A 56697-nucleotide genomic window follows, 5' to 3' on the forward strand; every position below is an offset into this window, starting at 1 on the left:
CCGGGCGGAAAGCAATCGGGGTGCCCTCCACCCGCTTACGGTTGGGTGAACCCTTACTCCCCAGGTTCCCGGCCTCAAGGTTGGCCTGGCGGGTGGTGTAGGCGTCGGCGACCTTGGCGATCACCCGCACCGCGGGCTGCGCCGAGAGACCGAACTCGGCCTTCAGCTGGTGGTAGACCTTCTCCTGCAGGGCGTACTTGTGCCGGGCCCCGCTGTCCTGGGCCACCTGGGAGGCGTGGTTCGCCGCCCGGTTGCAGGTGTGCAGGGTCGCCTCAAGCACCCTCGCCTGTACCGGCGAGGGCAACAGCTTGACGCGCACGACCACCTTCATGATCGAACACACTAACGACACCACCCCCGCCCGCGGGGCCAAACCACAAAACTCCCCTGAAACCCACTGCCTGCCGCCTGCGCTCATGGTTCAGCGGGCAAGGCGATTCCTCCCGGGCGTGAACGCCCGGGCCTCCTCGCCAACAAGCAGGTGAACATCTATCCCCAGGAGATCGAGGGGTCGCTGGCCCTGCACCCGCGGGTGCTGGACGTGGCGGTGATCGGGGTGCCCGACCCGGAGATGGGCGAGTCCGTCAAGGCGGTCGTGCAGACCCCGGACGGGGTGGTCGGCGACGACGAGCTCGCCGACGAGCTCCAGGCGTACCTGCGCGAGCGCATCGCCGGGTACAAGGTGCCGCGCTCCTTCGACTTCGTCGACGAACTCCCCCGGACCCCCAGCGGCAAGCTGCTCAAACACCAGCTGCGCAGGCGGTACTTCAAGACCGACACCGCTTCCCAATGACACAGCACGCCGTTCCTGTGACCGGCCACACACCTATCTGTCACCCCCACACGAGAAGCAGCCGTATCGCCCTGATCCCCGGCTGTCGCCCCGGCCCACGACTTGGTGGTCGCCCCGCTGGGCGGCAGCGCCGCGCCGGGGCGCTGCCCGGGATCGTCACCGGCTACCCCCTGGCGTCCGGGCTATCATGAGCCCCGTCGTGGCAGGGCTTTCCGGTGTGCGCCGCTTTCCGGCGCGCGACGGTTCGCCCGGCCGCGGAGCCGACCCCCGACGCACCCGAGGTGGACACACCCCCATGACCGACGACGCGACGCCGTCCGCTGCTCCCTCCGCCGCTGCTCCCTCCGGCGGCAAGCCGCAGATCGACACCACCCGGACCCACTCGGCCCGGATCTGGAACTACTGGATGGGCGGCAAGGACAACTACCCGATCGACCGCGCCGCCGGTGACCAGGTGGCCGAGTTCTTCCCCGAGATCGTGGACCTGGCCCGCACCAGCCGCGAGTTCCTGGTCCGCGTGGTGACCCACCTGACCGGGGAGGTCGGCATCCGGCAGTTCCTCGACATCGGCACGGGCATGCCCACCGCCAACAACACCCACGAGGTCGCCCAGTCGATCGCCCCCGAGTCCCGCGTGGTCTACGTGGACAACGACCCACTGGTCCTCACGCACGCCCGGGCGCTCCTGGTCGGCACCCCCGAGGGAGCCACCGACTACGTCGACGCCGACCTGCGCGACCCCGACGCCATCCTGGAGCAAGCCGCCCGGACCCTGGACTTCGATCAGCCGATCGCGCTGATGCTGATGGGGATCCTGGGCCACATCCCCGACGACGAGCTGCAACCGATCGTGAGCCGTCTCGTGGCCGCCCTGCCATCCGGCAGTTATCTGGCGAGCTACGACGGCACCAACACCAGCGAGGCCTACAACCAGGCCATCGAGGTGGGCAACAAGCAGGGCGACGTGCCCTACCTCCTGCGCAGCCCCGAAGCGGTCGCCGCCCGGTTCGAGGGGCTGGAGCTGCTGGAGCCCGGTGTGGTCCCCTGCCCGCTGTGGCGCCCGCACATCGAGGGCGCCCGCAAGGGCCTGGACCAGTACGGCGGGGTGGCCCGCAAGCCGTGAGGAGTACGGGGGCGGGCGAGCACGGGGCAGGCAGGCACGGAGTCGGAGTAGCTCAGGGTTTCCGGGGACGGTCGATCAGTCTCACTGACCGATCGGCCCGGGTCTGGTGGCCGGGGGCCCGGTCGGGGCGATCAGGGCGACGGCCGTGTCGACGAGGGCCTCGGCCCGGTCCGGGGTGAACCTCTCGGGCTCGAAGGGGGACATCAGCATCCACCCGTCGGCGACGGAGGTGAGCTGGTCGGCGAGCAGCTCGGCGGGGATGTCGTCGCGGACGGCGCCTCGCCGCTGTTCGGCGGCGATGATCGCGGTGTAGGCGGTACGGAAACGCGCGTACCGGCGCTCGACGACCTCGGCCAGGTCCGGTTCGAACCGTGCTTGGGCGAGCAGTTGGGACATCACCGGCCAGAACTCCGGGTCGCCGGTGGTACGGGCCAGCCACTCTCCGAGGAGCTCCCTGAGGTCTGCCCCCTCCGACAGGTCCCGGAGCATCGCGTCATAGGTGTCGAAGCAGTCCTCGGCGAGCGCGAGGAGCAGCGCCTTCTTGCTGGCGAAGTAGTAGGTCACCGCGCCGGTCGTGCACCCGGCCCGTTGGGCCACCCTGCGCAGGGACGTACCGGCGTAGCTCTCCCGGGCGAGCACCGATATGGCGGCTCTGAGCAGCTCCGCGCGTCTGGCGGGGTGGTCGCCGGGCGGGCGCCCCCGCCGGGTCGCCGTCACTTCCGTGTCCACACCGTCCACTCGCGGGCCCTCCTCGATCGACGTCCCCAGTCTGCCACATTTTCCATAACGACTGTTGTGTAAATTCTGGGCCTCCCCTATCGTCGCTCCCGCGGCCGCTTGCGGCGGAGCGCGTTCGACCGACTCCGAAGGAGGACCATGGGCACACATCCCACGGGATACACGGCGGTGGACTACGGCGCGGTGACTGTGCTCCATGGCGCCGATCGGGGCACCTACCCGCACGGGAACTCCCTGCTCGTCAAGGGCTCGGATGCGACGCTGGTGGTGGACCCGTCGCTGTCCCTGGTCGAGGGCGCGCCACCCGCGGACCTGGTGCTGGTCAGCCACGCCCACGAGGACCACATCGCCGGGCTGGGCAGCTACGACGTCCCGGTGCACGTGCACGAGGGCGACCTCGAGGCGCTGCGCTCGCCCGAGTCCCTGGTCTCCGGTTTCGGTTTCGCCCCCGAGGACGCCGAGGAGGCCGGGGCGATGCTGCGGGAGCAGTTCCACGTGCGGGGACGCCCGGACGCGCGGGGGTTCGAGGACGGCGCGGTGTTCGACCTGGGCGGGCGCACGGTCACGGTCGTGCACCTGCCCGGTCACACCGCGGGGCACTGCGGCTTCCTCGTCGAGCCGGACGGCTTCCTGTTCGTGGCCGATGTCGACCTGACGTCGTTCGGCCCCTACTACGGGGACGTGGGCAGCAGTCTGGCGGAGTTCGAGGCCTCCATCGGCCGCCTGCGGGAGATCGAGGCGCGCTGGTACGGCACCGCGCACCAGAAGGGCGTGATCGAGGGCGCCGAGGAGTTCCGGAGCCGCCTCGACGCCTACGCCGGGGTGATCCAGCGGCGTGAGGAGACCCTCCTGAAGTTCCTGGACGGGCCGCGGACCGTCGAGGAGATCGTCGAGCACCGGCTGGTCTACCGGCCGCACGTGAGGGGGGCACACGTACGGCCGGTGGAGCGGCGCACGGCCCAGCGGCACCTGGACCGACTGTTGGTCCGGGGCCGCGTCACCGAGGTGGAGCCGGGCCGCTACCGAGCTGTACAGCCGGACTGCTACCGCACCGTGTAGCCGGGTCAGGGGCCTCCCCGGCCGAGCCGGTCCGAGAACTGGCCGACCGCCCAGACGGTGCGCGGCACGGGGCGGAGCGGCATATCCGGTACGGCCACCGGGTGGTCGGCGCGGAGTTCTCCTCGACCCCGGCAGCACCGCCCGGGGCCGCACGCCGGGCTGCTTCGAAGGCGGGCCGCTGGGCACATCTGTGTGAGTACCCGCTCGGCCGCTTCGACGTCTACGACGGACCGGAGCAGATGCGGCTGCTGGCCGACCAGATCGAGTTCCTCACCCACGTCCTGACCCCGTCGACCCCCCCGACGGCTACCCTCCACTGCGGAAGGAACCCCCAGAACATGACCAGTACCTACGACCACGTGATCGTCGGCGCCGGATCCGCGGGCTGTGTGCTCGCGGCGCGGCTGTCGGAGGACCCCGACGTCCAGGTGGCGCTGATCGAGGCGGGCGGCCCCGACGAAGCCCAGGAGATCCACGTCCCCGCGGCCTTCCCTCAGTTGTTCAAGTCCGGACTGGACTGGGACCTGGACTCCGAGCCGGAACCCGGCGCCGACGGGCGGCGTGTCTACCTGCCCCGCGGCCGGGTGTTCGGCGGTTCCAGCTCGATCAACGCGATGATCTACATCCGGGGCGACTGGGCCGACTACGACCGCTGGGCCCGGGACGGGGCCAAGGGCTGGTCGTACACCGACGTCCTGCCGTACTTCCGGCGCGCGGAGGACAACGAGCGCGGTGAGGACGGGTTCCACGGGGTGGGCGGACCGCTGACCGTCAGCGACGGCCGGTCCGGGCACCCGCTGCCCGCGGCCTTCGTCCGGGCCGGCGAGCAGGCCGGGTATCCGGCCAACGACGACTTCAACGGCCGCACCCAGTTCGGGGTAGGTCACTACCAGCTCACCCAGCGCGGCGGCCTGCGGTGCAGCGCTTCCGTGGCCTACCTGCACCCGGCCCTGGAGCGCCCCAACCTCACCGTGTTCCCCTCGGCCACGGCCCACCGCGTGGTGATCGAGAACGGCCGTGCCGTCGGTGTGGAGATGGAGCGGGACGGCACCGTCGAGGTGGTGCGCGCCGAACGCGAGGTGGTCCTGAGCGCGGGCGCCTACGGGTCCCCGAAGCTGCTGATGCTGTCCGGGATCGGTCCCGCGGCCACGCTGGCAGCCCTCGGTATCGACGTGGTGCGCGACCTTCCGGTGGGCCAAGGGCTCCAGGACCACTACATGGCGCTGCTGAACTTCCGCACCGACGTCGAGTCGCCGCTCGCGGCGGTGACCCCGGAGAACGCCGCGCTGCTCCAGAACGAGGGGCGAGGCCCGCTGAGCTCCAACATCGCCGAGACCGGCGGGTTCTTCCGCAGCCGGGACGACCTGGACTCCCCTGACATTCAGTTCCACTCCGCCAACGCCCTGTTCCACCAGGAGGGGTTGGGCCCCGTGACCGAGCACGGTTTCGCCTTCGGGCCGTGTGTACTGGCCCCGACCAGTCGAGGCGCGGTGACACTGCGCTCGGCGAGGCCCGACACCGCGCCTCGGATCGTGCATAACTACCTGACCACCCGGCAGGACCGGGACAGCCTGCTCGCCGGGATCCGGATCGCCCTGGAGATCGCCGCCCAACCGGCCCTGGCCGACCTCGTCACCGGGCCGTTCGGCGACACGCCGACCGGGGGTTTGGACGCTGACCTCCTGGCCTGGGCACGGCGATCCGGCCAGACTCTGTACCACCCAACATCAACCTGTGCCATCGGCGCGGTGGTCGACCCCGAACTGCGCGTTTTCGATGTGGAGGGCCTGCGGGTCGTGGACGCCTCGGTGTTCCCGACCGTGCCGCGGGGCAACACCAACGCGCCCACGATCATGGCAGCGGAGAAGGCGGCCGACCTCGTCAAGGCGAGCGGTGGCCACACTAGGGGCGCGTGAGGAACGCTCACGCGCCCGAAGAACGGAGTACATGTGCAATCCCAGTGGCCAGGGGTCGGTTCCCTTGTGAACAAGTGGCACGCAGCCCGCAGTGCACGCGCCGAGCGTGAAGCCCGGCAGGAGGTCGAGCAGGAGGAGGCCGAGGCCGAACAGGAGACCGAGGACGACGCGCGCGCCGGTGACCTGCTGCGGGTGGTCAGTGACGCGGCCTGGCGTCTGTTGGTCATCGGTGTGCTGGCGGGCCTGCTGGTCTACGCGCTCACCTACCTGTCGGTGGTCACCCTCCCGATGATCATCGCGGTGTTCCTCACCGCCCTGCTGATGCCCCTGGCCAACTGGCTGCGCCGGCCGAACCCGATCAAACGGAGCGGGTTCGGCCGGGGGTCGTCGACGGCGCTCACCCTGCTGATCGCCCTGATCGTCTACAGCGGGGCGGTCACCCTGATCGTGACCCCCGCCGTCGCCAGCTTCGACGACCTCGTGGACAGCGTCAACCGCGCCGTCACCCAGCTCCAGGCCATGGACCTGCCCTTCGGTCTGGACCCGGCGCTGCTCACCGACGCGATCAACAACGCCTGGGGCCAGATCCAATCCCTGATCACCGAGAACAGCAACCAGATCCTCAGCGGTGCGTGGACAGCGACCACCGCCGTGACCCGCGTCGTGCTCGGGATCGTGCTGATCATCGTCTTGACCATCTACTTCGTGCACTCGGGCGACAAACTCATGGACTGGGTCGCCAGCCTGTTCCCGTCCCGTTCCCGCCCGGCCCTGCGCCACTCCACGCAGGTGTCCTACGACGTGATGGGCAACTACATCCGGGGCGTGGCGCTGGTGGGTGTGTTCGACGCGGTGGGTATCGGCATCGTGCTGCTCATCGTCATCGACACCAGCCTGGCCATCCCGTTGATCGTGCTGACGTTCATCGGCGCGTTCCTGCCGATCATCGGGGCTTTCCTGAGCGGGCTCATCGCGGTTCTGGTCGCCCTGGTGACCGAGAACTGGATCATCGCGCTGGTCGTACTCGCCGCGGTGATCCTCGTACAGCAGCTGGAGAGCAACGTGTTCGCGCCGCGCATCTATGGCCGGGCGCTGGAGCTGCCCTCGGCCGTGGTGCTGATCGCCCTCACCATCGGCGGCATCCTCGGCGGCATCGCCGGCCTGTTCCTGGCCACCCCGGTCGCGGCGGTACTGGCCGCGTTGCTGCGCAACCGGCCGGCCGCGCAGCCGAAGCCCGAAGACGAGCACGAAGGCGTCCAGGAGGGCTCGGGCGGCACCCGTGCCGACGGTTGAGACCGGGCCCTCCAGGCGCACGCCCTCACCCGGAATCCGGACGATCCGGATCCGTGGCGGTCTCGTACAGCGTCATTGACCACCTCTTGACCGTAACCGTCACCGACCTTTCCTGTTCCGAGAACCAACAATAATCACTCTCTGTCATTGTGTCTGCCGAAACGAAACGGAGAGTGATTAAATGCCCTATGGGTCAGCTACCGGGTCCGGCGCCACCCTGGCCGTCACCGGCTTCGCCACCGGACACCTGTGGATCATCGCCATCGGTCTGCTGCTCACACTGGCGGGCGCAGCCTGTATCCGGTTCTCCTTCCGCTCCGGAGTGGGGCCGACGCAGTAGTGAGCAACCAACTCGACGAACTTCCACGAGCTCGCTGTGTGCGGCCCGGAGTGGTCGCTGCTCTCGGGGCTCTGGCCCTGTGCGGTTTTCTGTCCTGGGGGACCCTTCACCTCATCGTCATGATCCGCCACGGAGTCGGGGCCGAAGCCAACCTGGGCATGGTCTGGTTGGCGTGCTTCGCGCTCCTGTGGTGGGTGCCCCTGGCCTGGTTCGAACGACCCTTCCGGGCTACCGCGGCCCAGCGGGAAGAACTCGACCAGCTGGTCGTCACCGTGCAGATCCCCGTCTACAACGAGGACCCGCGGGTCCTGGAGATGTGTCTGCGGTCGGCACTCGAACAGAGCCGGAAGGTGGACCGGATCAGGGTCGTCGACGACGGCTCCCACGATCCGGATACCGGGGCGGTGGTCGACTACGCCGAGATCCGCGACGCGTTCCTGGACAGGGCCGCCGAGGCCGGGGTCGGCGCCACGTGGGACCGCACGTCCAACCGGGGCAAGCGGTTCGCGCAGATGTACGTCCTGGCCGACGACGACGCGGACATCTTCGTCACCCTCGACAGTGACTCGGTCATGGACCGGCACGCCGTCCGGGAAGGCTTGGCGCCTTTCGCCGATCCCCGGGTGCGTTCCGTCGCCGGGCACGTCATCGTGCTCAACCGGGACGCCAATCTGCTGACCCGGATGACCGGTCTGCTCTACCTGCCGTTCACACGGGGGCTGCGCAGCGCGCAGTCGGTCATGCGCAGGGTCACCATCAACTCGGGAACGCTGGCCTTCTACCGGGCCCACCTGATCCGGAACACTGCAGGAGTGTACGAGAACGAGAGCTTCATGGGCCGTCCCATGCAGATGAACGACGACTCCATGCTCACCTTCTACGCACTCCTGGAGGGGGACACGGTCCACCAACCGTCGTCGCTGGTCTTCACCCTGGTTCCGGAGCGGGCAGGGCACTACTTCGGCCAGCAGCTGCGCTGGATGCGCGGTACGACCGTGCGACACCTGTGGTGGCTGCGGTACATGCCGGTGCGCGGTGTCGTGTTCTGGGGGACGGTACTGGAGTACCTGCACCTGTTCCTCGGATACGTCATCCCGCTCGTCATCCTCCTGCACCCGGGGTTGAGGGCACAGGCAAGCGACATCGCGCTGGCCGCCCTGATCATCGGAACGGCCGTGAGCTACCTGATCTCGCTTCGTATCTTCACCATCGTGCGGTCGGACGAGACGGTCGCGCAGAGGTTCACCCTGTTCCTGTTCGCGCCGGTAGCGACGGTGTGGCGACTCATCCTGCTGAGACCGCTCTACCTGTACGCGATGCTCACCTGCGGTCGGATCGCGCAGTGGGGGACCCGCGACAAAGTCGAGGTCTCCGTGTAACGGGCACCGAAGAGGCCGAGGGCCTTGTCATACGGAGTGGCAGGGCCCTCGACCTCTCTTCTTCATCAGTCCGCGGGCCGCGGAGGGCGTCCACCACAGTGGTGTCCAGGTGGGTCACGGCCTCCGCGTTGGCCATGGAACGGCGGATCTGCTCAACACCCTCCCCCGCCTCGGGCCCTTACTCCCCTTCGGCTCGGGCACAGGTGCGCACCTGTCGAATCCGGGCCAACATTTGGACACAGCCTGCCCTCGACGGTGCCCTGTCCAGGGAATGCTGTCCGAGCAGGCGGGGATCGGCAAGGGAGCATCGCGGATCAGAAGGAGCGGCGTCCGCCGTTCCGGGCGGCTGATTCCACGGTTCTGTGAGCAGGAGGCGATCCGATGACGGCACCCACACCGCGGGAAGAGACCGCGGCGGGAGACAGCACGTCCACGAAGGGGTTCTCCGTAGCCTCGGTCCCACCCCGTGTGTGGGTGGCGCTGGGCCTGCTGGTCGTCGCGGTCGTCTTCGTGGCCCAGAACCGGGACGTGACCGAGATCCAGCTCCTGTTCATCTCCCTGACGGCGCCGCTGTGGGGCACCCTGGCCGTGTCGGTCTGTGTCGGTCTGGCCATCGGGCTGCTGCTGCGCCCTTCGGAACGCCGCAAGCGCAAGGGCTCGAAGAGGTGACGGTCCTCGCCGGAGAGATTCACCCTCCGACCGGACCGGCGTCGACACGCTGACCGGCTGTCGTCTCCACCACCACGTGGAACTGGGCAGGGATCCGGCCCCGCAGATCCGCCAGGAGATCCTCCGTCGAGGGAGCCGACTCATCGACGAGGACCTCGACGTGCATGGTCCTCGATACCAGCTGCACACTCGTCACCGAGGAGCCCGGCTGTTCGGACAGCCACCGGCCGGCCGCGTCCTCGACCCGGTTGGTCCACACCGTGATCAGCACGGTGGCCGCCGTGTTGGCCGCCAGGGGCACGAACACGGCCGCGAACAACAGCCCCAGGGCCAGGTACGCTCTGCGCGCGACCTGCCTGTTCCGGTGCTCCCGGGGTTTGCCGTAACCGGAAGCGGCGAACACCACCATCCCCGCGAACACCAGCGCGAGCAGGTTGGACAGGAACAGCACGAGCGCCCCCGCTGCCTGCCACAGATCGGCTTCGCCCAGGCACACACCCGCCACCACCAGGGGCGGAACCAACGAGATGGCGATGGCCACGCCGGGAAGCACCGCCGCGACGTCCCGGCGGGCCAGCCCCACGGCCCCTGCGGCGCCGGTCGCCAGTGCGGCGACCAGATCCATGATTCCGGGTGAGGTCCGTCCGGAGATCTGCGCGTTCTGGAGCAGGTCATAGCCGCCCGGCACCACCAGGGAGAACAGCAACCCGACGCCGACCACCAGTAGACAGCCGAGCACGACCGTCCGGACAGCGCCGGTCCGGTCCTGGCGGACGATGTCCAGGGCGATTCCCATGATCGGGGTCGACAGGGGTGCGATGATCATGGCTCCGATCACCGTTGCGGTGGAGTCGGTGAGCACTCCGCCGGCCGCGATGACCGACGACAGGGTCAGCATCGTCCAGAACGCCGATCTCTTGGCCCGGCTGTCGCCCACCGACAGGTCGAGGTCCTGGGCCAGCTCGTCCGGCGTGCGCCGTTGGGAGGCTGGCAGGACACGTTCGAGGAATCCACTGAGCATGGGTCGAGTATCGCCGCGTGCCCCTTCAGTGGGCGTACGACACGGCGCGATCAGCCAGGTGAACCCGGCTGATCGCGTCGGCGACCTGGTCAACACGGTGCGCGGGGATACCGGCGAGGTTGATCCGGCCCGAGGGCAGGCCGTGGACGGCGTGGTCCTCACGCAGCAGACCCATCTGGGTTTCGGTCAGGGGCAGGCGCAGGAACAGGCCGCGCTGGTCGCAGAGCGGCTCGAATTCCGCGGTGCCGGTCCGGTGGGCGAGGGCATCGGCCAGAGCGGTGCGCAGGTCGCTGAGGCGCCCGCGCATGGCGTCGAGTTCGGCGGTCCACCGCATGCGCAGGTCGGGTCCGGTGAGGATCTCGTGGACAATGCGCGCGCCGTGGTCCGGCGGCTGGGAGTAGCCGGCGCGGGCGACGGTCTCCAGGACGCTGTAGGCGTGCGCCCGGCGGGCGGGGTCGTCGGAGATGACGATCGCGCAGCCGGTGCGTTCGTTGTACAGGCCCCAGGCCTTGGAGGCGCTGACCGCGACGACCGCTTCGGGCAGGATTTCGAGCATGCGGCGCATGCCCGCCAGGTCGGCGTCGAGCCCGTCGCCCAGGCCGAAGTACGCCTGGTCGATAAAGGGGACCACCCCGCGCACGGCCATCGCGTGGGCGAGTTCCTCCCAGCGCTGCACGGGCATCGCGGTGCCGGTGGGGTTGTGGCAGCACCCCTGGAGCAGGAGTACGTCGCCGGGGGCGGCGTCGGCGAGCGCCGCGAGGGCGGCATCGGGGTCGGGGCTGCCGTCTGGCAGCAGCATGGGGTACTCGTGTACGCGCAGCCCGGCGGTGCGCAGGATCGTGCGGTGGTTGAGGTAGGCGGGGGTGCCCAGGTGCACGGTCCGGTCGGGCCCGGTCTCGGCGAGGAGTTCGGCCAGCAGCCGCAGCGCCCCGGTTCCGGCGACCGACTGGATCGCGAGCATACGGTCGCGGACCTGTTCGGCAGGGAAGAGCAGTTCGGTGAGCGCGGCGCTGAAGGGGCGGTTGCCCGCCGGGCCCAGGTACTCCTTGGAGGGTGCGCGTTCGGCGAGGCGGCGTTCGGCCTCGGCGACGGCGCCGAAGACCGGGGAGGCGCCGGTGTCGTCCCGGTAGACGCCGACGATGAGGTCCAGGCGCTGCGGGCGCCGGTCCGCGTCGCAGGCGGCGGTGAGCTGCCAGAGGGGGTCGGTGCGCGGGGCGCGCATGGACGGCATCAGCATGAGGGCTCCAGTTCGGGGCGGCGGCCTGCGGTCGGGGTGACGGACGGATCGGGCGGAGATGGCGAGCTCGGTGGGGCGGGCCGGGCGGCCAGGAGGTTGAAGGCGACCACGCCGGTCAGCACCAGCAGCAGGGTGACTGTGGTCGCGACGGTGATCGGCTCGCCGAACAGCGGCACGGCGAGGAGCAGGGTCAGCACCGGGCTGAGCGCGCCCAGGGTGGCGGCGACCGGGCCGCCAAGGCTGCGGATGGCGGTGGCATAGCAGAGGGCGGCGAGCACACCCACGCCGATGCCCTGCACGGCCACGAAGGTCAGGACGTCGCCGAGGGCGGCTCCCCGGACCAGGGACGAGGGGACCAGGCCGAGCAGGATCGGCGCCCCGGACAGCAGAGCGGAGGGGCCGCAGAGCACGATCGCCGCACTGACCGGATCAAGCATGGTCTCGCGCAGCGCCAGGGTGTACACCGACCACACCAGTCCCGCGCAGAGCAGGACCGCGACCCCGGCGACCCGGTCCGGGGAGGTGGCGGCCACCACGGTCACCGCCACGCCCAGGACGATCAGCACCAGCGCGCCCAACTGGGCGGGGCGGGCCCGGGTCCGCCAGAGCCCAAAGGCCAGCACGGTGACGAACAGCGGCACCGTCCCCGGGATCACGATCCCCACCAGCGCGGCGCTGGTCAGGGAGCCGCCCCAGGCGGCGATGAGGAAGTACGGGAGACCGGCGCCGACGCACAACGCCGCCAGGACGCCCCTGCGTTCGTGGCGCACGCGGCGCAGGGCTCGGGGGACCCAGGGGGCGAGGACGATCAGCGGGGTGAGGAAGCGGAGGAAGGCGGTGTCCAGGGCGGTGAGGTCGGAGGCACCGATCCCGCGGATGCTCAGGGCGAACCCGGCCCACAGCACCACGGTCGCCGCCATCGCGGCCAGCCCGACGGCGAGCGAGGGGGTGGTGACGGTCCCGGAAGACGCGCCGGTTGGTCTGCTCATAGGAGCGACGGTACGGAAAACACCGAGGCTGACGATTGCGAATTATTGCTTCTGAAGAAGCGATATTGGCAGAATCTGCCATATGAACACGTTGGATGAGATTGATCTGCGGATTCTGCACGAGCTACAGAGCGACGGGCGGATCAGCAACCAGGAACTGGCCGACCGGGTGGGGCTGTCCCCGTCCCCGTGTCTGCGCCGGGTCCGCCGCCTGGAGCAGTCCGGTGTGGTGGACAAGTACACCGCCGTGGTGGACCCGGCCGCGGTCGGGCTCGACATCACCGCGTTCGTGCGGCTGCGCCTGGACTCGCACGGCACCGGGGTGGTGGAGCGGGTGGAGGAGGCGATCCGTGAGATCCCGGAGGTCACCGAGGCCTACCTGCTCGCGGGCGACCACGACTACCTGCTGAAGGTCGCCGCCGGTTCGTTCGCCGCCTACGAGGAGCTGATGCGCACCAAGCTCCGCGCGATCCCGGCGATCTCCTCGATCGAGACCACCTTCACCATCAGCGTCACCAAACCCACCTCCCCGCTCCCGATCCGCGAGGGCGCGCAGCCGTAGCCTGTCGGCATGGACAAGCGCGAAGGTGTCGGCGTGAGCGTCGACGCGATGCTGGAGGACCTGCGGGTGCTCGTGGAGACCGAGTCCCCTTCACGTGACCTGGCCGCTTTGGAGGGGTCGGCCAAGGCGGTAGCGGCCGTGCTGGAACAGCGGCTGGGCGGGCGGGCGAAACTCGTCGCGAGCCCGGCCGGACCGCACGTGCGTTGGTTGGGCGGGGGCGAGCCCCGGGTACTGGTCCTGGGCCACCACGACACGGTGTTCCCGATCGGCACCCTGGAACGGCGCCCCTTCCGGGTGGCGGACGGGCGCGCCACCGGCCCCGGGGTGTACGACATGCTCGGCGGGCTGGTGCAGGCCGTGCACGGCCTGGCGACCCTGGACGACCTGACCGGGGTGGAGTTCCTGGTGACCGCCGACGAGGAGGTGGGCTCGCGCCACTCGCGCGCGCTGATCGAGGAGCGGGCCCGAGCCTGCGTCGCGGTCCTGGTTTTCGAGGGCGCGGCCGAGGGTGGACACCTGAAGGTCGCCCGCAAGGGCTGCGGAACCTTCGAGGTGACGGTGCACGGCCGGGCCTCGCACGCGGGCCTGGCGCCCGAGGCGGGGGTGAACGCCCTGGTGGAGGCGGCCCGCCAGGTACTGGACATCGCGGCGCTGAGCCGCCCGGAGGTCGGCACGACCGTGACACCGACGGTGGCCGCCGCCGGGACCACGGACAACGTGGTCCCGGCGCAGGCGACCGTCACCGTGGACGTGCGAGTCGCCGACGATACGGAGCGCCTCCGGGTCGAGGAGGCCTTCGCGGCCCTGACCCCGCACCTGGACGGGGCCCGGATCGAGGTGAGTGGTTCGGTGAACCGCCCGCCGATGGCCCCGGAGATGGCTGAGGAACTACTGGCTCACGTCCGAAAGCTGCTGCCCGGCGTCGAAGGTGTGGCGGTCGGTGGCGGCAGCGACGGCAACTTCACCGCGGCGCTGGGGGTGCCTACCCTGGACGGCCTGGGTGCGGTCGGCGGCGGCGCGCACGCCGACCACGAGTACCTAATGGTGGACTCGATGGTCGAGCGCGCGCAGCTAGCCGCCGGCTTGGTGAACGCGATCCGGGGCTGAGCACCTTGAGCAGGAGGGGGGCTCGGGCTCAGGTCCGCTCAAGGGCTTCGGCCCGGGCCTGGGCCATCTTCGCGCCGTTCACCCGGCGCCAGGCGAAGAGCAGCAGGGGCAGGTGCACCGCCCCGGCCAGCAGGAACGGCAGGCGCAGCGCCCATTCCCGGCCCAGGGCCGGTTCGAGTCCGGCGACCAGCAGCCCGCCCAGGAGGGTGCCCACGGACAGGGTCCCCCAGCCGAAGAACCGGTAGACCGAGTTGACCCGGCCCAGCAGGTGGTCGGGGATGATCCGCTGGCGCAACGAGACCGTGATGACGTTCCACACCACGATCGCCACGCCGCTCACCACACCGGACATCCACACGACGGCGGTGACGGGTAGGGCGCCGATGACGGCGAAGCCGAGCCCGAGGATCACGATCGAGCCGAGCAGGCAGCGCCCCTCGCCCAAGACAGCGATGATCCGCTCAGCCAACAGCGATCCGGCCAGCGCACCGGCGGCCGCGCCGGTCAGGATCAGCCCGAACTGCCAGCCCTCGAACAGGCCGAGCACGTCCTGGGTGTAGAGCACCAGCAGCGGGAAGACCATGGCGGAGGCCAGGTTGAGCGCGCCCAGCAGCAGCGCCAGGGCCCGCAGCACCGGGTAGCTCCACAGCCACCGGAAGCCGGTGCCGATCTCGGCCCGCCAGGCGATCCGGCCCGTGCTGGCATCGACGCCACGAGGGCGGTAGGTACCGGCCAGGGTGAACAACAGTGCGGCGCTGACCGCGAGTAGACCGGCGTTGAACAGGAACGGGACCGTCAGGGCCAGGCCCATGAGCACCCCGGCCAGCGGCGGCCCGACGAACTGATTGGTGGTCACCTCCACGCCCCACAGCCGGCCGTTGGCCTTCTCCAGCAGGCGCTGGTCCACCACCGCGGGCAGCAGGGTCTGGGCGGCGTTGTCGCGGACCACCTCGGCGCAGCCGACCAGGAAGGACATCACGTACAGGCCAATGAGCAGCAGTGCGGCCGAGGCGGGGGCTCCCTCACCGGAGGCCAGCTGTTCGGGGGTGGGCAGCCCGCCCTCGGCGAGCAGCACGAGCGCCCCGAAGGCGGCGACCACGACGAGGCGGCCGACGTCCATCCAGGCCACCAGCAGGCGCCGGTCGAAGCGGTCGGTGATCACCCCGGCGGGCAGGGAGAACAGCAGCCAGGGCAGCCGGGTGGTGAGGGCGACCAGGGCGATGAGCAGGGGGTCGCGGGTCAGGGCGGAGGCCAGCCACACCACGGCGACGGTCATGAGCCCGTCTCCGAGGTTGGTCATCCCGGTGGCGGAGAGAAGTTTCCAGTAGTCGCGGCCCAGCCGCGGCCGGGCGGTGGTTGCGGTGTCGCTCATCCGCGCCCCTCGGACTCGGGCAGCGAGTTCCGGCCCGTCGGGTAGAGAGCGATCGCCAGGCCGTAGGTGGTCTCGCCCGAACGCGGTTGGGTGCCGAACTCCACCAGAAGGTCGCCCACGCGCTCATTCCACTCCGCGACCCGATCGGCGGGGATGCGTGCGTAACGGAGGTTCACGTTGACCTGATCGGCGAGCTCGGCGGGCAGCTGGGTGATCTCAGCGGAGACGTCGGCGAGGGTGCGCTGGCTCAGCCCGCGTGCCTCGTTGATCGCCTGGTAGTAGAACGTGCGCGCGGTACGCCCGTAGTACTTGGCCTCCAGGGCCCGCACCTTGCGGGTGCGCACAACGCGCACCAGCCCGGCCTCCTCCAGCACCTTCAGGTGGTGGCCCACGGTGCCCTTGGGGCGGCCGAGCAACTCGGCCAGCTCCGAGGTGGTCGCGGCGCGTTCCAGCAGCAGCATGACGATCTCAGTACGCATGTCCTCGAACAGAGCCCGGTACTGCTCGGGCGTGGACAGTTCCAGGGAATCGGCGAGTTCGTAGTCGGGTGTTTCCGTCACAGGGGGTACTCCGTCGGTCGGCAGAAGTCGAATGGTCGTCTTATACCGTATGGTCGGCCAATCCCGACTATTCGTCAAACCCCCTGCCCGCCCGGGTCGGCGATATGCCAGTGTGGGATGCGGGGCCGGCTCCCGCCTCGCCCAGACCCGCGCAGCAAAGGAGTCCCATGCCCGCCTTCGACCTCGACTCGTTCCGGTCCGGCTTCCCCTCACTCAAGTCCGGCATCGCCTACTTCGACGGCCCCGGGGGCACCCAGACCCCCACGCGGGTGGGCGAGGCCATCGCCCGCACCCTGACCGGCCCCCTGTCCAACCGGGGTGGCTCCCTGGTCTCGCAGACCAACGCCGAAGAGACCGTCCGCGCTTTCCGGAGCGCCTACGCCGACCTCCTGGGCGCGGATCCCTCAGGGATGGTCTACGGGCGCAGCGCCACCCAGTTGACCTACGACTTCTCGCGGCACCTGGCCAAGGGGTGGGGGCCGGGTGACCAGGTGGTCGTCACCCGGCTGGACCACGATTCCAACGTCCGACCCTGGATCCAGGCGGCCACGCGGGCGGGTGCGACCGTACGGTGGATCGACCTGGACCCGCAGACGTCCGAGCTGGACCTGTCCGACCTGGACAAAGTGGTCAACGAACGCACCCGGCTGGTGGCGGTGACCGCCGCCTCCAACTTGCTCGGCACCAAGCCCCCGGTGCGGGCCATCGCCGACCGCGCGCACACGGTGGGCGCGCTCGTGTACGTCGACGCCGTGCACTTCGCCGCACACGAGGTGGTGGACCTGCGGGAGATGGGAGTCGACTTCCTGGTGTGCTCGCCCTACAAGTTCCTCGGCCCGCACTGCGCGGTCCTGGCCGCCTCCCCCGCGCTGCTGGAGACGATCCACCCGGACAAGCTGCTGCCCTCGACCGACGAGGTGCCCGAACGCTTCGAGTTCGGCACCCTGCCCTACGAGATCATGGCCGGGGCGACCGAGGCCGTGGAGGTGCTCGCCGACCTGGCCCCGACCGGTCCCTCACGGCGTGCGCGGCTGGTGGCCGCGCACGGGATGATCGCAGCGCACGAGCGGGCCCTACGTGAGCGGGTGGAGGCGGGGCTGGCCACACTCGGCGGCGACGTGGCCCTGCACTCGCGGGCAGCCGAGCGCACCCCGACCCTGTTCATGACCTTCCCCGGACGGCGCAGCCTCGACGTCTCCCGTGCCCTGGCCGAGCGCGACGTCCTCGCCCCCGCCGGGAGCTTCTACGCTTACGAGACCTTCGCCCGGCTGGGGCTGGACGACGACGCCGGACTGCGCGTGGGCATGGCGCCCTACGTGTCCGAGGAGGACGTCGACCGGCTGCTCACCGCGCTGTCCAGCGCACTGGGCGATCGCCCCAGGTCCTGACCCGTCCCCGGTCAGAGCGCGTCGTCGTTCGCGGCCGGGGCCTCCTCCGCCAGGAGCTCGTTCAGGCGCTTGAGCACGCGCAGCTGCGCGGGGTTGCACAGCTGCACTACCGCTTCGGCCATCGTCCGGCTGATCCCGCACTCCCTGACCATGGCCATCGAGTTCAAGACCCACATCCTGCTCTCACTCGGCTCCTTCGTCTTCGCGATGGCCTGGCTGCGCCCGGAGACGGTCGGTGCCCCCAACCCCCGGTACGGATACCCGTGCCGGTTCCGGCGGTTCGACTGGTTGAGCCTGCCCGCAATCGCGCTGCTCACCGTCGGCGCGGTCTACGAGGCATTTTCGCTCGTCTACCTGGTCCCCCGCATGCTCCTGGGGTGATCCGCCCGCACGGAGGGGACATAGCTCACTTTCGGCTACATGACGCTGACATACTGTCGGTCATGTCTTTCCCTCCCCACCCTCAATCCCCACCACCCCCTGCCGCCACTCAAGCCACAGGCATCCGAGAGAGCGGCCCGGGTCAGGGCCTGCGCTGGTGGCGGGCGCCCAGGCCGCAGCTGTTGAGGTAGCGGCGGGTGCGTTCGGCGATGGGCTTGGGGGTGTCGAAGTCGCAGGGGTACAGGTCCTGTTCGACGATGACGAACACCCGCGCGTCCACCTCGGCGAGCGCGTCCACCACGGCGGCGGGCGCGGGCTCCCCTGCGGGTGGTTCGACGCACACCCCGCGCCGGACCGCCTCGCCGAAGCCGAGCTGTTCGGCCCGGACCTGGCGGATGATCTCCGGGTCCATCTGTTTGATGTGCACGTAGCCGATCCGTTCGCGGTAGCGGCGGATCAGGTCCACCGCGTCGCCGCCACCGTAGGCGACGTGGCCGGTGTCCAGGCAGAGCGACACCAGGTCGGGACCGGTCCCGTCGAGCAGGCGCTCGATCTCCTCCTGTGTCTGGACGTGGCTGTCGGCGTGCGAGTGCACACACAGGCGCACGTCGTAGTCGCCGAGCAGGATCCGGCCGAGTTCGTCGGCGGCGCGGGTCAGGCGGGCCCACTGGTCGGCGTCCAGGGCGGGTGACTCGGTGAAGGCTCCGGTTCGCTGGTCGCGGTACATGGGCGGGATGAGGACCAGGTGGTGGGCGCCGACGGCGGCGGTGAGCTCGGCGACGGCGCGCACGGTGGTCAGGGTGTCGTCCCAGTTCCGAGCATGGTGCAGATCACCGAAGACCGTTCCGCCGCTGACCCTCAGGCCGCGCTTGCCGACCTCCTCGTTGAGCTGTGCGGGGTCGGTGGGCAGGTAGCCGTAGGGGCCGAGTTCGAGCCACCCGTAGCCGGAGCCGGCGAGTTCGTCGAGGAACCGGGGCCAGGGGATCTGGAGGGTGTCGTCGGGGAACCACACGCCCCATGAGTCGGGGGCCGAGCCCAGGACCAGCCGGTCCTTGGCGGTCTGGAGTGCGGTCTGGAGTGCGGTGTCGGTGCTGCTGCTGGTCATGGCGCTCCTCGCGGGGCTCACAGGTGGTGTCGCTGGTCGCGCCGCCGCTCCTCGTAGTCGCGGCGGGCGGCGCGGGTGCTCTCGAGTTCGGAGACCTCGCTGACCGGCACGTCCCACCAGGCGCTGGCGGGCGGTCCGGGTGCACGGGGGTCGGTCTCCACATGGACGAGGGTGACGGTGTCGGCGGCCCTGGCCTCCTCGAAGGCCTTGCGCAGGTCGGCGGGGTCCTCGACCCGAATGACGCGGGCACCGAGGCTGGCGGCGTTGGCGGCCAGGTCCACCGGGAGCGGGGTGCCGTCCAGGTGTCCGGTGTCGGGGTCGCGGTAGCGGTAACCGGTGCCGAAGCGCTGTGAACCCACGCTCTCGGACAGAGCACCGATGGAGGCGAAGCCGTGGTTCTGGACCAGGACGATGACGACCTTGGCGCGTTCGGCGACCATGGTGGCGATCTCCTGGGCCATCATCAGGTAGGAGCCGTCGCCGACGAGCACGAACACCTCGCGGTCGGGGGCGGCCATCCGCACGCCCAGTCCGGCGGCGATCTCGTAGCCCATGCAGGAGTAGGCGTACTCGACGTGGTAGGCCTTGGGATCCCGGGACCGCCAGAGTTTTTGCAGGTCGCCGGGCATGCTTCCGGCAGCGTTGACGACCACGTCGCGCTCGTGGAGGACGTCGTTGAGCGTGCCGATCACGGCGCTCTGCGCGGCCAGACCGTTGCTACCGGTGGCCAGGCGGGCGCGGTCCACCTCCGTGTTCCAGTCCCGGACCAGTCCGGCGGCGCGGTATTCGTAGGAGGGGTCCACCCGCCAACCGTTGAGTTCGGTGCGCAGCGCGGTGAGCGCCGTGCGGGCGTCGGCCACGACCTGGACAGCGGAGAGCTTGGCCGCGTCGAAGCGGGCCACGTTGACGTTGACGAACCGTACGCCCGGGTCCTGGAAGAGGGTGTGGCTGGCGGTGGTGAAGTCGCTGTAACGGGTGCCCACGCCGATGACCGCGTCGGCCTCGCGGGCCAGGGCGTTGGCGCTGCGGGCGCCGGTGGAGCCGAGCCCGCCCACCGCGTTCGGGTGGTCCCAGGGCAGGGCGCCCTTGCCCGCGTGGGTGTCGGCGACGGGAATCCCGGTGGCCTCGGCCAGGGCGCGCAGGGCCTCGGCGGCCTCGGAGTAGACCACCCCTCCCCCGGCCACCAGGAGCGGGCGGCGGGCGCCCCGGATGGCTTCGGCGGCCCGGGCAAGCGCGTCGGGTTCGGGCAGGGGGCGACCCACGTGCCAAACGCGGTCCCGGAGGAACTCCCCCGGCCAGTCGTACGCCTCGGCCTGCACGTCCTGGGGCAGGCACAGGGTGACCGCGCCGGTCTCGGCCGGGTCGGTGAGCACGCGGGCAGCTGCCAGCGCGGCGGGAATCAGCTGTTCGGGTCGGGTGATCCGGTCCCAGTACCGGGAGACCGGGCGCAGCGCGTCGTTGACGGAGACGTCCCCGAACCGGGGGTCCTCCAGCTGTTGCAGGACGGGATCGGGGCCGCGGCCCGCGAACATGTCCGAGGGCAGCAGCAGGACCGGGATCCGGTTGATGGTGGCCAGGGCGGCCCCGGTGACCATGTTGGTGGAGCCGGGCCCGGTGGAGGCGGTGCAGGCGAAGGCGGACAACCGATCGCGCGCCCGGGCGTAGCCCACGGCGGTGTGCACCATGGCCTGTTCGTTGCGGGCCAGGCGGTAGGGCAGGTCAGCCTCGCCGGTGGTCGCGGCCTGGAGCAGGGCCTGACCCAGCCCGGCGACGTTGCCGTGGCCGAAGATGCCCCACACCCCGGCGAAGAGGCGGTGCCGGACGCCGTCGCGCTCGGTGTACTGGGCGGCCAGGAAGCGCACCAGGGCCTGGGATGTGGTGAGCCGGACGGTGCCGGTGCGGGAAGGGCCGGTCATCGTTCGCCCCGCCTTCCCTCGGCGGTGCACAGCGGCAGCCGGGGGTCGATCTCCTGGTCCGCCCAGGTGCCGCGCACCCAGGCGTGGTCGGGGTGGTCGCTGATCCGCCAGGCGCGTTCGGCCCCGGGACCGGCCATGACGTTGAGGTAGTACAGGTCGTAGCCGGGGGCGGCCATGGACGGGCCGTGCCAGCCGTGCGGGACCAGCACGACGTCCTCTCGGCGCACCTCGGCCAGCACGTCGATGGGACGGTTCACGTCGCCGTGGACTCGGTGGTATCCCACGCCGTGGCCGTGCGGGCCGTCGTCGACCTCGAAGTAGTAGATCTCCTCCAGCTCGGACTCGGTGGCGGTAGCCTCGTCGTGTTTGTGCGGCGGGTAGGAAGACCAGTTGGCGGCCGGGGTGATGACCTCGCAGACCAGCAGCCGGTCCGCGGCGAAGGTCCCGGGCAGGCAGAGGTTGTTCACCTGGCGGCTGCTCTGCCCGGCCCCGCGCAGCTCCACGGGGACGTCCTCGGCCCGGCCGTAGCGGGCGGGCAGGGCTCGGTCGCAGCGGGAGGCGGGGAGCGCGAAGCGCCCGCCCGAGGTGCTGGCGACGGTGACGCGGGAGCCGCGGGGCAGGTAGACGAAGTCACTGACCCGGGAGAACACGTCCGGGCGGCCCTCGATCTCGAAGACCACCGAGTCCAGCGCGACCGTGCAGCTTCCGTTGAGCGGTAGCACGAGGGTCTCGGATTCCCCCGTGTGGATCTGGGCGGAGTGCCCCGGGGCCAGTTCGAGCACGCGCAGCCCCGAGTACCCCCATCCGGCGGTGTCCGGGGTGACGACGGTACGGAAGGGCGGCTGGGCGGTGCTCAGCGCGGACAGGTGGAGTTCCCTCGGGTGGTGTTCGGTCGGGTGGTGTTCGGTACGTGTCACAGCAGCCCCACAGCGGTGTCGACGGCCGTCTCGACGTCGTCGTCGGCCGGGTACAGGAGTGAGCGGCCCACGGTCAGGCCGACGACGTTGGGGAGTTCGAGCGCCTTGGCCCAGGCGGCGTAGGCGGCTTCGGGGTCCGCGGCGGCGTCGCCGCCCAGCAGGACGACGGGCAGGGTGGTGGCGGCCGCGACGCGTTCCATGTCGGCGACCACCGGGAGTTTGAGCCAGGTGTGCATCGAGGAGTGGCCGAGTCCGGAGGCGATGGCCGCGGCCCGGGTCACCGCCTCGGTGGACAGGTCGTTGCGCACCAGGTCGTCGGCGCGGTAGGCGATGAACGGCTCCACCATCGCCACCTTCCCGGCGTCGCCCAGGGCGTTGACCGCCGCCGCGCAGCTCTCCATGGTGCGGGCGGTGCTCGAATCGGCGTAGTCCAGGCGCAGCAGCATCTTGCCGCCCTCCAGCCGGAAGCGGGAGATGGCCTCGGGGGTGTAGCCGGTGAAGCGGTCGTCCACCTCCCAGCGGGCCCCGGACAGCCCGCCCCGATTCATGGAACCGAAGACCGCCTTGCCCTCCAGGGCGCCCAGGAACAGCAGGTCCTCGATGATGTCGGCGCTGGCCAGTACCCCGTTCACCTCCGGCCGGGCCAGGGCGGTGCACAGGCGGTCCAGCAGGTCGGCGCGGTCGGCCATGGCCAGGGGACGGGCCCCCGAGCGCAGCGTTCCGCGCGCGGTGTGGTCGGCGGCCACGATCAGCGCCCGGCCGGAGGGACCCACCAGGGAGTCGGGGCGCTCGCGGGACGCGGCGGCCTCGGCGAAAGCCGCGGGCCGGTGCAGCCGGGCCCGGGTGATCTCGCGCAGACGGTCAGCCGGCATGGGCGGCCCCCTCCAGCAGGTGCAGTACCTCGGCGGTGGTGGGCATGGCCTCGGCGCAGGCCAGTCGGGAGGCGACGATGGCTCCGGCCGCGTTGGCGAAGCCCAGAGTGCGCGCGAGCGGCCAGCCGGAGAGCAGGCCGTGGCAGAGGGCCCCGCCGAAGGCGTCCCCGGCGCCCAGCCCGTTGACCACCTCCACCCGGAGCGGGGGGTCGCGGTGAGTACCGGCGCCGTCCACGGCCAGCACCCCGTCGGGTCCCTGTTTGACCACGGCCAGGTCCAGGCCGAGTTCGCGGCCGCGCCAGGCGGCTTCGCCGGGGTCACGGGTGCCCACGGCCACCTCCCACTCGTCGAGGTTGCCGCAGGCGACGGTGGCCAGCCCCAGCGCCTCGGCCGCCCAGGGGCCGGCGTCCTCACGCGCATCCCAGAACATGGGCCGGAAGTCCAGGTCCAGGACGGTGGGGTGGCGGCGCTCGCGGGCGCGCAGGGCGGCCAGGGTGGCGGTGCGGCTGGGTTCGCGGCACAGGCCGGTGACGGTGGCCCAGAACAGGTCGGCCCCGGCGATGGCGGTCAGGTCCAGTTGGTCGGCCTCGACGAGCAGGTCGGGGGCGGGGTCGCGGCCGTAGAAGTACAGGGGGAAGTCGTCGGGCGGGAAGATCTCGCAGAGGGTGACGGGGGTGGCGGTGCCCGGCACGGCGGTGACGAAGCGGTCGTCCACGCCGAAGCCACGCAGGGCCCGGTGGACGAAGCGGGCCAGGGGGTCCTGGCCGGTGCGGGTGATGATCGCGCTGGTGCGGCCGTGGCGGGCGGCGGCCACGGCGACGTTGGTGGGGCTGCCGCCCAGGAACTTGCCGAACGAGGTGACCTCGTCCAGGCCGACGCCGATCTGTTCGGGGTAGATGTCCACCCCGATCCGGCCCATGGTGAGCACCTGAGGCGGCTGCTCCGACCGGTCCGGCTCGCCTCGCGGGGTCAAGGGCGCACCTCCGTCAGCCGGACGGGGCGGTGTTCGCGGCGGGAGAGGTCGGCGGCGTCGGCGACCAGCACCGCCTCCAACGCGTCGGCTACCGTGCAGGGGCTGGGCCCGCCGTCGCGGACCATGGTGATGAAGGCGGAGATCTCGGCCTCGTAGGCGGGGGTGAACCGCGACCAGAACTCCTTCCAGGGCGGCCCGGAGGGGAAGGCCACGCCGGGTTCGGCCGAGTGCAGGGGAACGCGGTCGTCCAGGCCAACGGCGAGGGTGGAGCGCGATCCGGCCAGTTCCATGCGGACGTCGTACCCCGCTCCGTTGTACCGCGACCCCTGGAGTGTGGCGAGAGTTCCGTCGTCCAGGCGCAGCAGAGCGGCCGAGGTGTCCACGTCGCCGTGCTCGGCGAAGAAGCCGGCGCCGCGGTTGGCGCCGTAGGCGAAGACCTCCACCACCTCGCGGCCGGTGACCCAGCGCAGGATGTCGAAATCGTGCACGTGGCAGTCGCGGAACAGACCGCCAGAGGTGGCCACGTAGTCCTCCGGAGGCGGGGCCATGTCGCAGGTGGTGGCGTGGACGCGGTGCAGTGTACCCAGGTCTCCGGAGCGCACGGCGCGGTGGGCGCGCGCGTATCCGGCGTCGAAGCGGCGCATGAATCCGATGTGCACGGGGGTCTTGGTGCGTTCGGCCTCCTCGCGCACGCGCAGGGTTTCGGCGACGGTGGGGGCGACCGGTTTCTCGCAGAAGACGGGGATCTCCGCGGCGAGCCCGGCGAGGATGAGGTCGGGGTGTGCGGGGGTGGCGGCCGCGATGACCAGGGCGTCGACCGCCCCGGGGCGCAGGAGTTCGGCGACGCTCCCTGCTGCCTCAGCGCCGACCCGCGCGGCCGTGGCCCGGGCCCGTGCGGGATCGGCGTCGGCGAGCAGGAGGTCTTCCACTTCGGGGCGGGCGTGGAGGGCCGCGGCGTGCGACTGTCCGATGCGTCCGGTTCCTACCAGGCCAATGCGCATAGGGCTCCCTGGGTGCGGCTGGAGCGCGACGGCGTGTTGCGCACGTCACATTCAAGGCCTCATGCTCACTCGATCGCCTTCGCATTGTCAAGACTTTGTCCAGACATACTGATGTACGCATATCGGGGGACAACATGGCTCGAGAGAAAACGAAAGAGAGAACAGAGTGAACCGAAACGGACTGCCATCCGTGTACCTGTTGAGAGCGCCCCACCGGCCGGCCCGGCCGCCGGGGCGGAGTCCCTCACCTGCAGAGGAGGCCGGTCCATGACATTCGAAATCGTCGGTCGCGAAGGTCCCCGCGCCGGACAGCGGTTCCTGTTCGGCGAAAGCCCGGTCACCTTCGGGAGGCACAAGAACAACAGCGTGGTGGTCGCCAGCCAACTGGCCTCACGCTTCCACGCGGAGATCGTCCGCGAGGGAGACGACCACGTCCTGCGCGACCGCGGAAGCAGCAACGGGACCAAGGTCAACGGCGACGAGGTGGACCACCGGGTCCTGCGGCCCGGTGACCTGATGACGATCGGCGACGAGACGTTCTGCTGGGAGACGGCCCAGGTCGCCGACACCGTCGCGGACTTCCCGATGACCCAGATGTTCGTCCGGCCCTCCGTGGTGAAGGGCCCCGTCCTGAACGTCACGGTCGCGGGTGGCGGCCCCGTGGGACTGGCCTTCGCCCTCCTCCTCGAACACCTCATCGGCCCCCAGGTCGCCGTCACCGTCCACGACGGACGCTGGACCCGTGAGGGCTCCCGCGTCGTGTGGAAGGACCTGAAGCAGGGCAACGTCCGGCGCCAGCAGGTCGTGACCGTCCAGAGCCGCCAGTTCCTGAACCTCTCCGAGCAGATCCAGGAACGGCTGTTCACCCCCGGCTCCTACACCGAGATGTGGCCCTCGGGTGCCGACTCGATCCGCGGGTACGGGCCGCGCAACATCCGTATCTCCCACGTCGAGGACGTCCTGCTGGAGATGGCCAACGAGAGCCAACGCATCAGGCTCGTCCCCGGCCGCTTCGACGCCGCCGAGCAGCAGGGCGCCCTGGAGCGCAGCCACGTGCTCGCGATCTGCGACGGTTCGCGGTCCCGGACCCGCGAGCACTTCGCCGACCGGTTCGGCCGCCCCGACCCCTCGATCTACTCCCTGGACGGCGAACAGGTCGAGGACATCGTCCTGGGCCTGCGCGTGCGCTCGGACCTGTCGGACGCCACGACCGTCCTATTGACCGTGGCGCAGAACCGCTTCCTGCTGAACTCCCTACGTGGCGAGGGCTTCCTCAACATGCGCCTCACCGACGAGGAGGCGCGGGAGGTCGTCGGGATCGACCCGGTCCGGCAGGTGTTCGAACAGTGCATCGCCTCGCGCCCGTGTGTCATGACGCGTGACGGCCACGGCGACTTCTCCTGCTCCACGCACAGCTCGCTGTTCCTGCCCGCCCTGGTCAAGGGCTCGGCCCTGTGGAAGCGCGTGCGGGAGGGTCTCGCCTTCTTCGGCGTGGCCGAGGAGAACCTCAGCGCCGTCACCGCCTTCCGGCTGAGCATGGTGCAACAGCCGCGGTTCAGCGCCCAGCTCCGCCCCGCCACACCGTCCTCGCCGTCCACCTACGGATTCCTCCTCGGGGACGCCGCCAACGCCATCCACTTCTGGCCCGGACGCGGCCTCAACAGCGGTCTGGCCTCGGCCATCTCCCTGGCGCGTTCACTCAGCAGCACCTGGAAGGGGCGGCCGCTGCGCGACGCGGACTTCACCCGCCACGAGGCGGTCATGTCCATGCTCCAGTACCGGCACAAGAGCCGCGCCTGGCAGGCGATGGTCAACACCGACCAGGACGGGACGGCGTACCCGATCAAGGCCGGGATCGCCCGGAGCATGGCGGCGGAGGACGGGGACCGGGAGGCGGACCTGAAGACTCTGCTGGAGCGGATGGGATCGATCCGGTCGAGGCTGTCTCCGCGTATCGCGGGCATGCCCGACGACGCGGACCTGCGCGCACGTCTGGAGGGCCTGGACGACACGACCCTGCGTTCCCTGGTGGGCGGCGGACAGTGGGACACGCTGACCGTCGGCGGGGAGGAGGTCGACATCGACATCTTCTACCAGGAGGAGGCGTTGTCCGCCTCGCCCGCCAGCGGGCGAGAGGCGGTCGGGGCGGCCCCTGCCCGCGGCAGCGCGCCCTGACGCGCCTCCCTGTCCCCCGCTTCCTCTGCCGAAGGGGCGGGAACGGGGAACCGGGGGCAGGGGAATCGTGGCGATGACCTGGTCAGGCCCCGCCCTCCCGTGCGTAGCGGCGCAGGGCGGCCATGTCGTGGACCGTGATGTTCAATCGGCCGGTGGTGACCCAGCCATGAGAGCGCAGCACTCCCATGGCCTTGTTGACTGCCGCCCGTGAGACCCCCGTCCAGGAGGCCAGTTCGTCCTGGGAGACAGGGAGAGCGACACGCAGGCCCTCGGCAGACTGGTTGCCGAAACGGTCAGCCAATTCCACCAGCCGGGCCGCAACCCTCCGGGCCGCGCCCATGGAGCCGAACTCGACCCGCTTGCGGTCGGCGTCCCGGAGCCGGCCGACCACCATGCGCAGGAGAATCAGCGCGGTACGCGGGTACTCCTCCAGGTAGCCGGTGAACTGCTCCAGTCCCAGGACCAGGCCGGTCATGTCCTCCAAAGTCTGCACCGTGGCCGAACGAGGCCGCTCGTCGACCACCCCCAACTCCCCCAGGAGCGCCCCGGGACCGCGAACGGCAAGCAGGGCCTCGGTCCCGTCCTCGGTGTGGGAGGACACCTTCACCCGCCCGGTGAGCACCACCAGGACGAAGTCGGGGGCGGAACCCTCGTGAAAGACGATCTCGCGCCGATCCCAGCGCCGGACCCTGCCCGCGGCACACAGCGCGGAGCGCTCCTCTCCCGTGAGCCCACTCCAGAACTCGGTGTCCGGTCCGGTTCCCCCGTCGGCGGACCGAGTCACGCGGTCCCCCTTCCCGCGTCCTTGAGCCGTGTCTCCTCGTGGAGGGCGGTGACGCAGTGGGCGCGTACCGTTCCCTGCCGTCCCCTGATGTCCAGGTCCCCGAGTTCCCGGCTCTCCACGGGAACGCCCAGGGAGCGCAGCGTGGCGTCGCCGACCACGATCTGACCGGGTTCCGCCAGTTCCTGGAGCCGGGCCGCCACGTTCACCGCGTCGCCCATGGCGTTGAAACCGCGCAGGTCCTCGCTGCCGATGTTGCCCACCAGAGCCGGGCCCGTGTTGACCCCGATGCGGAAGCGCGGCCACTCCGGGTTCTCCACGGAGATCCTCTCGAAGGCCTCACCCATCTCCAGGGCGGCCCGGACCGCCCGTAGACCGTGGTCGGCCTGGCGCGCGGGGGCGTTGAACAGGGCGAGCATGGCGTCGCCGACGAACTGGACGATCGTGCCGCCGTTACCGAGTACGCACGGCACGGCGGCGCTGTGGTAGCGAGTGAGCATGGAGACGATCCGCTCGGGGTCCACCTGCTCGGAGAAGGTGGTGAACCCGCGCAGGTCGGCGAAAAGCACGGTCACGTCCAGGACCTGTCCGCCCAGTGCGGCCTGGTCGGGGTCGGCCAGCAGCGCCGAGGCCACGTCCGGGGACATGTACTGGCGGAACAGGGTGCCGAGTTCGCGGTAGAGGCGGACGTTCTCCAGGGACACCGACAGGTGTTCGGCCAGTCCGCCCAGGGAGGCGGGGACCGGCCCCGAGTGTTCTTCGGGACCCTCCAGGACACCCGCGACTCCGCCGCGGAAGACCAGCGGGTACGCCACCCTGCCCTCGCGGAGTCGTCCGCCCTCGTCCCACTCCACGACGGAGTAGTCGCGGCCCGCCAACCGGACCGTCCCGCCGGAGGCGAGGTTAACGTTCACGTCGCCGTAGACCGGGCGGGTCACCTCCAGGACCGACCGCAGGTACTCCTCCTCGTCCTGGTCGGCCACCCTGGTGCGGCGGCCAACCTCCAGCAGGGCGGTCAGCCGCCGCGACGTCGCCCGTTCGGTCGCCAGGGCGGAGGCCGCCCGTTCGAGCACCCTCACCTGTCCCTCGGAGAGGTGAAAGCGCTCGGCAAGGGCGGCGGAGGCCTGCGCAGGGGAGCTGCGGCCTCCCTTCTCCTGCTCGCTGAGGAAGGCGACGAACTCCTCCAGGGCGTCCTCGTACTCCGTCCGGATGCGCTGGGCCGTCTCCTCCAGCACGATCGCGTCGAAGACACCCACCGAGGTGCCCTCCCGTTGGTACTGGAGGTAGGCGCTATAGGCGATGAAGCCGAAGGCGGCGACCAGCATCAGGTGCCAGTGCCACCAGGACAGGTGCCACTTGTCCGCCATGATGACGGTCACCATCGCCTCGGCCAGCAGGACGAACGCGGTCACCAGGCTCAGCAGGACGGCTGAGGTCTCGCGCCGGTACACCAGGTAGTAGCGGAAGGCCGCCACCACGTACAGCACGGCAGCGCCGATCGCCACCGGCACCATCGGCCCCTCGACGTCGCGCGCCTGGTCAGGAAGGTGCAGGGGCGGGATGCCGAGCAGACCGGCGACGGCCCACCCGACCATCAGCACGGCCAGGCCTCCCCACAGCAGCCGTTCGAACCTGAACACCCGCCGACTCCGCTCAGGGTTCAGATCGAGGGAGGAGACGAAGGCGAACACGGACGCGATGACCAGGCCCACCGGGTGCGACAGGTCGAACCCGATGGTGGCGCCGTCCACCAGGATCCCCGGGGTGAGCAGGGCGTGGACGGCGAGGAAACCGGCGGAGGAGAGGAAGGCCAGGGACACCAGGAACAGGCGTGCGTCGCCGTGGCGCCTGGCGGCGGAGCGGATCCACAGACCCAGAGCCACGTTGACCAGGGAGACCCCTAGGACAAGCCAGAAGTGACCGGGGTTGTGGTGGAGCAGCACATCCAGGTGTGGTCGCGCCAGCAGCAGCCAGAGGCCTGCGAGCGGGGCCGCCAGGTGCAGGCTCCAGACCAGGAAGCGCACGGAGCGGGCGGGCAGCGAGGAAAGTCGTGAGGACGTGGGGGTAGCGGTCCCAGACATGACGAGTACGACCTTGGTGATGAGTCAGGGGAGGGCGGAAGGGGCAGTACCTACAAGGGCTGCTGCGCACCGCGAACGGGGCGAGCGGACGGAGAAAAGTCCGGCCTTATGTCGAAGAGTACGCAGACAAGCTATCCCGGGATCGATTTCATGGCGGACGTCCCTCCCGAGAGTTGCGTCCAGTCGGAGCCCCGAAACAGCCATGACCTGTACATCCGCCAAGCAGACACCCCTGACGACAAAGAGCATGGCCCAGGCCACACCGGATGCCCCCCGTGCGACCACCGCGCCCCCCGACCGCGCTTGCGTGTTCATTCAGGAGGTCTACGCACACCATGGGAGCGTGCTCCTGCGCTACGCGTCGTCCCTGGTAGGGCACGACCTCCACTGGGCGGAGGACGTCGTACAGGAGGCGGTCCTGCGCGCCTGGCGCAAGATCGACGTGCTCGACACCGACGCCGCGAAGCTGCGCCCCTGGTTGTTCACGGTCATCCGGCACCTGGCGATCGACGGTCACCGCTCGCGCGGTTCCCGGCCCTCGGAGGTGGAGCAGGACGCGTCGACGGACCACGGAGTCCCGGACGCGACTGAGCGGGTCGTGACGACGCAGGTCGTCGCCGACGCGCTCGGCGACCTGACACCCCAGCACCGCGAAATCCTCCTGCACGTGCACTACCTGGGGAACAGTGTCCGTGAGACCGCACAGGCCCTGGGCATCCCGGCGGGCACGGTCAAGTCCCGTACGTACAAGGCGGCCCGGGCGCTACGCGCGGCGTTGGACCGGCGCGGGTACACGCACTGACCTCAGGCGCAGTCGTTGCGGGCGCCGCCCTCACGCGCCTCGGCCAGGTCGACGGTCCGCTGCGCCAGCCCCTCCACCCGGTCGGGCGGGAAGGACAGGGACACCAGCAGTTCTCGCAGAGGCAGCCCGTCCAGGGCGGTACTGACCACCGCCAGGTACCGGACCTCGGCCCGGCAGAGGGGACACCGTGAGAGGTGCCGCTCGGCGGCGGCCGCGTCATCGGTGTCCAGGGCGCCGAGGACGTAGGCCCCGGCGATCCGGGCACCACACCTGTCGTGTGACATCCTCAGCGTCCCCTCCAGTCGGCCCGCATGACTCCCTCACCCCAGACATCACCCCTGCGCCCTGGACACCACCCCCGGACCGCCCCGACCGGGCGGCCATGGCCGCCCGGTCGGGGCGGCCGCGGCGGCCACCCCGGCGGCGCACCCCGCGCTCCCGGAGCGCTATTCGCGGATCAGCGAGCCATCCGTGGCGATGACGAACCACTCGTCGTCGAGCCCCTGCCCGTTGGTCTCCTCCGGCAGGGCGTCACCCACGTAGTAGTACAGGGGCCACTCTCCATAGGTGATCTGAGTGATTCCGTCGGTCCGTTCGGTGGTGTCCAGGAGCGCCTCGTCCAGGCCCTCTCCGAGCACTGCCCCGGCCGAGGCGGTCAGCGCGGGCCAGGTGGCGATGCAGTCACCCTCGCAGACGCTCTCGGCGTCCTTGTCCTTGGTGAACCCGTACAGGATCCTCCCCTCCTGGTCGGCCAGGACCTCGCCGAGCTCGCTGTCGACCAGGATGACCCCCACCGGCGTGGCCTCCACCGCTGGTTCGCCCGCGGCTGCCTCCTCGTCACCCTCCTGCCCAAACGGGCCGCAGGCGGTCAGTGTGAGCAGTGCGGTCGCGGCCGTGAGTGTCACCGTTGTCGTACGCATGTGAGAGTTCCCCGTCGTCGTGAGTCGTCTTCCGAAGTCGTTCGGATGCGGTTACGGACACCGCGGCGGAACGGTTCACCCGCGTTTCCCGACATTTTCAGGTGAACCGTTCGGACCGTTGCGCCGTAACCGTCACTGATCACCGTCGCCGCACCGGCGACGGCCAGGCACCGCGAACGGGGACGGACACCACACACCATGCGAACCAGAATCCTGACCGCTGCGACCGCGGCACTGCTGCTCACCACTGGCACTACGGCGCACGCGGACGACGACCACGGCCACGGCCACGGCCACGGCGGGGGCGACAGCGAGGGCGCACCCGAGGCAGCGCCGGAAATGAACTCCACACGCGGAGAGTCGGCCGTGTTCTTCGTCGCCCAACTCAGCGGAACGGAGGAGGTCGTGGACCCGGACCCCTCAAGCGTGCCCGACCCCGACGCGAGCGGCTTGGCGCTGGTGTCGGTGAAGGGGGACCGCGTGACCTTCGCCATGGAGTGGGAGGGCATCGAGGCGCCGACCCTGGGCCACATCCACGAGGGAGTGGCCGGGACCAACGGCGACGTCAGGCAGACCTTCTTCGACACCCCCATGCCCGAGACGGTCGAAGCCGCAGCGGGTCAGACCACCCTCGAGGACCCCGAGCTGGCCTTGAGCCTGCTGACCAACCCGTCAGGCTTCTACGTCAACCTGCACACCGAGGAATTCCCCGCCGGGGCGATCCGGGGGCAGCTCGCACTGTCAGCGGCCGACGTCAACGTCCTGAGCATCATCGAGGGGTCCGGGCTACTGGCTCTGGCCGACGGTGAGCAGGAAGTCGTCACCGAGGACAAGCCGAACGCGGGCGACCCCGACGGCCGGGCCTCCTCGTTCATCCGCCCCGAGGGCGACCAGGTGTCGTTCTCGGTCGCGTGGATGAACATCGCGCCGCCCACGCTGGGCCACGTGCACAGGGGCCCGGTCGGAGAGAACGGCAACGTCGCGATCGAGCTGTTCCCGTCCGAGGTCCCGGCCACGGTCTTCGCCGTCTCCGGTACCGCCAGGGACCAGGACCCCGAGGTGATCGATCGGATCAACGCGGAGCCGGGCAACCACTACCTCAACCTGCACACCGCGGAGTTCCCCGACGGGGCCGTCCGCGGCCAGCTGTTCTGACCTGACCACTCTCCCAGGCCGCCCCGTCCGCCGTCCGATCGGGGCGGCCGCTCTGTGTTCCCAGGGCTTCCGCCCCGTGTCACCACAACTTTGTCCGGACATCCTGATATCCAGGCAACATTCATGTAGCTACACTTGCCTTCGAGGAGCCATCTCCCAGGACCCAGCTCCGACCGGAACCCGGAGGCCGTGCCCGTGACACAGACCCCGTTGTCGGTCCCGCTGGACCGCGGCAGCCCGGTTCCGCTCTACTTCCAGGTCGCCCAGGAGCTGGAGCGGCGGATCATGGGCGGGGAGCTCCCGGCCGGCACCCGGCTGGAGAACGAGGTGGTCCTGGCCGGGCGGCTGGGGCTGTCCCGCCCCACGCTGCGCCAGGCCATCGAGTACCTGGTGGACCGGGGCCTGCTGGTGCGCAAGCGCGGCGTGGGAACCCAGGTGGTGCGCCCCCGGGTGCGCCGCCCGGTGGAGCTGTCCAGCCTCTACGACGACCTCGACCGGGTCGGCGAACAACCGCGTACCCGAGTACTGAACCTGGCCGTGGCCGCCGCACCCGATCCCGTGGCCGCACGGATGGAACTGCCCCCGGGCACCGAGGTGTACGTGATCGAACGGCTGCGCCTGGCCCGCGACGAACCCCTGGCCCTGATGCGCAACCACGTGCCGCTGGGACTGGTCGACCTGGACGAGGAACGGCTCTCCGCGAGCGGCCTCTACCAGCTGCTGCGCGGGGCGGGGGTGACCCTCAAGATCGCCTCGCAGAGTATCGGAGCCCGCAACGCCACCGCCGCCGAGGCCCACGCCCTGGACGAACCCCCCGGCGCCCCGCTGCTCACCATGGACCGGATCGTCTATGACGACATCGGCCGGGTGGTGGAGGTGGGCTCACACGTCTACCGCGCCTCCCGCTACTCCTTCGAACTCACCCTGACCGGCTGACCGCTCGACCGCACGCGCCGGGCCTGAGCCCGACCTGGTTTCAGGGCGCGCGAAACCGCCTGGCCAGCGGGGTGTCCGTCTTGCTAACGTCGGAGCCGGTCGGCCGTGGGACTTGACCGCGACTTCCGAGAACTGCCTCTGCAAGCATCATTCACGCCGTTCGCGCCGCCGCTCCCCGGCCGACCACCCCACCACCCCCTCCGACGGAACCGATGAGCGACACCTACCCTGACCTGCTGGCCTGCGAGGACCTGCTGCTGTTCGCCAGTGCCGCGATCTCCGGCACCGGACAGCGCGAGTTCCACTCCGGGGCCGAGCAGCAGCGCCTGTCCCTGGACTTCCTGCACGAGTACGTCCACCACTGCCTCCCGGACCTGTACGCGGCCACCCTGGCCCTGCACGTCAACGACCACAACGCGCTGCGCATCGTGCACACCCTGCTCGCCCGTCCCCGCCCCGACGCGCCCACCCACGAGCGTGCCCGCGAGAACGCCCTCATCCGCCGCCGCCTGGCCCGCACCCCGCCCCAGCGCGTCTACCGGCTCTTCCGCCGGCTGGCCGCCGAGCGGGTCAACAACCGGCGCACCCGGGCCACCATCCGCGACTGGCTGGCCCAGCGCCCCGACCTGACCCTGGACGCGGTCAAGTACCGCCGGGGGCTGCGCGACGCCGCCCGGCACGCCCGGCTGCGCCTGACCGGGGACGTGGACCGGTTCCTGTTCTCCTCACCCTCCGCACGCCGCCGCCACCGCTACCCGGACTCGCCCCTGCTGCGGGCGCACAGCCGCGCCCACCACTCCGCGCGGGACCTGTACGAGCTGCCCCTGAGCGTGGCCGAGGGTTTCGCCGCCCACCACAAGGTGCCGCGAGCCCGGTTCCTAGAGCTGATCCGGGAACGCGCCACCGGTGCCGAACGCCTGCGCCTGACCGAAGCAGCCCACCGTGCGGGGGTGGACCCGCTGGGGGCCCTGTCCGACGCCCCGCTGCTCCGGCTGTGCTCGTACGTGCTGGGTCTGTCACTGGAGGAACGGCGCGAGCGGCGGAGCGAACTCGAACACGCCCTGGAGCGCGCGGCCCGGCGCACGGCCGGGGCGTCGGCCGGGACCTGGCCGCCCACCGCGCTGGTACTGGACGACAGCTACTCGGCCCTCGGCTCCCCGGTCCGACGCAACCGGCCACTGGCCGTGGCCCTGGCCTGCCACCACCTGGTCTCGGTGCTCTCCCCGAACGCCACCACGCACTGGCTGTCCGGGCGCGCCGATCACCTGACCGTGCACCCGCTGGGCCCCACCCACCTGGCCGAGACCGTCCTGGACGCGCTGGAACGGGAACCTGAGCGGGTGGTGGTGGTCTCCGACGGCCACGACTCCGAGCCCGCGCTGCTGGACGACGCCCTGCGTCTGTGGCGCCGGCGCGTGGACCCCGATCGCGCCACCACTCTGGTGCACCTGAACCCGGTCCTGGACGCCGACGGCCTGGGGCCGCGCACGCTGTCATCGGCGGTGCCCACCCTCGGTCTGCACGACCCGGTGACGCTGCCCTCGCTGGTGGAGCTGGCCCGGTTCGGCGAGGGGCGGCTGGGCCTGTCCGACCTGCGCGCGCACATGGACGCGGCCGCCGCGGCCTATCTGGAGGAGCGTTGACACCCACCCAGGCCCTGTCCGCGGAAGGGCTGCGCACCGGCCCCGACCAGCGGTGGGGCAACGTCCGCCTGGTCCCGCTGCTGCGCGGGAGGCCGGTGGAAGGCCTGCGGCTGCACCCGCTCCTGAGCGGGATCACCCCCGAGCGCCCGCCCGGGGACCTAACGGGTTCGGAAGACGCCCAGGCCCCCGAACCGGTGGCCTACCTTCCGCACGCCTACCTCACCACCTGGGACGAGGACGCCCTGCCCGCCGCCGCCTACGGCACCCATCTGCTCTCCCCGTTCGAACCTCCCGGCCCCGAACGGATCTCGCTGGCCGCCCGCCGCGGCCAGGCCAGCCGGGCCGAACGCGACCGGCCCCGGTTCCTGCCGTGGGAGCTGAACGTGGAAGGCCACCTGGCGCTGTGCTTCCGAGCGCCCCAGATCGCCTGGGAGCACCTCAACCGCACCCGGCTGCGCACCGACCGAATGAGCGCCCCCGCCGAAGCCGCCTACCTGGGCCGGGAGGTCGGCGACCTGGCCCGGGCGCTGGAGGTGTTCGAGATCCACCCCGACCAGTGCGGGGTAGCCCTCTACGTCACGGACGAACTGGTCTCGGTACAGCTGGCCCCGCACCCGCACGACTACCGGCTGCTGCACCCGTCGCTGCTGCTGGAGCTGTTCGGCGAGACCCTGTACACGCGCGGACTGATGACGCCGGCCGCGCCCTCGCTGTACCAGCCGCTGCGCGCCGAGGGGGTGCGCACCCTGGCCGAACTGCGCCAGGCGGTGGACGAGAGCCGAGCCGCTTCGGCCCGCGGCCACGACGAGCTCATGCTGTCCTCCCTCACCGCCCAGCACAGCGAGCTCTCCCGCCGCGGCGCGCACGGCGGCTTCACCCTGTTCGGCTTCCGGCCCGCCTTCACCCGCGACGGCGATCAGCACGTCGGTGAGGCGGTCACCGGACCCGACGGCCACACCGCCTACCTGAGCAGCTTCCGGCTCTCCCCCTCCCAGGTCCGCCGCGGCCACCTGCTGCGGGTGCTCGACGAGAACGAGTGGCGCATCGACCTGGCCGCCCGGGCGCTGGGCACCGGCCACGCCGATCTGCTCACCCGGCTGGAACGCACCGGTCTGGCCTACCTGCTCAACCCGGACGTCCTGCTCCAGCACAGGTCGGCACGGTTGCGGACGGTGGGCCGACGCACCCCCTGAGGCCTCGCTCCGGGTTCAGCGCACGTCGCCGGGGCGGGAACGGGATCAGAACACGCGTGTTCCCGACAGCCAGGTGCCGCGTTCGGTGACGCTCGCGACCCGCATCGGGTCCGCCCGGCGCGGGTCGCGGTCCAGCCACACCAGGTCGGCGAAGGCCCCTCGCGCAGGGTCCCCAGGAGCTCTCCGCGCCCGCCTGGAAGGCGACCCCGCTGGTGTAGGCGGCCGGGGTGTTCGTGCCGCGCCTGCCCGACCGCACCGCGGGCGAGCACCTGGTCGCGCTGGAGGAAGTCAAGGTATCCAGATCGTCAGCGGGGACGGGTCCATGGAGCAGGCCCGAGCCCGGGCGCTGGACCTGGTGTGCGCCTACGCCGAGGCGGCACTGGGGTGCCCCCTACCCCGCGACTGAATCGGTGCGGGCGATCAGCGCGGCTGAGTCAGTCCTGTTTACGGGTCGAGGCGCGTACCCGCAGGTCTATGGGGACCCGTACCGCCGGCCCAGATTCTGGGTCGGTGTCGGGCGAGGACCCGGTCGCGGGTGGACTCGGCGATCCGGCCGTCACCAGAGAGGGCGAGTGAGCCGGTCGTGCGGGACGCCCCCGTGTCTGGCCACGTCCTTGGGGGCACCACGGCATCCTTCCGGTACGGCAACGCCGTAACACTCGTCAACACAAATCCCGCCCATTCCCGGCGGCCCGCTCGGGTCAGTGCGTTGACAGCGTTGACCACGATCTCTCTCCTCGTGGAAGGGCCGCCCACATCGACGCTCTGGTTGAACGTCGACAACTGTGGGGAAGCTGGCTTCTTTCCGTCAGCAGACACCTGTGAGTAGGTCGCTTACCGGTGGTCGGCTGGCAGTTGAGGAGGGCACGATCAGCCCCGGTCGGCCTGGATTCGCGCGATCTTCTGTTCGACACCGTCCAGGAGCCAGGCCAGGGCCTCCTCGAAGACCTGGACCGGGTCGGGCGGGACCCCCAGGTGCTCGATGGCGTGGAAGCGGCCCGGCTCGATCCGGCGGGTGGCCAGGTAGCTCTCCTGCACGGTGGCGAACGAGCGGCCGTCGGGGTCGGTCCAGCGTTCGGCCCGATCAGCCGCGATCACCTTGGCGACGTGCCCCTGGACCAGGCCGTCGACGGCCATCACGACAGAGAAGGCCTCCTGCCTGCTTAGGCCGGTGCCGTCGAAGACGCGCAGGGCCGAGTCCATCCAGGCGAAACCGTTGGGGCCGACGTAGGGCCCGGCGGTGACCTCGGTGAGCCAGGGGTGCTCCCGGAGGGAGACCAGATCCTCGCGGACCCAGCCCTCGACCTTCTCCCGCCAGGTTCCGGGACGGCTGTGCGGCAGCGGGACCTGGCCGGTCATCTCGTCGATCATCAGGGCCAGCAGGGCGGCCTTGTCGGGCACGTAGGTGTACAGGGTGGCGGCGCCGACCCCCAGATGGGCGGCGACCTTGCGCATGGACAGCGCCTCGACGCCCTCCGCCTCGGCGACGACCATGGCCGCCTCGACCAGCCCCGCCACGGTCAGCTGGTGCCGGGGGCCGCGACGGGGCTGCCCCAGCCCGGCCCACAGCAGGTCCAGTGTGGCCTCGATGCTCTTGCGTGTGGCGCCGCCCATCCCGGCCCTCCCGCCCTCGCCGACCTTGAGGTTTGCCAAAACTCCGTACACCGTTCTACCTTAGTCGAACAGTGTACGGAGTTTTTAGGGAGTCCCCCATGCCCCAGCCCGAACCGTTCCGACGGCGCGGTGCCCTGGCCCGGATCGGGTTACTGGTCCTCGCCTTCACCCTGGCCGGGGTCGGCACCCTCGCCCTGGTCAACGCCCTGCACGTCGACACCGACCACCCGCTGGGACGGGCTGTTCGCTCGGGCACCCTCCTCCTGGTGGTCCTGCCGCTGGTCTGGCTCCTGTGCCGCTCGGCCGGAACCACGCTGTCCGTGATCGGACTGGCCACCCCCGGCAGGGCCTGGCCGCCGCTGGTCGCCGCCACCCTGACCTGCCTGGTCGTGCCCGCCCTGATCGTGGCCGCGGCCCTTCTCGTCGGCGACGCCACCCTCGGCGCCGCCCTCACCCCCTCCCTACTGGGCACAACCGCGCTGGCCGCACTGCTCCTGGCCCTGCTGCTGGGCCCGCAGATCCTGGCCGAGGAACTGGTCTTCCGCGGCTACGTCCAGCACGTACTGGGGTTCCGCCTGTCCCAGCTGACCGTGGTCCTGGCCCAGGCCGCGCTGTTCGCGGGCGCGATGTCCCTGATCCTGGGCGAGGTCGGCGAACTGTTCGACCTCGTGCTGGCCGGGGTCTTCTTCGGGCTGCTGCGGATGACCACCGGCGGGATCTGGGCGGGTACGGGCGCCCGCCTGGCCCTGGCCGCCACCGCCGTCATGCTGGACCGCGTCGAGTTCACCTTCGGTTCCCCCGCCTGGGAACCGGTGCTGAACATCGGTACCGGTGTGGCCACCTACCTGGTGATCCGCCACCTGTTCGCCACCCGCCCCGAACTCGTCCAGGTCCCGGACGCCCAGGACACACCCCCGCGTAAGCGACTCCCCGTGCGCGGGATCATGTACGACGTCGGCTCCAGCTACATGCCCGGGCAGAACTCACGCGAGCGGTGGAACCCCGAAGCAGTCCGCAAGGACATGCGGGTCATCCGCGAGGACCTGCACTGCACGACCGTCTCGCTCTTCGGCTACGACCTGAACCGTCTGGAGCAGGGCGCCCGCTTCGCCCTGGAGCAGGGCCTGGACGTCTGGTTGCAGCCGCGTTCCGTGGACGCCCGGCACCCCGAGCTCATCGCACACGTGGGCGGCGCCGCCGAGGTGGCCGAGCGGCTGATCACCGAGTACCCCGACCGGGTCGTGCTCAACGTGGGCTGTGAGCTGACCGTCCTCAACCGCGGCATCCTCCCCGGCCGCGACATGGGCCGCCGGGCAGGCGCCCTGTACGTGTTCGCGATGCTCCCCGTCTACTACAACCTCCGACTCAACAGGCTGCTCCGCGCGCTGGCCGCCACCGCCCGGGACCGCTTCTCCGGCCCGCTCAGCTACAGCGCGGGCACCTGGGAGGAGGTGGACTGGACCCCCTTCGACCTCATCGGGGTGGACTACTACTTCGACGAGATCACCCGGAGCTCCTACCGCCAGGGTTTGCGCGCCCTGACCCGCTGGAACAAGCCGGTGGTGGTCACCGAGTTCGGCTGCTGCTCCTACCGGGGCGCCGAGGCCAAGGGCGGATCGGGCGCCGATCCGATGGACTGGAGCGACCTAGACAACCGTCAGATCCGCGGCGGACTGGTCCGCGACGAGCGCGTGCAGGCCGACATGATCGAGTGGTCGATCGACGTCTACGAGACCGCGAACGTGCACGGCGCGTTCCTGTGCATGTTCGTCGAGGGCGACTGCCGCTACTCCCCCGACCCCACCAGGGACCTCGACATGGCCAGCTTCGGGATCGTGCGCCCGCCCACTCTGGAGTCGGGGCTGTCCGCCGAGGACGGCCACTGGGAACCCAAGGAGGGCTTCCACGCCTTGGCCCGCCGCTACGGTTCGGAGGTCGGCAGCGCCGACGGCACGGGCCGGGCCTGAGCCGTGCTCCGGGCTCACCCGCCGTGCGCGTCGCTCCGGGCGTGCGCCCGGGCGTCCTCCTGGCGCGCACGGCGCACCTCCAACTGCACCACGCCCGCGGTGACCAGTGTCAACAGTGCGAGAGTGACCAGGATCGGCAGCATCGGCCCCAGGGCCAGCAGCACCAGCAGCATCCCGACGGCGGCCACCCGCTTGACGCTGAACCTCCCGACGGTGCGCAGCGTGAACACGATCTGCGCCAGCAGATAGAGCACCACACCGCCCACCAGTACCACCAGGGGGATACCGGTCAGAGGATCCGCGAGGTGGTATCCGGGGTCGCCCACGTACTCCAGGGTCTTCTTGAGCCCCAGGGCGGTGAGCAGGATCCCGGCGACCAGCGGCAGGTGCAGATAACTGTAGGCGTCGCGCGCCGCCCGGTCCCGGCGTTCGGGTGGCAACGCGGCCACGGCGTGCTCGGCCCTGGGCGCGCTCACCTGGAAGTAAGCCCGCCACAGCATCCCGGCCAGCCCCAGTCCGAACACCGCGGCCACCACGATCGGCCACGTCATTGCCAGTCCGGACACCCCGAAGCCGATCGACAGCAGCGACTCGCCCAGCGCGATGATGAGGATCAGCCCGTGCCGCTCGGCGAAGGCCCCCACCGACATGATCCGCCAGCCCCGGGAGCCCGCGATGTAGTTCCCGAGGTAGTCGGCCGACAGCGCCACCGCCCACAGGGCCGTCTGCGCGGCGCCGTCGGTCCGGGTGGCGAGCAGCAGCAGGAAGGTCGCGAGCAGCATCGACGGAAGGAACCGCCAAAGCTGGTTCCGTAGATCGGGGTCGCCCGCGGAAACGACCCAGAACAGCACCAGGTGCACCATGCGGAACACGAAGTAGCAGCCGACCACCAGAACGGGCCCCGAGAGACCGCCCGGCGCGTCGTCGAACGCCTCCGGGATGGCCAGGGCGAACACGAACATGCTGGCCATGGCCACGAACATGGCCAGCCGCCCAGTGCCCTCGTCGGCCTTGACCAGGTTCGCCACCCAGGAGAAACAGACCCAGCTCCACCACAGCAGGGCGACGAGGAGCATCCCCCGCAGCACCCCGTGCCAGTTCAGGTCGGCCGCCATGAACTGGGTGACCTGGATCAGCGCGAAGACGAACACGAGGTCGAAGAAGAGTTCCATCGGGGTCACCGACGCGTCTCGCCCCGTGAGTCGCAATCCATCGCGCAAGATTCCCATGCACGGCATTGTCAGCCCGGAGGATTGCCCCTGTCGAGAGCAGCCCCGCCCGACGGGAAGAGGTCACGAGGGCTTCGTCTGCGCCGAGGGCCGCCCCACGGGTCAGGCGCCGCGGTCGCGGAGTTCGCGTTTGAGAATCTTGCCCGAGGCGTTGCGGGGCAGTTCGGTGACCACCAGCACCGCCTTGGGCACCTTGAACGGGGCCAGGCGCCCGCGCACGTGCTCGACCAGCAGGTCCGGCAGAGCCCCGGTGTCGGCCCCGGGGACGGGCACCACGTAGGCCGTGACCGCCTCGATCCACTTGTCGTCGGCCACCCCGACCACCGCGGCCTCTGCCACGCCCGGGTGCGCGAACAGTACGTCCTCGATCTCCCGGGAGGCCACCAGCACGCCGCCGGTGTTGATCACGTCCTTAATCCGGTCGACCACCTCGATATAGCCCTCGGCGTCAGCACGCACCAGGTCACCGGAGTGGAACCAACCGCCGCGGAAGGCCTCCTCGGTCTCCTCGGGCTTGTCCCAGTAGCCCAGGCACAGCTGGGGTGAGCGGTAGACCACCTCGCCGAGCTCTCCCGGGGCGACATCCTGGCCTTTGTCGTCCACCACCCGCAGCTCCACGAACAGCGCCGAGCGCCCGGCCGAGGCGGGGCGGTCCGCGTGCTCCTCGGGGCGCAGCACGGTGGCCAGCGGGCCGATCTCACTCTGCCCGAAGCAGTTGTAGAAGCCCAGGTCGGGCAGGGTGGAGCGGAGCTTGTCCAGGACCGGACCGGGCATGATGGAGGCCCCGTAGTAGGCCTTGCGCAGGCTGGACAGGTCCCGGTCGGTGAACTCGGGGTGGTTGGCCATCGCCACCCACAGCGTCGGGGCCGCGAAGAACGCCCCGTGCTGATCGGCCTCAATCCGGTTCAGCAGGTCGGTGGGGTCGGGCGCCTCCACCAGGGTGTTGCGGGCGCCCACCGCCAGCCACGGCATGAGGAAGACGTGCATCTGGGCGCTGTGGTATAGCGGCATCGCGTGCAGCGGGTTGTCCCCGGCGTCCAGATCCAGTCCGACCAGGCACGACAGGTATTCGTGCACCAGAGCCCGGTGGGTCATCATGGCTCCCTTGGGCCGGGAGGTGGTGCCGGATGTGTAGAGCAGCTGGACCAGGTCGGTGTCGGCCACCCGCACGTCCAACTCCGGCACCGGCCCTTCGGAAGCTTCGGCCAGCAGCGACCCGGGTCCGTCCCGCAGCTCCAGGACCTGCTCCACCCCGGTCTCGGCGCGCAGGGCGTCCACCGCCGAACGCAGCGCGGGGTCGGCCAGGACCACGGTGCTGCCGGACTGCTCCAGCAGATAGGCGAGCTCCTCGCCTTGGAGGGCGAAGTTGACCGGCACGTGTACCAACCCGGCCCGCGCGCAGGCCAGGTAGCCGATCAGGTAGGCGTCGGAGTTCTTCCCGTAGGCCGCGACCCGGTCGCCCTTGACCGCGCCCAGCCCCAGCAGCCGCGCGGCGGCCCGGGTGACCGCGTCGTCCAGTGCGACGTAGGTCCACTCCCGGTCACCGAAGACCAGCGCGGTGCTGGCGGGGGTCCGGGCCGCGCTCCGCCGCAGGATGTCGTCCACACGGCTGGAGGTCGTCAACACGCTCATCGCACCTGTCTCTTCCCGGCGGCAGGGCCCGGGGCGGGCCGCGAACACAGGATCATCCTGTTGCGCCCGGCTTCCCCGACGCAAGACCCGAGTTCTCCGTGGTTCCGGCGCTGTTCGAAAAAGTTGTCCACGGGCTGGCAGGGCTCCTCTTGCGGACGGGTGTCCCATCGTCATACGTTTTGCCTGATTCATGGGGCTGAGTGAGCTGGGAGTGGCATGAGGATCCTTGTCGTGGGTGCGGGAGCCGTCGGCGGCTACTTCGGCGGGCGACTCGTCCAGGCCGGACGCGACGTCGACTTCCTGGTGCGGCCCGCACGTGCCGAGCTCCTCAACGAGCACGGCCTGAACATCCGCTCTGTGGACGGGTACACCGAGAACATCCCCGTCCGGGCGGTCACCAAGGACCAGCTCACCGCCGACTACGACCTGGTGCTGCTCTCGGTCAAGTCCTACGGGCTGGGGGGCGCTGTCGACGACCTCGCCCCGGCGGTGGGACCGCGGACCGTGGTGGTGCCCTTCCTCAACGGCATGCGCCACCTGGACGTCCTGGTCGAACGCTTCGGCGAGGACCGCGTCTACGGCGGGGTGTGCATGGTGATGACCCGCCTGGACGAGCGGGGCGGCATCGTGGAGGTCGGGAAGATGGGCGAGCTCGTCTACGGCCCGCTCTCCGACTCCCCCGCAGTCGGCCTGGACCAGGTCCACGACGCCCTGGAGGAGGCCGGATTCACCGCCCGGCCCACCAAGAAGATCCGCCAGGAGATGTGGGACAAGTGGGTCTTCCTGGCCAGCCTGGGCGCCGTCACCTGCCTGATGAGAGCCCCCATCGGCCGGGTCAACCGCGCACCGGGCGGTTCGGAGTTCAGCGCCGGGATGTTCGCCGAGGCCATCGCCGTGGCGACCGCCGCCGGGTACCCGCCCAGCGACCGGATCCGGGGGTTCGCGGACAAGGTCATCTCCGACACCGAACGCGAGACCTCCACGTCCATGTACTGGGACCTGACCCACGACAACCCGGTGGAGGGCGACCACATCGTCGGCGACCTGGTCGTCAGGGGCAGAGATCTCGGAGTTCCCGTGCCGCTGTTCTCCCTGGCCCACACCCACCTGAGCGTCTACTCCGCAGCCCGGGGCTGAGGGCGAGCACGGAGCTGAGCGGTGCGACCGTGGGAGGACACGCCGAAGCCGCAGAGCGGAGAGGATTTCCCGAAGGCCCGGTGTGACCTGGGTTCTTCACGTCCAGTACGCACCGCGGCCGCCGTCCGCCCCGCACGCGGCGCGACAGCGGTTGGCACAATCACGGCATGTCAGTCCTCGACAGAGCCACATTCAGACGACTGGTGCTGCTGCCCCCGGCGTGTCTGCTCCTGACCTCGTGCATGGCGGACGGCGGCGCCGTGGGCGCGGTCGCCACCGGTCACTTCTCCGCCCGCCACCAGTTCCCCGTCGTCATGATCTCCTGGTGCGGCGACAGCCCTCCTGCCCAGATCGACCTGACCGCGGAAGACCACGGGTGGCGCCTGAGCACCACCCGTGATTTCCCCGGCCACGAACTCGAAGTGGACCTGGCCGCCCCCGGCGAGGACTGGAACATCACCGACACCGACGGGGCCGCGACCTACCGGGTCGTTCCGGCCTCGCCGGACACCGAGTACACGCTGGGGGTGACCTCCGCCGCCGCGCTCGACAGCGACACCGAGCACGACATCGCCGCGTTGAGCTTCGACACCGAACTCCTGGCAGCGGACGATGGTGTGTACGTGGGTACGGACGAGGGCGGCGAAGGCACCCTGATGAGAGCCGGTGAATTCCCGCCCGAGTGCTGACGCGGCGCGGAAGGACGGCGCGCGGTCAGGCGAGGCGGCGCAGAGTCTCAGTCACCGGGGTGGTGGGGCGGCCGATCAGCTTGGTCAGGGTCCCCGAGGTGGCGGACAGCTCACCGTCGCGGGTATTGCGGTCCAGCCCGACCACGAATCCGGCCGTGCCCGCGTCCAGCCCGGCGCTGGTGAGCACGGCCTCGTGCTCCTCGTGGCTCAGGTCCCGGTAGACGATCTCACGCCCCAGCAGCTCGCTGACGTACCCGGCCAGTTCCTCCCTGGTCCAGGCGGTGTCGCCGCTGAGCTCGTAGACGGCCCCCGCGTGCGGCGCGGGGTCGGTCAGCACCACGGCGGCGGCCTCGGCCAGGTCCCGGCGGGCGGCGCTGGCGGTCCGCCCCTCCCCCGCGCTGCCGATGAGGGCCCCGTGCTCGCGGGCCTGCTCCAGGACCTGTTCGAAGTTCTCGTTGTACCAGCCGTTGCGCAGGATGGTGTGGCTCAGCCCGGAGTCGGCGAGGATCTCCTCGGTCGCCTTGTGCTCGGGGGCCAGGATCAGCGTGGTGTCACTCGCCTTGGGCGCGCTGGTGTAGACGAGGTGCCCGACCCCGGCTTCCTTGGCGGCCTCGATGGCGTTGCGGTGCTGCTCCACCCGCTTGCCGAGTTCGGAGCCGGAGACCAGGAGCACGGCGTCCGCGCCCTCGAAGGCCTCACGCAGTGAGGCACGGTCCTCGAAGTCGGCATGCCGGACGGTCACACCGCGTTCGACGAGGTCGGCCAGTTTGTCGGTGCTCCGGCCGGTGGCGGTGACCTCCGCCGCCGAATATCCCCGCTCCAGGAGGGACTCGACGACGAGGCGGCCGAGGTGGCCGGTGGCTCCGGTGACGACGACGGACATGGGGTTTCCCTTCGCGGTGGCCGGGTCTCTTCTCCCGGCGGTTCCTTCCTGTCCAACGAGTCACTCTTTTCGCACATTCCAATGAGAGGGTACGCACCTTTTAGTAAGTTAGGGGGATGAGTCCATCAGCGAGCAAGGACACCGGGAAGAACACGACGAACACGGCCCCGGGGCCGACCCCACTCCCCCGCATCGGCGGGCGCCGACTCCCAGCCGGTTGCCCGCAGCGCGCCCTTCTCAGCGACGTGACCAGCAAGTGGGGCATCCTGGTCCTGGTCGCACTGACCGAGGGGCCCCGGCGCTGGAGCGACCTGCGCCACGGGATCGACGGCATCAGCGAGAAGATGCTCGCCCAGACCCTGCGCACCCTGGAGTCGGACGGCCTGCTGTTCCGCGATGCCAGGCCGGTGGTTCCGCCCTACGTCGAGTACGGCCTGACCAGTGACGGCCGGGAAGTCACCGCGCTCCTACTACCCCTGCTGGACTGGGTCGAGGGGTACACCACCCAGGGCAGGAGCACGACCTTTCCCGGGTGATCCGACCCCGAACTGACGCAGCTTGAATACATCCGCCACCTTTACACCATAGATCACGATTGTCCGATTCGAGGAGGTGTCGTGCACCATGCGACAGCCGGAGCAACACGGGTGAACCGTCCGGAGACCAGTGGCGTCCTACGTGTGTCCCGCCCACCATCCGCAGAAAAGGTGGTTCCCGCCTTGTCGACAGCGCGCTCGCTCCTCCCCCTCGCCCTGGTGGCCGCCGCCCTTCTCACCGCGTGCGGGAGCGCCGACACGCTGGGGCGGTCCGCCGCCGTCCCGGGAACGGACGAGATGGTCGGCGTCGGCGACGACCCGCGCATCCTCGTACACGACTTCAACTCGGCGATGGAGGCCATGATCGTCGGGGAGCTGGAGTACCTGCCCGAGTCCGGCTGCCTGGTCATCAACTTCCGGGACGAGGAAACCGGGGAGATCACGAGTTCAGCGGCTCCCGTGTGGCCCAAGAACGTCGCACCGCTCATGGAGGAGGAGCGGGGCGGGGTCAGCGAACCGACGGTCGGCCCGATCCTCGACGGGGACCCGGTCTACGCCGGGGGCGGCTCCGTCAGCGGCGGCCCCACCTGGGAGGTGGACCTCTCCGGGGAGTGTGTTCCGGGCGGTGAGTACATCGTCCTCACCGAAGACTCCTTCCAGGCCGAACCGTTCGACCTGAGCTCTCCCTGAACATGAGGCACCGGCGCGGACGGAACACGCCGGCTCCCTGCCTCGGACGTGTGCCGTAGGGGCACGTGGCCGCCCTCTGCCCTGCCCGAGGCGCTGCACGGCCCATCAGGCCGGTGGGCGCCGCCGAGGCCTTTCACCGGGAGTGTGGTCGGGGAAGGCCGATTCGCCGAGCGATGCGCTGGAACGACCCGACTGCCGCCGTCCCGGTCCGCGTCAGAGCCGGGTCAGCCCTGCCAGCTGCGCCACAGCCGGGCGTAGCTTCCCTCACTGGCCACGAGGTCGTCGTGGGTGCCCTCCTCGACGATGCGGCCCTGTTCCATGACGACCACGCGGTCGGCGGCCTGCGCCTGGGTGAGGCGGTGGGCGACCACCAGGGTGGTGCGGCCCTTGGTCGCGGCGACAGCGGCCCCCTCCAGACGCCGCGCGCCGGAGCTCCCTGCCTCGGCGGTGGCCTCGTCGAGCACCGCCAGGTCCGGGTCGGCCAGGACCAGGCGGGCCAGGGCCAGGTGCTGGGCCTGTTCGGCGGTGAGAGCGTGACCGCCCTCGCCGACCACGGTCTCCAGTCCCTCGGGCAGAGCACGCACCCAGTCGAGGGCGCCCACGGTCTCCAGGGCCGCCTCGACCTCCTCCGCGGTGGCCTCGGCCCGGGCCAGGCGCTGGTCGTCCAGGAGGGTTCCGGCGAAGACGTGGGTCTCCTGGCTGACCAGGAAGACGTGTTCGCGCACGCGCTGTTCGCCGAGTTCGTCCAGCGGGATCCCGCCCAGGTACACCGTCCCCGCGGTGGGGGCGCGCAGCCCGCTGACCACGGCGGCCAGGGTGGTCTTGCCCGCCCCGCTCGCGCCGACCAGGGCGACCCGTTCACCCGGGGCGACCTTGAGCGTCACCCCGTCCAGGGCCTTGGGGGCGCCGGGGGCGTAGGCGTGGCTGACCCGCTCCACACGCAGGGAGGAACCGGCGGGGCCCTCCTCGGCGCGCGGGTCGTCGGCGACCGGCAGGTCCACCACCCCGGCCAGGCGGGCCAGGCTCGCTCCGGCCTGCTGGACGTCGTTGAAGTTCATCACGAGGAAGCCGATCGGGCCGAAAAGCCGGTGGAAGTACAGGGCGGCGGCGGTGACCATGCCGACCGTGACCAGGTCGCCGCGGACCAGCCAGAAACCCACGACCAGTACGGCGCCCAGCCCCACGAACTCCGAGCCGTTCATCCGCGCGCCGAGGCGGGTGAAGAGCCGGAACACGTCCAGGGTGAGCTGCATCGCGGTACGCGAGCGCTCGGCGATGCGCTGCTCGTGCTCCTCCTCCAGACGGTAGGCGCGGACGGTGTCGCGGCCGCGCAGGGCTCCCATGAGGGCGTGTGAGCGCTCGCCCATGGCGATGCGCTCACGGGCGTAGTACGGCCCCGACCTGGGCATGTACCAGCGCACCGCCCAGACGTAGAAGGGCATGGCGGCCAGCCCGGCCAGGCCCAGTCGCCAGTCGAGGGCGGCCATCCCGGCGGTGGTGAGCACGACCATGGCCAGGGCGGTGACGACCTCGGGTCCGTTGCGGGCGATGGCGTTGGTGACCACGGCGACGTCGTCGCCGACCCGGGAGAGCAGGTCGCCGATGCGCACCTTCTCCAGGCGGGCGGCGGGCATGTGCAGGACACGTTCCATCACGCGCTCGCGCAGGCGGGCGAGGATGGTCTCACCGAGCCGGCTGACCTGCCAGGCGCCCAGCCCGACCAGGACACCACCGGCCAGGGCGGCCGCGGCGATGAGCGCGGCCGAGCGCAGGATGGCGTCCAAGCCCGCGCCCGCGGAGATGTCGTCGACGATCGAGCCGAGCACCCAGGGCGCCACGAGCCCGGCGGCGCTGCCCGCAAGGACGGTGACCAGAGCCAGGGCGGCGGCCCAGGGGGTGGCCCGGATCCCGTCGCCGAGCACGGCCCAGGTGCGCCGGGCGGTGGCGGTGGGCAGGAGCTCGGGGCCGCCGGACTGACCAGGGCCGGTATCGCCCGGGCCGTCAGGTGCGGCCTCGGTAGTGGGTTCCGTGCTCAACGCAGCACCGCCTCGCGGTAGTGGGGGTCGTCCTCGGCCAGCTGTGTGTGGGTGCCCAGGGCGTGCAGGCGTCCCTCGCGCAGGACCACCACGCGGTCGGCGCGGGCCAGCAGCGCCGGACTGTTGGCGATGACGAGGGTGGCGCCAGCGGGGGCGCGGCGGGCGCGCAGCGCGGCCGTGCCCTGGGCGATGGCCTCCTCGGTGACGGCGTCCACGGCGGTGGTGGGGTCGTGCAGGACCAGCACCGGCGGGTCGGCGGCCAGGGCCCGGGCCAGGGCGACGCGCTGGCGCTGTCCGCCGGAGAGGTTGGCGGCGCGGTCGGTGACGGGCCGGTCGAGGCCGTCGGGGTGACCGGTGACCAGGTCCTGGGCGGCGGCCGCGGTCAGCGCGGTGAGCAGGGGTGCTTCGTCGCCGCCCTGTCGAGCACGGCCGAGGGCCGGGTGGGAGCTCAGGTCCAGGTTGGACCGCAGAGTGCCCTCGAACAGGGTGCTGCCGTGTTCCTCCACCAGCACGGTGCCGCGCAGCGAGGTGAGGTCGAGTTCGGTGATCGGGACGCCCCCGATCCGGACGGTGCCCCCCGCGCCCTCGGCGCGTCCGGCGAGGAGGTCGACCAGGGCCTCGGCGTCGCGCGGGTCGGTGGTGAGCACACCGACGTGCTCTCCCTGGTCCAGGGTCAGATCCACCCCGTCGAGCGTGCGGTGGGTGACCCCGCGCAGCTCCACGGCGGGCGCGACGTCGGGCAGTACCTCGGGGAGAAGGCGCTCACCGGGGTTGACGGCGTCGGGTGCGTTGAGCAGCCGGACCAGCCGCTGGGCGGAGGCACGGGCGGTCGCGAACATCTGGCCGACCATGCCGAGCACCCGAACGGGTTCGGCGAGGAACTGGGCCAGGCCCACCACGATGACCAGTTCACCGATGGTCAGGTGCCCCTGGAGTGCCATCCACCCCGCGGTTCCGGCGACGCAGGCCAGGAAGACCGCGCCGGTGGCGGTGACCAGGCCCTTGTAGAGGCCGTTGGTGGCGGCGGCGCCGACGGAGGCGGTCAGGGCCAGGTCGCTGGCCCTCCGGTAGCGCAGGGCCGCGTTGTGCCGGGCCCCGATGCCCATGAGCACGCGCAGACCGCCGACGAGGTCGGTGGCCATGGCGGTGGCGCGGGCGGCGGTGGCCTGTTTGGCCTCGGTGCGGCGGGTGATGCGGGCGGCGGGCACGCGCAGCAGCAGGAGCATCAGCGGGACGCCGAGGAGGACGCCCAGGCCGAGGGGGACGTTGATGGCGAGCAGGACGACGGTGGTGACCACGATCCCGGTGACCTGGGCGATGCCGATGGCCCAGGCGCGCACGTAGGCGGCGGCCTGTTCGGCGTCGGAGGTGGCCACGGCCAGGACCTCGCCGGAGCGCAGACCGCTGCGTTCACCTCGGGGGTGCAGGACCCGGCGGGCGGACTCCAGGCGCAGCAGGTGGGCCTCGCGTTCGACGGCGCCGAGGGTGAAGCGGGCCCCGAAGCGGTAGGCGCTGGCCAGGACGGCGAAGAGCAGGGCCAGACCGCCCACGCACCACAGCAGGGCGGTGGTGTCGCCGGTGGAGACGGCGAGGTCGATGGTGAGACCGATGGCGACCGGGACGAGGGTCTCGCAGACCTGGTGCAGGGAGAGCAGGAGAACGCCGAGGGTGACCCGGCCGCGGTGGCGGCGCAGGGTGCGTGAGCGCAGGGCCTTGGCGGTGGCGGGAACCGGGGGTGCCGGAGTTACAGGAGGCCGGTCCGGGCCCTCGCGCACGGTCATCCGTTTCCCGTCCCCTCGGTTCTGCTGTCCCCACTGGTGTTCCAACTGGCCCAGCGTAGCCATTCCGGCCGGGATCTCCGACCACAGAAGGAGTTCTTTGTCGTGAATGGGATGATTTTTCAGCAGGCATGATATTGGTTAGGCTAACCTCACAGGGATTCACGACTGCACGCCTACACCCCGCCCGCCCCGTCCACGCACACGTCCGCGAAGGGCCCCTCGCTTGCGTATCCAGTCGCCGCGCCACCGCCAGATGATCCGCGCCCGGGTCACGCGCACCGAGCGGACCACCGACCACTTCGTCACCGTGACCGTCAGCGGCCCCGACCTGGCCCGGTTCGAGTTCCTCGGCCTGGACCAGTGCGTGCGGGTCTTCCTGCGGCGTCCCGGGCAGGAGCGGCTGGTCCTGCCGGACTCCGACCCCGACAGCTGGTATCCCGAGTACCGCGAGATGGCTGACGACGTGCGGCCCTACGTGCGCAACTACACGATGCGCCGGTTCGACCCCCGAAGCCTGGAACTGGACATCGAGTTCGTGGCGCACGGCGACGGCGGGCCCGCCTCCGCCTGGGCCATCTCGGCGAGCGAGGGCGACGAGGTGGGCCTGTACCCCGAGGGCATCTACTACCTGCCCCCGGACGGCGCGGACTGGCACCTGCTGGTCGGCGACGAGAGCGCCGTGCCCGCCCTGCTGTCCATCGTCGAGCAGGCCCCGCGGGACCTGCGCGCCCAGGTTTACCTGGAGGCCCCCTCCCCCAGCGACGTCCGTCCCGTCCAGGCCCCGCCCGGCGTGGAGGTGCACTGGCTGCCGCGCGAGGACGCGCACGCGACCCCGGGGCGCCTGGCCCTGGAGACGGTCAGCACTGCGGCCCTGCCCGAGGGGCGCCCGTACTGCTGGGTGGCCGGGGAGAACGCCCTGCCCACCGGGCTGCGCCGCGCCCTGGTGCGCGACCACGCGGTGCCCAAGGACGACATCACGTTCGTGGGCTACTGGCGCGCGGGCGTGGCCGGGGTCGACTGAACCCGAAAACCTCTGGCTGCCCCTGACCCGAGCGCCTCCGGCCCGCCGAGACCGGGGCACCCCTGGGAGCGCGACCACGGGCGGGCAACACGCACCACCCCGTTGGTCACACCATTCACAGAGCACGCTAACCTGGACAAATCTAGCTTAGGCAAGGCTAAGCTCATCTCACCAGTGAGGTCCCATGAACCCCGGTCTGCCCGCCCGATTCGGCATGGTCGCCGCCGGTGCCCTGTCCACCGTCCTGCTCGCCGCCTGCGGCGGCGGCTCCGACACCTCCTCGGAGTCCTCCGGTGAGGCGGCCGAGGGCTACCCCGTCAACGTCGAGACGCTCTTCGGCGACGTGGAGATCGAGGACCGGCCCGAGAACGTGGTCGCCCTCGGCTGGTCCGACGCCGAGGCCGCACTCGCCCTGGGCGTGCAGCCGGTCGGCGTCGCCGACTGGCTGGGCTTCAGCGGCGCCGGTGTGGGCCCCTGGGCCGCCGACCTGGTCGACGCCGAGCCGGTCCTGCTCGACACCATGGAGCCCAACGTGGAGGCCATCGCCTCCCTGAACCCCGACGTCATCCTGGACACCCGCTCCGACAACACCCAGGAACGGCACGACATCCTCGAACCGATCGCCCCCGTGGTCGGCCCGCCGCCGGGCGTCGAGGTCACCTACGGCACCACCTGGCAGCAGCAGACCCGCCAGGTCGCCCAGGTCGTCGGCGAGGAGGAGCGCGGTGAGGAGCTGGTCACCGAGCTCGAGGACCGCTTCGAGCAGATCCGCGGGGAGAACCCCGGGTTCGCCGACCTCACCATCGCGGTGGGCGCCTACTTCGACGGCCGGTACGGCGCCTACGTGCCCGGCGACACCCGCGCGGACGTGCTCACAGAGCTGGGCTTCGAGTACAAGCCCGAACTGGTCGAGATGGCCGACGGCGCCTTCTACGCCGACCTCAGCGCCGAGCTCGTGGAGGAGCTGGACGCCGATCTGACCATCGTCTTCCCGATCGGCGACGTCGTGGACACCCTGAACGAGGACCCGGTCCTCCAGGGCATCGGCTCCGCCGAGGACGACCGCCTGATCATCCTGGAGGACCAGGAGCTCTCGGATGCCTTCTCCAGCGGTTCCACCCTGGGCATCCACCACGCCCTGGACGAGATCGTCCCGATGATCCAGGAGACGCTGGAGGGCTGAGGCCCGAAGGACTGGGCGGCAACGCGGGGCGCTACTCTTCGACGGGTCACTGACAACAGGTGTGATTCGGGGGTGGACGGACCGATGGCTCGCTGTCCGATGTGCTCGGCTCAGGACCGGACCACCAAGGTGTCCGCGGTGGTCCGGTCGGGGACGACGACCACACGAACGACCGGCTCCTCGAAGCTCCAGGCCAGAGACCAGTTCACCCAGTTGGACTACACCGTCGGTCAGGCGAGGCACAACACCACCACGCGCTCCCAGAGCAGCCTCGCGGCACAGTTGAGCTTCCCCTCGGGACCGCGGCCCCCGGTCCGGTTCGCCAGGGGTTTCGGGATCCTCCTGTTCGCGATGGCCACAGTGTCCATGAGCGTCAACGGCGTCCTCGCGCTCGTACCCGCGGTGGTCACCGGTCTGCTCGTGCACCGTTGGGGAGGCGGGTCAGCGAAGACCGCCCTCCTCGCGGCCGTCGGCCTCTTCTACCTGCTGGGCGTGCTCTCCTACCTCCTCACGGACCTGGGTGTCCATAGGATGACCGGTTTCCTGCTCACTCTGGCCATGAGCCTCACCTACGCCGCGCTGGGTCTGGCCCTGGTCCTGTGGGATCTGCGCAGAGCCGAGGCCAGGAGGAAACGGGCCAACGCTGGCAGCGCCCACCGGGAGCGCGCCTGGCAGGCCTGGCAACGGCTGTACTACTGCTCCCGCGACGACGTGGTCTTCGACCCCGCCACCCGCTCCTGTGCCCCTCCCAGCGCCATGCGAAGACTCATCGGCCACCCCGCCGCCGCCTGACCCGCGTTCCGCACCGTCCGCCCGCCAGGGAGAACCATGAACACCACGGAGTACTGGACCACCACGCCCATCACCCTGGAACTCCTGCGTGGAGCGGTCGAGGTGGAGGAAACCGAACGCGGCTTCCTGCCGCACCGGCTGCCCGCCCGGGCCCGTGCCCAGAACGCCGACCCGCAGCTGGCCATGGCCGAGGCCCAGCCCTCGGGGGTGCGGCTGCTCCTGCGCACCCGGGCGAGGGCGATCGAACTGGACACGATTCCCACAAAGCGCGTCTACACGGGCCTCGCTCCCCGCCCCGACGGAGTGTACGACCTGCTCGTGGACGGGCGCCTCACCGCTCAGGCCACCGTGTCCGGCGGCGACACCCTGACCATCGACATGGCTACCGGCGGCTTCGAGCACCGGACCGGGCCGGTGGGCACCGCCCGCTTCACCGGCCTGCCGAACCGGGTCAAGAACGTGGAGATCTGGCTGCCGCACAACGAGACCACCGAGCTCGTCGCACTGCGCGCGGACGCCCCCGTCGAGCCGGTCCCGGACCGGGGCCGCAGAGTGTGGCTGCACCACGGGAGCTCGATCAGCCATGGGTCCGATGCCGCGAACCCGACCTCGGTCTGGCCCGTGGTCGCGGCCGCCCGCGAGCCCGTGGAACTGGTCAACCTCGGTCTGAGCGGTAACGCGCTTCTGGACCCGTTCACCGCCCGGGCGATGCGCGACGCCCCCGCCGACCTGATCAGCGTCAAGGTCGGCATCAACCTGGTCAACGCGGACCTGATGCGGATGCGGGCGTTCACGCCCGCGGTGCACGGCTTCCTCGACACGATCCGCGAGGGCCATCCGACGACCCCGCTGCTGGTGATCTCGCCTCTCCTGTGTCCCATCCACGAGGACACCCCGGGACCGTGTTCCTTCGACCTGGAGGCCCTGCGCAGCGGGGAGAAAAAGTTCCGGGCCTCCGGGGCCCCGGAGGAGCGCGCCGCCGGGAAGCTCACGCTCACCGCCATCCGAGAGGAGCTGTCCCGGATCGTGAACGATCGCGCTGCCGAGGACCCGCACCTCGGTTATCTGGACGGCCGTGAGCTCTACGGGGAGGCGGACTGCGCCGAGCTGCCGCTGCCCGACGAACTCCACCCGGACACCGCCACGCACCAGCGCATCGGCACCCGCTTCGCCGAACTCGCCTTCGGCGCTGACGGCCTGTTCGCCGACGGATCTCGCACTAGGATCGCCGACGGAACCGGGGTATCCGTGAACTGACGGGTCCTCTCAACAAGAACCAGAGGAGCTCCTGCCATGTCCGCACTCCCTGACATCGACCTGGTCGTCTTCGACGTGCTCGGCGCCATGGTCGACGAACCCGGCGGGATCACGCGCGGTCTTCGGGAGCTGCTGCCCGACCTCGGGGACGTGCGGGCGGAGGAACTGGTCGAGCTGTGGCACCGGTACGTGGACGAGCAGCAGCGGGAGATGCTCGCGGGCCGCCGCCCCTACGCCAGTAGCACGGTGGTCGATCGGGAGGCCGCAACGCACGTGGCGGCCGAGACCGGGTTCGAAGACGAGGCTGCGGTGCGCTCGCTGACCGCCGCCGCACTGCGCCTGGACCCGTGGCCGGACTCCGTCCAGGCACTGGGCCGGCTCGCCTCGCGCTACCCCGTGGTCGGTCTGTCTAATGCCAGCCACGCGGCGCTCACCCGGATCAACGCCCATGCCGGGCTGCGGTGGCACCAGGTGCTCTCGGCTGAGGACGCGCACGCCTACAAGCCGGACCCCGAGGTCTACCGACGCGCGATAGCCAACGCCAACTGCCCGCCCGAGCGCCTGCTCATGGTCGCCGCGCACGCATGGGACCTGCGCGGCGCCCAGGCCCTGGGGATGCGGACCGCCTACGTCGAACGCCCCGTCGGGGATCCGCCGAGCACGTCGGACTCCTTCGATCTGTCCGCGAAGGACCTGGACGACCTGGCCATCCAGCTCGACGCCATCTGAGGGCCGACCCTCTCCGCCTGTCCCACCAGCGGTCACACGCCCGCCGATGGTCCCGCCCGCGCCGTTCTCCCGGACCGGCCGGCACCGGACCACCGGCGGGCTTTTCCGTGCGCCGTTTCCCTCCACCGTCCGTCCCGGCACCCTCTCCACCGCGCCTCATCCCTCGGCACCTTCCATCCGGCTCTCCCGACGTCGACGCGAGCGGTCAAGTCTGTGTTTAGAATGAAAACCGTTTTCATGTCCATGAAATTTGGCCCATACCCGCACTGGTCCGCGCAGGCCCTCGCGCACACAGGAAAGGAGGTCGGATGCGGAACGTCCCCGCACCGACCGGAGGGGCTGTCGGCTCCCCGCCCGGCACCCCCGAACCGGACCGGGGCGGCACCCCCACCGCACCCGTTCCGAAGATCCGCTGGATGACCACCCCCGCCGGGACCGCCACGACCGCCCTGGTCCTGGCGGTCGGCCTCGCCCTGTCTGTGGTCGTGGCGATCGGCCTGGGGTCGGCGGTCATCCCGCCGGGTGAGACCGTCCGCTACCTCTGGGCCGCGCTGACCGGCGGGACCATCCAGGCCGACGAACTCATGCGCTACCAGGTCATCTGGCAAATCCGCACCCCGCGGGTGCTGCTCGCCGCGGTGGTCGGTGCCGGGCTCGGGGTGGTCGGCGTGGCCATCCAGGCGATGGTGCGCAACGCCCTGGCCGACCCCTACATCCTCGGTGTCTCCTCCGGGGCGTCGGTGGGCGCGGTGCTGGTCGGCGTCCTCGGCGGGCTCTCCTTCCTGGGCATCTACGCGGTCTCCGCCGGGGCCTTCGCCGGAGCCCTGGCCGCGACCCTGCTCGTCTACGCCATCTCCTACTCGCGCATGGGCATCACCCCGCTGCGGCTGGTGCTGACCGGGGTGGCGCTGTCCTTCGGCTTCCAGGCGATCATGAGCGTGATCGTCTACCTCGCCCCCAGTAACGAGGCCACCAGTACCGTCCTGTTCTGGACCATGGGCAGCTTCGGCGCCGCCACCTGGGGTTCGCTGCCGGTGGTCGCGACCGCCGTGCTCGCGGGCGTGCTCCTGCTCCGTTCACTGGCGCGTTCCCTGGACGTGATGGCGCTGGGTGACGAGACCGCC

Annotated in this window: 52 protein-coding genes and 1 pseudogene (1 of these 53 only partly in view); 29 read left to right on the forward strand and 24 right to left on the reverse strand. The window is 70.8% G+C overall.

The window, feature by feature from the left end; all coding sequences use genetic code 11:
• Positions 1–331: pseudogene (locus D457_RS33425) on the reverse strand (RNA-guided endonuclease TnpB family protein); the annotation flags it as partial.
• Positions 332–481: 150 nt separating this feature from the next.
• On the opposite strand from D457_RS33425, the gene D457_RS33430 reads away from it, so the two are divergent.
• Positions 482–793, forward strand: coding sequence for an AMP-binding enzyme (locus tag D457_RS33430; protein WP_017583641.1), 312 nt, complete (start codon positions 482–484; stop codon positions 791–793).
• Positions 794–1088: 295 nt separating this feature from the next.
• Positions 1089–1916, forward strand: coding sequence for an SAM-dependent methyltransferase (locus tag D457_RS0126175; RefSeq protein ID WP_017583642.1), 828 nt, complete (start codon positions 1089–1091; stop codon positions 1914–1916).
• A gap of 81 nt (positions 1917–1997) precedes the next feature.
• Here the strand turns inward: D457_RS0126175 and D457_RS0126180 are convergent, their stop codons facing one another.
• Positions 1998–2654 carry a TetR/AcrR family transcriptional regulator gene (locus D457_RS0126180; RefSeq protein WP_017583643.1) on the reverse strand — a complete coding sequence of 219 codons (657 nt, stop codon included), beginning with the start codon at positions 2652–2654 and terminating at the stop codon, positions 1998–2000.
• Between the two features lie 138 nt (positions 2655–2792).
• On the opposite strand from D457_RS0126180, the gene D457_RS0126185 reads away from it, so the two are divergent.
• The 6 genes from D457_RS0126185 to D457_RS0126210 all read left to right on the forward strand — a co-directional run bounded on the left by D457_RS0126185 (position 2793) and on the right by D457_RS0126210 (position 9310).
• Positions 2793–3713 carry an MBL fold metallo-hydrolase gene (locus tag D457_RS0126185; protein WP_026117050.1) on the forward strand — a complete coding sequence of 307 codons (921 nt, stop codon included), beginning with the start codon at positions 2793–2795 and terminating at the stop codon, positions 3711–3713.
• 101 nt (positions 3714–3814) lie between these two features.
• Positions 3815–5629: a GMC family oxidoreductase gene (locus D457_RS0126190; RefSeq protein ID WP_017583645.1), complete on the forward strand. Its 1815-nt coding sequence runs from the start codon at positions 3815–3817 to the stop codon at positions 5627–5629.
• Between the two features lie 66 nt (positions 5630–5695).
• Positions 5696–6922 (forward strand): AI-2E family transporter, encoded by a 1227-nt coding sequence (locus tag D457_RS33435; RefSeq protein WP_017583646.1) that lies wholly within the window; start codon positions 5696–5698, stop codon positions 6920–6922.
• A 181-nt stretch (positions 6923–7103) separates the two neighbouring features.
• On the forward strand, positions 7104–7262 hold the full coding sequence (locus D457_RS36545) for a hypothetical protein (protein WP_017583647.1): 159 nt from the start codon (positions 7104–7106) through the stop codon (positions 7260–7262).
• 119 nt (positions 7263–7381) lie between these two features.
• Complete coding sequence (locus D457_RS0126205) at positions 7382–8641, forward strand: glycosyltransferase family 2 protein (RefSeq protein ID WP_239646234.1); 1260 nt, start codon at positions 7382–7384, stop codon at positions 8639–8641.
• A gap of 381 nt (positions 8642–9022) precedes the next feature.
• Positions 9023–9310, forward strand: coding sequence for a LapA family protein (locus D457_RS0126210; protein ID WP_026117052.1), 288 nt, complete (start codon positions 9023–9025; stop codon positions 9308–9310).
• 19 nt (positions 9311–9329) lie between these two features.
• Here the strand turns inward: D457_RS0126210 and D457_RS0126215 are convergent, their stop codons facing one another.
• Genes D457_RS0126215 through D457_RS0126225 form a run of 3 tightly spaced genes read right to left on the reverse strand, consistent with a single transcriptional unit; the run spans position 9330 to position 12557 of the window.
• Positions 9330–10331 carry a TIGR00341 family protein gene (locus D457_RS0126215; RefSeq protein ID WP_017583650.1) on the reverse strand — a complete coding sequence of 334 codons (1002 nt, stop codon included), beginning with the start codon at positions 10329–10331 and terminating at the stop codon, positions 9330–9332.
• A gap of 25 nt (positions 10332–10356) precedes the next feature.
• The gene (locus tag D457_RS0126220; protein WP_017583651.1) at positions 10357–11568 is read right to left on the reverse strand and encodes an aromatic amino acid transaminase; all 1212 of its coding nucleotides are present in this window, start codon (positions 11566–11568) and stop codon (positions 10357–10359) included.
• On the reverse strand, positions 11562–12557 hold the full coding sequence (locus D457_RS0126225; RefSeq protein WP_017583652.1) for a DMT family transporter: 996 nt from the start codon (positions 12555–12557) through the stop codon (positions 11562–11564). Before D457_RS0126225 ends, D457_RS0126220 begins: the two co-directional genes overlap by 7 nt.
• Before the next feature lie 82 nt (positions 12558–12639).
• Here D457_RS0126225 and D457_RS0126230 point away from each other — a divergent pair, with 82 nt between their 5' ends.
• Complete coding sequence (locus D457_RS0126230) at positions 12640–13119, forward strand: Lrp/AsnC family transcriptional regulator (protein ID WP_017583653.1); 480 nt, start codon at positions 12640–12642, stop codon at positions 13117–13119.
• Between the two features lie 9 nt (positions 13120–13128).
• Complete coding sequence (locus D457_RS0126235; protein ID WP_017583654.1) at positions 13129–14226, forward strand: M20 family metallopeptidase; 1098 nt, start codon at positions 13129–13131, stop codon at positions 14224–14226.
• A 28-nt stretch (positions 14227–14254) separates the two neighbouring features.
• Here the strand turns inward: D457_RS0126235 and D457_RS0126240 are convergent, their stop codons facing one another.
• Positions 14255–15598, reverse strand: a complete 1344-nt coding sequence (locus D457_RS0126240; protein ID WP_017583655.1) for an MFS transporter — start codon at positions 15596–15598, stop codon at positions 14255–14257.
• Positions 15595–16158, reverse strand: coding sequence for a helix-turn-helix domain-containing protein (locus D457_RS0126245; protein WP_017583656.1), 564 nt, complete (start codon positions 16156–16158; stop codon positions 15595–15597). The genes D457_RS0126240 and D457_RS0126245 overlap by 4 nt, the downstream gene beginning before the upstream one ends.
• A gap of 167 nt (positions 16159–16325) precedes the next feature.
• Between D457_RS0126245 and D457_RS0126250 the strand changes: the two genes are divergently transcribed.
• The gene (locus D457_RS0126250; RefSeq protein ID WP_017583657.1) at positions 16326–17546 is read left to right on the forward strand and encodes a cysteine desulfurase-like protein; all 1221 of its coding nucleotides are present in this window, start codon (positions 16326–16328) and stop codon (positions 17544–17546) included.
• A gap of 11 nt (positions 17547–17557) precedes the next feature.
• Here D457_RS0126250 and D457_RS35965 read toward each other — a convergent pair whose 3' ends face one another.
• Positions 17558–17713, reverse strand: coding sequence for a hypothetical protein (locus tag D457_RS35965; protein ID WP_239646235.1), 156 nt, complete (start codon positions 17711–17713; stop codon positions 17558–17560).
• Between D457_RS35965 and D457_RS33440 the strand changes: the two genes are divergently transcribed.
• Positions 17697–17927, forward strand: coding sequence for a hypothetical protein (locus D457_RS33440; protein ID WP_051073038.1), 231 nt, complete (start codon positions 17697–17699; stop codon positions 17925–17927). The genes D457_RS35965 and D457_RS33440 overlap by 17 nt on opposite strands.
• 142 nt (positions 17928–18069) lie before the next feature.
• Here the strand turns inward: D457_RS33440 and D457_RS0126265 are convergent, their stop codons facing one another.
• The 6 genes from D457_RS0126265 to D457_RS0126290 are packed head-to-tail and all read right to left on the reverse strand — an operon-like array spanning position 18070 to position 24711.
• The gene (locus D457_RS0126265; RefSeq protein WP_017583660.1) at positions 18070–19032 is read right to left on the reverse strand and encodes a TIM barrel protein; all 963 of its coding nucleotides are present in this window, start codon (positions 19030–19032) and stop codon (positions 18070–18072) included.
• 17 nt (positions 19033–19049) lie between these two features.
• Positions 19050–20948, reverse strand: coding sequence for a 3D-(3,5/4)-trihydroxycyclohexane-1,2-dione acylhydrolase (decyclizing) (gene iolD, locus D457_RS0126270; protein WP_017583661.1), 1899 nt, complete (start codon positions 20946–20948; stop codon positions 19050–19052).
• Positions 20945–21865 (reverse strand): 5-deoxy-glucuronate isomerase, encoded by a 921-nt coding sequence (gene iolB / locus D457_RS0126275; protein WP_017583662.1) that lies wholly within the window; start codon positions 21863–21865, stop codon positions 20945–20947. The genes iolD and iolB overlap by 4 nt, the downstream gene beginning before the upstream one ends.
• Positions 21862–22737 carry a Cgl0159 family (beta/alpha)8-fold protein gene (locus D457_RS0126280; protein WP_017583663.1) on the reverse strand — a complete coding sequence of 292 codons (876 nt, stop codon included), beginning with the start codon at positions 22735–22737 and terminating at the stop codon, positions 21862–21864. Before D457_RS0126280 ends, iolB begins: the two co-directional genes overlap by 4 nt.
• The gene (iolC, locus tag D457_RS33445) at positions 22727–23656 is read right to left on the reverse strand and encodes a 5-dehydro-2-deoxygluconokinase (RefSeq protein WP_051073043.1); all 930 of its coding nucleotides are present in this window, start codon (positions 23654–23656) and stop codon (positions 22727–22729) included. The genes D457_RS0126280 and iolC overlap by 11 nt, the downstream gene beginning before the upstream one ends.
• 50 nt (positions 23657–23706) lie before the next feature.
• A complete protein-coding gene (locus D457_RS0126290) occupies positions 23707–24711 on the reverse strand; it encodes a Gfo/Idh/MocA family protein (protein ID WP_017583665.1) in 1005 nt (334 codons plus the stop codon).
• A gap of 267 nt (positions 24712–24978) precedes the next feature.
• Between D457_RS0126290 and D457_RS33450 the strand changes: the two genes are divergently transcribed.
• Entirely contained in the window at positions 24979–26886 is a 1908-nt protein-coding gene (locus D457_RS33450; protein WP_051073039.1) for an FHA domain-containing protein, read from the forward strand.
• A gap of 82 nt (positions 26887–26968) precedes the next feature.
• Here D457_RS33450 and D457_RS33455 read toward each other — a convergent pair whose 3' ends face one another.
• Positions 26969–27670, reverse strand: a complete 702-nt coding sequence (locus D457_RS33455; protein ID WP_017583666.1) for a Crp/Fnr family transcriptional regulator — start codon at positions 27668–27670, stop codon at positions 26969–26971.
• Positions 27667–29748 carry an adenylate/guanylate cyclase domain-containing protein gene (locus D457_RS36790; RefSeq protein ID WP_051073040.1) on the reverse strand — a complete coding sequence of 694 codons (2082 nt, stop codon included), beginning with the start codon at positions 29746–29748 and terminating at the stop codon, positions 27667–27669. The genes D457_RS33455 and D457_RS36790 overlap by 4 nt, the downstream gene beginning before the upstream one ends.
• 307 nt (positions 29749–30055) lie before the next feature.
• Here D457_RS36790 and D457_RS0126310 point away from each other — a divergent pair, with 307 nt between their 5' ends.
• The gene (locus tag D457_RS0126310) at positions 30056–30550 is read left to right on the forward strand and encodes a sigma-70 family RNA polymerase sigma factor (protein WP_204367477.1); all 495 of its coding nucleotides are present in this window, start codon (positions 30056–30058) and stop codon (positions 30548–30550) included.
• Between the two features lie 2 nt (positions 30551–30552).
• Here D457_RS0126310 and D457_RS33470 read toward each other — a convergent pair whose 3' ends face one another.
• Positions 30553–30834 carry a zf-HC2 domain-containing protein gene (locus D457_RS33470; protein WP_017583668.1) on the reverse strand — a complete coding sequence of 94 codons (282 nt, stop codon included), beginning with the start codon at positions 30832–30834 and terminating at the stop codon, positions 30553–30555.
• A gap of 162 nt (positions 30835–30996) precedes the next feature.
• On the reverse strand, positions 30997–31470 hold the full coding sequence (locus D457_RS33475) for a COG4315 family predicted lipoprotein (RefSeq protein ID WP_039831928.1): 474 nt from the start codon (positions 31468–31470) through the stop codon (positions 30997–30999).
• Between the two features lie 198 nt (positions 31471–31668).
• Between D457_RS33475 and D457_RS33480 the strand changes: the two genes are divergently transcribed.
• From D457_RS33480 to D457_RS0126340, 4 genes are all read left to right on the forward strand, one after another.
• Entirely contained in the window at positions 31669–32625 is a 957-nt protein-coding gene (locus D457_RS33480; RefSeq protein WP_017583670.1) for a CHRD domain-containing protein, read from the forward strand.
• Between the two features lie 195 nt (positions 32626–32820).
• Positions 32821–33561: a GntR family transcriptional regulator gene (locus tag D457_RS0126330; RefSeq protein WP_017583671.1), complete on the forward strand. Its 741-nt coding sequence runs from the start codon at positions 32821–32823 to the stop codon at positions 33559–33561.
• A gap of 212 nt (positions 33562–33773) precedes the next feature.
• Positions 33774–35204, forward strand: a complete 1431-nt coding sequence (locus D457_RS37600; RefSeq protein WP_017583672.1) for a hypothetical protein — start codon at positions 33774–33776, stop codon at positions 35202–35204.
• Positions 35201–36397 (forward strand): ARPP-2 domain-containing protein, encoded by a 1197-nt coding sequence (locus D457_RS0126340; protein ID WP_017583673.1) that lies wholly within the window; start codon positions 35201–35203, stop codon positions 36395–36397. The genes D457_RS37600 and D457_RS0126340 overlap by 4 nt, the downstream gene beginning before the upstream one ends.
• An 870-nt stretch (positions 36398–37267) precedes the next feature.
• Here the strand turns inward: D457_RS0126340 and D457_RS0126355 are convergent.
• Entirely contained in the window at positions 37268–38050 is a 783-nt protein-coding gene (locus tag D457_RS0126355) for a TetR/AcrR family transcriptional regulator (protein ID WP_239646236.1), read from the reverse strand.
• Between the two features lie 59 nt (positions 38051–38109).
• On the opposite strand from D457_RS0126355, the gene D457_RS34265 reads away from it, so the two are divergent.
• A complete protein-coding gene (locus D457_RS34265; protein ID WP_017583676.1) occupies positions 38110–39978 on the forward strand; it encodes a CPBP family glutamic-type intramembrane protease in 1869 nt (622 codons plus the stop codon).
• Positions 39979–39992: 14 nt separating this feature from the next.
• On the opposite strand, the gene D457_RS0126365 is transcribed toward D457_RS34265, so the two are convergent.
• Together D457_RS0126365 and D457_RS0126370 are read right to left on the reverse strand one after the other, a co-directional pair.
• On the reverse strand, positions 39993–41150 hold the full coding sequence (locus tag D457_RS0126365; protein ID WP_239646238.1) for a low temperature requirement protein A: 1158 nt from the start codon (positions 41148–41150) through the stop codon (positions 39993–39995).
• A 159-nt stretch (positions 41151–41309) separates the two neighbouring features.
• Complete coding sequence (locus D457_RS0126370) at positions 41310–42839, reverse strand: fatty acyl-CoA synthetase (RefSeq protein ID WP_017583678.1); 1530 nt, start codon at positions 42837–42839, stop codon at positions 41310–41312.
• A gap of 216 nt (positions 42840–43055) precedes the next feature.
• Between D457_RS0126370 and D457_RS0126375 the strand changes: the two genes are divergently transcribed.
• The gene (locus D457_RS0126375; RefSeq protein ID WP_193374547.1) at positions 43056–43976 is read left to right on the forward strand and encodes a ketopantoate reductase family protein; all 921 of its coding nucleotides are present in this window, start codon (positions 43056–43058) and stop codon (positions 43974–43976) included.
• 167 nt (positions 43977–44143) lie between these two features.
• Positions 44144–44665 carry a hypothetical protein gene (locus D457_RS0126380; RefSeq protein ID WP_026117055.1) on the forward strand — a complete coding sequence of 174 codons (522 nt, stop codon included), beginning with the start codon at positions 44144–44146 and terminating at the stop codon, positions 44663–44665.
• A gap of 25 nt (positions 44666–44690) precedes the next feature.
• Here the strand turns inward: D457_RS0126380 and D457_RS0126385 are convergent, their stop codons facing one another.
• Positions 44691–45548, reverse strand: a complete 858-nt coding sequence (locus D457_RS0126385; RefSeq protein WP_017583681.1) for an SDR family oxidoreductase — start codon at positions 45546–45548, stop codon at positions 44691–44693.
• A 245-nt stretch (positions 45549–45793) separates the two neighbouring features.
• Here D457_RS0126385 and D457_RS33490 point away from each other — a divergent pair, with 245 nt between their 5' ends.
• Both D457_RS33490 and D457_RS0126395 read left to right on the forward strand, forming a co-directional pair.
• Positions 45794–46084 carry a winged helix-turn-helix transcriptional regulator gene (locus D457_RS33490; RefSeq protein WP_017583682.1) on the forward strand — a complete coding sequence of 97 codons (291 nt, stop codon included), beginning with the start codon at positions 45794–45796 and terminating at the stop codon, positions 46082–46084.
• A gap of 183 nt (positions 46085–46267) precedes the next feature.
• Positions 46268–46774 carry a hypothetical protein gene (locus D457_RS0126395; protein WP_017583683.1) on the forward strand — a complete coding sequence of 169 codons (507 nt, stop codon included), beginning with the start codon at positions 46268–46270 and terminating at the stop codon, positions 46772–46774.
• Positions 46775–46998: 224 nt separating this feature from the next.
• Here the strand turns inward: D457_RS0126395 and D457_RS0126400 are convergent, their stop codons facing one another.
• Positions 46999–48810 carry an ABC transporter ATP-binding protein gene (locus D457_RS0126400; RefSeq protein WP_017583684.1) on the reverse strand — a complete coding sequence of 604 codons (1812 nt, stop codon included), beginning with the start codon at positions 48808–48810 and terminating at the stop codon, positions 46999–47001.
• On the reverse strand, positions 48807–50591 hold the full coding sequence (locus D457_RS0126405) for an ABC transporter transmembrane domain-containing protein (protein WP_017583685.1): 1785 nt from the start codon (positions 50589–50591) through the stop codon (positions 48807–48809). Before D457_RS0126405 ends, D457_RS0126400 begins: the two co-directional genes overlap by 4 nt.
• A gap of 253 nt (positions 50592–50844) precedes the next feature.
• Between D457_RS0126405 and D457_RS0126410 the strand changes: the two genes are divergently transcribed.
• From D457_RS0126410 to D457_RS0126435, 6 genes are all read left to right on the forward strand, one after another.
• Positions 50845–51612, forward strand: a complete 768-nt coding sequence (locus tag D457_RS0126410; protein ID WP_026117056.1) for a siderophore-interacting protein — start codon at positions 50845–50847, stop codon at positions 51610–51612.
• A gap of 184 nt (positions 51613–51796) precedes the next feature.
• A complete protein-coding gene (locus D457_RS0126415; RefSeq protein ID WP_017583687.1) occupies positions 51797–52795 on the forward strand; it encodes an iron-siderophore ABC transporter substrate-binding protein in 999 nt (332 codons plus the stop codon).
• A gap of 84 nt (positions 52796–52879) precedes the next feature.
• The gene (locus tag D457_RS0126420; protein ID WP_026117057.1) at positions 52880–53587 is read left to right on the forward strand and encodes a hypothetical protein; all 708 of its coding nucleotides are present in this window, start codon (positions 52880–52882) and stop codon (positions 53585–53587) included.
• 36 nt (positions 53588–53623) lie between these two features.
• On the forward strand, positions 53624–54844 hold the full coding sequence (locus D457_RS0126425; RefSeq protein ID WP_017583689.1) for a GDSL-type esterase/lipase family protein: 1221 nt from the start codon (positions 53624–53626) through the stop codon (positions 54842–54844).
• A 36-nt stretch (positions 54845–54880) separates the two neighbouring features.
• Positions 54881–55573, forward strand: a complete 693-nt coding sequence (locus D457_RS0126430) for a haloacid dehalogenase type II (protein ID WP_017583690.1) — start codon at positions 54881–54883, stop codon at positions 55571–55573.
• Positions 55574–55881: 308 nt separating this feature from the next.
• Positions 55882–56697: the 5' portion of a FecCD family ABC transporter permease gene (locus tag D457_RS0126435; RefSeq protein ID WP_017583691.1), read on the forward strand. The gene runs 333 nt beyond the window's last position; only the first 816 of its 1149 coding nucleotides appear in the window; the start codon lies at positions 55882–55884; its stop codon lies beyond the right edge, outside the window.

Origin of the sequence: Nocardiopsis valliformis DSM 45023 (assembly GCF_000340985.1) — a bacterium.
In the GTDB taxonomy this organism is placed as follows: domain Bacteria; phylum Actinomycetota; class Actinomycetes; order Streptosporangiales; family Streptosporangiaceae; genus Nocardiopsis; species Nocardiopsis exhalans.

Coding starts and splice junctions, on each gene's coding strand:
- D457_RS0126175 (WP_017583642.1), top strand. CDS start 1,089: ATGACCGACGACGCGACGCCGTCCGCTGCTCCCTCCGCCGCTGCTCCC.
- D457_RS0126185 (WP_026117050.1), top strand. CDS start 2,793: ATGGGCACACATCCCACGGGATACACGGCGGTGGACTACGGCGCGGTG.
- D457_RS36545 (WP_017583647.1), top strand. CDS start 7,104: ATGCCCTATGGGTCAGCTACCGGGTCCGGCGCCACCCTGGCCGTCACC.
- D457_RS0126205 (WP_239646234.1), top strand. CDS start 7,382: ATGATCCGCCACGGAGTCGGGGCCGAAGCCAACCTGGGCATGGTCTGG.
- D457_RS0126210 (WP_026117052.1), top strand. CDS start 9,023: ATGACGGCACCCACACCGCGGGAAGAGACCGCGGCGGGAGACAGCACG.
- D457_RS0126215 (WP_017583650.1), bottom strand. CDS start 10,331: ATGCTCAGTGGATTCCTCGAACGTGTCCTGCCAGCCTCCCAACGGCGC.
- D457_RS0126220 (WP_017583651.1), bottom strand. CDS start 11,568: ATGCTGATGCCGTCCATGCGCGCCCCGCGCACCGACCCCCTCTGGCAG.
- D457_RS0126225 (WP_017583652.1), bottom strand. CDS start 12,557: ATGAGCAGACCAACCGGCGCGTCTTCCGGGACCGTCACCACCCCCTCG.
- D457_RS0126230 (WP_017583653.1), top strand. CDS start 12,640: ATGAACACGTTGGATGAGATTGATCTGCGGATTCTGCACGAGCTACAG.
- D457_RS0126235 (WP_017583654.1), top strand. CDS start 13,129: ATGGACAAGCGCGAAGGTGTCGGCGTGAGCGTCGACGCGATGCTGGAG.
- D457_RS0126240 (WP_017583655.1), bottom strand. CDS start 15,598: ATGAGCGACACCGCAACCACCGCCCGGCCGCGGCTGGGCCGCGACTAC.
- D457_RS0126250 (WP_017583657.1), top strand. CDS start 16,326: ATGCCCGCCTTCGACCTCGACTCGTTCCGGTCCGGCTTCCCCTCACTC.
- D457_RS33440 (WP_051073038.1), top strand. CDS start 17,697: ATGGCCATCGAGTTCAAGACCCACATCCTGCTCTCACTCGGCTCCTTC.
- D457_RS0126265 (WP_017583660.1), bottom strand. CDS start 19,032: ATGACCAGCAGCAGCACCGACACCGCACTCCAGACCGCACTCCAGACC.
- iolD (WP_017583661.1), bottom strand. CDS start 20,948: ATGACCGGCCCTTCCCGCACCGGCACCGTCCGGCTCACCACATCCCAG.
- D457_RS0126280 (WP_017583663.1), bottom strand. CDS start 22,737: ATGCCGGCTGACCGTCTGCGCGAGATCACCCGGGCCCGGCTGCACCGG.
- iolC (WP_051073043.1), bottom strand. CDS start 23,656: ATGGGCCGGATCGGGGTGGACATCTACCCCGAACAGATCGGCGTCGGC.
- D457_RS0126290 (WP_017583665.1), bottom strand. CDS start 24,711: ATGCGCATTGGCCTGGTAGGAACCGGACGCATCGGACAGTCGCACGCC.
- D457_RS33450 (WP_051073039.1), top strand. CDS start 24,979: ATGACATTCGAAATCGTCGGTCGCGAAGGTCCCCGCGCCGGACAGCGG.
- D457_RS36790 (WP_051073040.1), bottom strand. CDS start 29,748: ATGTCTGGGACCGCTACCCCCACGTCCTCACGACTTTCCTCGCTGCCC.
- D457_RS33470 (WP_017583668.1), bottom strand. CDS start 30,834: ATGTCACACGACAGGTGTGGTGCCCGGATCGCCGGGGCCTACGTCCTC.
- D457_RS33475 (WP_039831928.1), bottom strand. CDS start 31,470: ATGCGTACGACAACGGTGACACTCACGGCCGCGACCGCACTGCTCACA.
- D457_RS33480 (WP_017583670.1), top strand. CDS start 31,669: ATGCGAACCAGAATCCTGACCGCTGCGACCGCGGCACTGCTGCTCACC.
- D457_RS37600 (WP_017583672.1), top strand. CDS start 33,774: ATGAGCGACACCTACCCTGACCTGCTGGCCTGCGAGGACCTGCTGCTG.
- D457_RS34265 (WP_017583676.1), top strand. CDS start 38,110: ATGCCCCAGCCCGAACCGTTCCGACGGCGCGGTGCCCTGGCCCGGATC.
- D457_RS0126365 (WP_239646238.1), bottom strand. CDS start 41,150: ATGGAACTCTTCTTCGACCTCGTGTTCGTCTTCGCGCTGATCCAGGTC.
- D457_RS0126370 (WP_017583678.1), bottom strand. CDS start 42,839: ATGAGCGTGTTGACGACCTCCAGCCGTGTGGACGACATCCTGCGGCGG.
- D457_RS0126375 (WP_193374547.1), top strand. CDS start 43,056: ATGAGGATCCTTGTCGTGGGTGCGGGAGCCGTCGGCGGCTACTTCGGC.
- D457_RS0126380 (WP_026117055.1), top strand. CDS start 44,144: ATGTCAGTCCTCGACAGAGCCACATTCAGACGACTGGTGCTGCTGCCC.
- D457_RS0126385 (WP_017583681.1), bottom strand. CDS start 45,548: ATGTCCGTCGTCGTCACCGGAGCCACCGGCCACCTCGGCCGCCTCGTC.
- D457_RS0126405 (WP_017583685.1), bottom strand. CDS start 50,591: ATGACCGTGCGCGAGGGCCCGGACCGGCCTCCTGTAACTCCGGCACCC.
- D457_RS0126410 (WP_026117056.1), top strand. CDS start 50,845: ATGATCCGCGCCCGGGTCACGCGCACCGAGCGGACCACCGACCACTTC.
- D457_RS0126415 (WP_017583687.1), top strand. CDS start 51,797: ATGAACCCCGGTCTGCCCGCCCGATTCGGCATGGTCGCCGCCGGTGCC.
- D457_RS0126420 (WP_026117057.1), top strand. CDS start 52,880: ATGGCTCGCTGTCCGATGTGCTCGGCTCAGGACCGGACCACCAAGGTG.
- D457_RS0126425 (WP_017583689.1), top strand. CDS start 53,624: ATGAACACCACGGAGTACTGGACCACCACGCCCATCACCCTGGAACTC.
- D457_RS0126430 (WP_017583690.1), top strand. CDS start 54,881: ATGTCCGCACTCCCTGACATCGACCTGGTCGTCTTCGACGTGCTCGGC.